At 67.7% G+C, this 49527-nt stretch carries 42 protein-coding genes, 1 tRNA gene and 1 pseudogene; 20 read left to right on the plus strand and 24 right to left on the minus strand.

Annotated features, from left to right (window positions below; genetic code table 11):
• Nucleotides 1–3: 3 nt before the first annotated feature.
• Nucleotides 4–1266 carry an MFS transporter gene (locus BY998_RS16680; protein ID WP_110352734.1) on the minus strand — a complete coding sequence of 421 codons (1263 nt, stop codon included), beginning with the start codon at nt 1264–1266 and terminating at the stop codon, nt 4–6.
• A 7-nt stretch (nt 1267–1273) separates the two neighbouring features.
• Nucleotides 1274–2263 (minus strand): MaoC family dehydratase, encoded by a 990-nt coding sequence (locus BY998_RS16685; protein ID WP_110352735.1) that lies wholly within the window; start codon nt 2261–2263, stop codon nt 1274–1276.
• 273 nt (nt 2264–2536) lie between these two features.
• Here BY998_RS16685 and BY998_RS16690 point away from each other — a divergent pair, with 273 nt between their 5' ends.
• Complete coding sequence (locus tag BY998_RS16690) at nt 2537–3655, plus strand: acyltransferase (protein WP_110352736.1); 1119 nt, start codon at nt 2537–2539, stop codon at nt 3653–3655.
• Between the two features lie 52 nt (nt 3656–3707).
• Here BY998_RS16690 and BY998_RS16695 read toward each other — a convergent pair whose 3' ends face one another.
• From BY998_RS16695 to BY998_RS16735, 9 genes are all read right to left on the minus strand, one after another.
• A complete protein-coding gene (locus BY998_RS16695; RefSeq protein ID WP_110352737.1) occupies nt 3708–4679 on the minus strand; it encodes a type II secretion system F family protein in 972 nt (323 codons plus the stop codon).
• 73 nt (nt 4680–4752) lie between these two features.
• Entirely contained in the window at nt 4753–5724 is a 972-nt protein-coding gene (locus BY998_RS16700; RefSeq protein ID WP_110352738.1) for a type II secretion system F family protein, read from the minus strand.
• Entirely contained in the window at nt 5721–7175 is a 1455-nt protein-coding gene (locus BY998_RS16705) for a CpaF family protein (protein WP_110352739.1), read from the minus strand. The genes BY998_RS16700 and BY998_RS16705 overlap by 4 nt, the downstream gene beginning before the upstream one ends.
• 47 nt (nt 7176–7222) lie before the next feature.
• Complete coding sequence (locus BY998_RS16710) at nt 7223–8467, minus strand: AAA family ATPase (RefSeq protein WP_110352740.1); 1245 nt, start codon at nt 8465–8467, stop codon at nt 7223–7225.
• A 150-nt stretch (nt 8468–8617) separates the two neighbouring features.
• Entirely contained in the window at nt 8618–9364 is a 747-nt protein-coding gene (locus tag BY998_RS16715) for a CpaD family pilus assembly protein (protein WP_110352741.1), read from the minus strand.
• Between the two features lie 38 nt (nt 9365–9402).
• On the minus strand, nt 9403–10890 hold the full coding sequence (locus tag BY998_RS16720; protein WP_110352742.1) for a type II and III secretion system protein family protein: 1488 nt from the start codon (nt 10888–10890) through the stop codon (nt 9403–9405).
• A gap of 11 nt (nt 10891–10901) precedes the next feature.
• Complete coding sequence (gene cpaB / locus BY998_RS16725) at nt 10902–11681, minus strand: Flp pilus assembly protein CpaB (RefSeq protein ID WP_110352743.1); 780 nt, start codon at nt 11679–11681, stop codon at nt 10902–10904.
• A 206-nt stretch (nt 11682–11887) separates the two neighbouring features.
• The gene (locus tag BY998_RS16730; protein ID WP_110352744.1) at nt 11888–12406 is read right to left on the minus strand and encodes a prepilin peptidase; all 519 of its coding nucleotides are present in this window, start codon (nt 12404–12406) and stop codon (nt 11888–11890) included.
• Nucleotides 12407–12602: 196 nt separating this feature from the next.
• The gene (locus BY998_RS16735) at nt 12603–12788 is read right to left on the minus strand and encodes a Flp family type IVb pilin (protein ID WP_110352775.1); all 186 of its coding nucleotides are present in this window, start codon (nt 12786–12788) and stop codon (nt 12603–12605) included.
• Nucleotides 12789–13140: 352 nt separating this feature from the next.
• On the opposite strand from BY998_RS16735, the gene BY998_RS16740 reads away from it, so the two are divergent.
• Nucleotides 13141–13620, plus strand: a complete 480-nt coding sequence (locus BY998_RS16740) for a pilus assembly protein N-terminal domain-containing protein (protein ID WP_110352745.1) — start codon at nt 13141–13143, stop codon at nt 13618–13620.
• A 15-nt stretch (nt 13621–13635) separates the two neighbouring features.
• On the opposite strand, the gene BY998_RS16745 is transcribed toward BY998_RS16740, so the two are convergent.
• Nucleotides 13636–15177 carry a phosphomannomutase/phosphoglucomutase gene (locus BY998_RS16745; RefSeq protein WP_181425543.1) on the minus strand — a complete coding sequence of 514 codons (1542 nt, stop codon included), beginning with the start codon at nt 15175–15177 and terminating at the stop codon, nt 13636–13638.
• Between the two features lie 219 nt (nt 15178–15396).
• Between BY998_RS16745 and BY998_RS16750 the strand changes: the two genes are divergently transcribed.
• From BY998_RS16750 to nfi, 4 genes are all read left to right on the plus strand, one after another.
• Nucleotides 15397–16083, plus strand: a complete 687-nt coding sequence (locus BY998_RS16750; RefSeq protein ID WP_110352746.1) for a 50S ribosomal protein L25/general stress protein Ctc — start codon at nt 15397–15399, stop codon at nt 16081–16083.
• Between the two features lie 105 nt (nt 16084–16188).
• On the plus strand, nt 16189–16830 hold the full coding sequence (gene pth, locus BY998_RS16755) for an aminoacyl-tRNA hydrolase (protein WP_110352747.1): 642 nt from the start codon (nt 16189–16191) through the stop codon (nt 16828–16830).
• 79 nt (nt 16831–16909) lie between these two features.
• On the plus strand, nt 16910–18007 hold the full coding sequence (gene ychF / locus BY998_RS16760) for a redox-regulated ATPase YchF (protein WP_110352748.1): 1098 nt from the start codon (nt 16910–16912) through the stop codon (nt 18005–18007).
• Between the two features lie 22 nt (nt 18008–18029).
• Nucleotides 18030–18692 carry a deoxyribonuclease V gene (nfi, locus tag BY998_RS16765; RefSeq protein WP_110352749.1) on the plus strand — a complete coding sequence of 221 codons (663 nt, stop codon included), beginning with the start codon at nt 18030–18032 and terminating at the stop codon, nt 18690–18692.
• Nucleotides 18693–18833: 141 nt separating this feature from the next.
• Here nfi and BY998_RS16770 read toward each other — a convergent pair whose 3' ends face one another.
• The gene (locus BY998_RS16770) at nt 18834–19553 is read right to left on the minus strand and encodes a hypothetical protein (protein ID WP_110352750.1); all 720 of its coding nucleotides are present in this window, start codon (nt 19551–19553) and stop codon (nt 18834–18836) included.
• A 211-nt stretch (nt 19554–19764) separates the two neighbouring features.
• Between BY998_RS16770 and BY998_RS16775 the strand changes: the two genes are divergently transcribed.
• Nucleotides 19765–20949 carry a YihY/virulence factor BrkB family protein gene (locus tag BY998_RS16775; RefSeq protein ID WP_110352751.1) on the plus strand — a complete coding sequence of 395 codons (1185 nt, stop codon included), beginning with the start codon at nt 19765–19767 and terminating at the stop codon, nt 20947–20949.
• A 25-nt stretch (nt 20950–20974) separates the two neighbouring features.
• On the opposite strand, the gene BY998_RS16780 is transcribed toward BY998_RS16775, so the two are convergent.
• Complete coding sequence (locus BY998_RS16780) at nt 20975–21493, minus strand: cupin domain-containing protein (RefSeq protein ID WP_110352777.1); 519 nt, start codon at nt 21491–21493, stop codon at nt 20975–20977.
• A 152-nt stretch (nt 21494–21645) separates the two neighbouring features.
• A complete protein-coding gene (locus tag BY998_RS16785; protein WP_110352752.1) occupies nt 21646–22026 on the minus strand; it encodes a hypothetical protein in 381 nt (126 codons plus the stop codon).
• A gap of 478 nt (nt 22027–22504) precedes the next feature.
• Between BY998_RS16785 and polA the strand changes: the two genes are divergently transcribed.
• Nucleotides 22505–25645: a DNA polymerase I gene (gene polA, locus BY998_RS16790; protein ID WP_110352753.1), complete on the plus strand. Its 3141-nt coding sequence runs from the start codon at nt 22505–22507 to the stop codon at nt 25643–25645.
• Nucleotides 25646–25816: 171 nt separating this feature from the next.
• On the opposite strand, the gene BY998_RS16795 is transcribed toward polA, so the two are convergent.
• A complete protein-coding gene (locus tag BY998_RS16795; protein ID WP_110352754.1) occupies nt 25817–26173 on the minus strand; it encodes a helix-turn-helix domain-containing protein in 357 nt (118 codons plus the stop codon).
• A 107-nt stretch (nt 26174–26280) separates the two neighbouring features.
• Between BY998_RS16795 and BY998_RS16800 the strand changes: the two genes are divergently transcribed.
• Nucleotides 26281–27027: a glucose 1-dehydrogenase gene (locus BY998_RS16800; protein WP_110352755.1), complete on the plus strand. Its 747-nt coding sequence runs from the start codon at nt 26281–26283 to the stop codon at nt 27025–27027.
• 277 nt (nt 27028–27304) lie between these two features.
• Here BY998_RS16800 and BY998_RS16805 read toward each other — a convergent pair.
• Nucleotides 27305–27380, minus strand: a tRNA-Ala gene (locus tag BY998_RS16805).
• A gap of 200 nt (nt 27381–27580) precedes the next feature.
• The gene (locus tag BY998_RS16810; protein WP_110352756.1) at nt 27581–29632 is read right to left on the minus strand and encodes an oligopeptide transporter, OPT family; all 2052 of its coding nucleotides are present in this window, start codon (nt 29630–29632) and stop codon (nt 27581–27583) included.
• Nucleotides 29633–29815: 183 nt separating this feature from the next.
• On the opposite strand from BY998_RS16810, the gene BY998_RS16815 reads away from it, so the two are divergent.
• The 4 genes from BY998_RS16815 (at nt 29816) to egtD (ending at nt 33397) form a co-directional block, all read left to right on the plus strand.
• Entirely contained in the window at nt 29816–30412 is a 597-nt protein-coding gene (locus BY998_RS16815) for an urea carboxylase-associated family protein (protein WP_110352757.1), read from the plus strand.
• 275 nt (nt 30413–30687) lie between these two features.
• Complete coding sequence (gene gntA / locus BY998_RS16820) at nt 30688–31443, plus strand: guanitoxin biosynthesis heme-dependent pre-guanitoxin N-hydroxylase GntA (protein ID WP_110352778.1); 756 nt, start codon at nt 30688–30690, stop codon at nt 31441–31443.
• A gap of 2 nt (nt 31444–31445) precedes the next feature.
• Nucleotides 31446–32462, plus strand: a complete 1017-nt coding sequence (locus BY998_RS16825) for a methyltransferase (protein WP_110352758.1) — start codon at nt 31446–31448, stop codon at nt 32460–32462.
• The gene (egtD, locus tag BY998_RS16830) at nt 32459–33397 is read left to right on the plus strand and encodes an L-histidine N(alpha)-methyltransferase (protein WP_110352759.1); all 939 of its coding nucleotides are present in this window, start codon (nt 32459–32461) and stop codon (nt 33395–33397) included. Before BY998_RS16825 ends, egtD begins: the two co-directional genes overlap by 4 nt.
• Nucleotides 33398–33496: 99 nt before the next feature.
• Here the strand turns inward: egtD and fdhF are convergent, their stop codons facing one another.
• From fdhF to BY998_RS16845, 3 genes are read right to left on the minus strand one after another with little or no spacing between them, the layout of a single operon-like run.
• Nucleotides 33497–36466 (minus strand): formate dehydrogenase subunit alpha, encoded by a 2970-nt coding sequence (gene fdhF / locus BY998_RS16835; RefSeq protein WP_110352760.1) that lies wholly within the window; start codon nt 36464–36466, stop codon nt 33497–33499.
• A gap of 52 nt (nt 36467–36518) precedes the next feature.
• Nucleotides 36519–38237: an NAD(P)H-dependent oxidoreductase subunit E gene (locus BY998_RS16840; protein ID WP_110352761.1), complete on the minus strand. Its 1719-nt coding sequence runs from the start codon at nt 38235–38237 to the stop codon at nt 36519–36521.
• Between the two features lie 60 nt (nt 38238–38297).
• A complete protein-coding gene (locus BY998_RS16845) occupies nt 38298–38609 on the minus strand; it encodes a hypothetical protein (RefSeq protein ID WP_110352762.1) in 312 nt (103 codons plus the stop codon).
• A 573-nt stretch (nt 38610–39182) separates the two neighbouring features.
• On the opposite strand from BY998_RS16845, the gene BY998_RS16855 reads away from it, so the two are divergent.
• From BY998_RS16855 to BY998_RS16865, 3 genes are all read left to right on the plus strand, one after another.
• Nucleotides 39183–39620 carry a hypothetical protein gene (locus tag BY998_RS16855; RefSeq protein ID WP_110352763.1) on the plus strand — a complete coding sequence of 146 codons (438 nt, stop codon included), beginning with the start codon at nt 39183–39185 and terminating at the stop codon, nt 39618–39620.
• A 42-nt stretch (nt 39621–39662) separates the two neighbouring features.
• Complete coding sequence (locus BY998_RS16860) at nt 39663–40913, plus strand: nucleotide disphospho-sugar-binding domain-containing protein (protein WP_110352764.1); 1251 nt, start codon at nt 39663–39665, stop codon at nt 40911–40913.
• Nucleotides 40914–41341: 428 nt separating this feature from the next.
• Complete coding sequence (locus tag BY998_RS16865) at nt 41342–41623, plus strand: hypothetical protein (protein WP_110352765.1); 282 nt, start codon at nt 41342–41344, stop codon at nt 41621–41623.
• Here the strand turns inward: BY998_RS16865 and BY998_RS16870 are convergent.
• Together BY998_RS16870 and BY998_RS24445 are read right to left on the minus strand one after the other, a co-directional pair.
• Entirely contained in the window at nt 41604–41870 is a 267-nt protein-coding gene (locus BY998_RS16870; RefSeq protein WP_110352766.1) for a hypothetical protein, read from the minus strand. The genes BY998_RS16865 and BY998_RS16870 overlap by 20 nt on opposite strands.
• Before the next feature lie 95 nt (nt 41871–41965).
• Nucleotides 41966–42127: a hypothetical protein gene (locus BY998_RS24445; protein WP_181425544.1), complete on the minus strand. Its 162-nt coding sequence runs from the start codon at nt 42125–42127 to the stop codon at nt 41966–41968.
• 200 nt (nt 42128–42327) lie between these two features.
• Between BY998_RS24445 and BY998_RS16875 the strand changes: the two are divergent.
• The 4 genes and pseudogenes from BY998_RS16875 to BY998_RS16885 all read left to right on the plus strand — a co-directional run.
• Nucleotides 42328–42622: pseudogene (locus BY998_RS16875) on the plus strand (Y-family DNA polymerase); the annotation flags it as partial.
• 382 nt (nt 42623–43004) lie between these two features.
• Nucleotides 43005–44210: a site-specific integrase gene (locus tag BY998_RS16880; RefSeq protein ID WP_110352767.1), complete on the plus strand. Its 1206-nt coding sequence runs from the start codon at nt 43005–43007 to the stop codon at nt 44208–44210.
• A gap of 1013 nt (nt 44211–45223) precedes the next feature.
• A complete protein-coding gene (locus BY998_RS24000) occupies nt 45224–45565 on the plus strand; it encodes a hypothetical protein (protein ID WP_146221792.1) in 342 nt (113 codons plus the stop codon).
• A gap of 332 nt (nt 45566–45897) precedes the next feature.
• Nucleotides 45898–48330, plus strand: coding sequence for a DUF5906 domain-containing protein (locus tag BY998_RS16885; RefSeq protein ID WP_146221793.1), 2433 nt, complete (start codon nt 45898–45900; stop codon nt 48328–48330).
• A 323-nt stretch (nt 48331–48653) separates the two neighbouring features.
• Here the strand turns inward: BY998_RS16885 and BY998_RS16890 are convergent, their stop codons facing one another.
• Entirely contained in the window at nt 48654–49364 is a 711-nt protein-coding gene (locus BY998_RS16890) for a LysR substrate-binding domain-containing protein (RefSeq protein WP_245421623.1), read from the minus strand.
• Nucleotides 49365–49527: the final 163 nt, after the last annotated feature.

Genomic DNA, 49527 nt, shown 5'->3' on the forward strand with positions numbered 1-49527 from the left:
CGATCAGCCGCCCCGACCCGTCTCCGGCATGGCCGCGACCGCGGCGAGGCTGATCCCGGCGGCGAGACCGAGATAGAGCCCGACTGAGCCGATGCCGCCCCAACCGACCAGCCATTGCGCAGCGAGCGGCGCTCCGGAGGCGCCGACGATGCCGGCGAGGTTGTAGGTCACCGAGGCGCCGGTGTAGCGCACCCGGGTCGGGAACAACTCGGGCAGGAGCGCGCCCATCGGCCCGAAGATCCAGCCCATGGCGAAGAGTGCGAGGCAGAGGAAGCCGAGCACGAGGGCGGGCTCGCCGCTGCCGAGCATCGGCCCGAGCGCCGCCCCGAGCCCGGCCGTGACGAGGAGGCCCGAGAGCATGACGGGCTTGCGCCCGAAGCGGTCGGCGGCGAGCCCCGAGAGCGGGATCGACAGCGCCATGAACAGGATCGCGACGCACTCGAACAGCAGGAAGGTCTTTCGCGGGTAGCCGAGCGTGGCGGTGCCGTAGCTCAGCGCGAACACGGTCGAGAGGTAGAAGACGGCGTAGGCCGCCACCATGGCCAGCGTCCCGAGCAGCGTCGCCCTGAGATGCGCGGAGAAGATCGTGGCGAGCGGCACCCGCTCCGGTGGCGCCTGTTCGAGCGCGGCGCGGAAGGCAGGGGTCTCGGTCAGCTTGAGGCGCACGTAGAGCCCGACGCCGACGAGGGCGGCGGAAGCCAGGAAGGGCAGCCTCCAGCCCCAGGCCTCGAAATCCGCCGGGCTCAAGGACACGCTGAGCCCGAGGAACAGCAGGTTGGCGGCAATGAAGCCGATCGGCGCGCCGAGTTGCGGGAAGATGCCGTAGAGGGCGCGGCGCCCCGGCGGGGCGTTCTCGACCGCGAGCAGAGCCGCCCCGCCCCACTCGCCGCCGAAGCCGACGCCCTGGCCGAAGCGCAGCAGGCAGAGCAGGGCCGGCGCCCACCATCCGATCGACGCGTAGCCCGGCAGGCAGCCGATCAGGACGGTGGAGAGCCCCATGATCATCAGCGAGGCGACCAGCGTCGCCTTGCGCCCGACCCGGTCGCCGAAATGCCCGAAGGCCGCGGCACCGACGGGGCGCGCCAGGAAGGCGATGGCGAAGGTGGCGAAGGCCTGGAGCGTCTGTACGCCGGGCTCGCCCTGGGGGAAGAAGATCGGACCGATCACCAGCGCGGCGGCGGTGGCGTAGATGTAGAAGTCGTAGAACTCGATCGCGGTGCCGACGAAGCTCGCGGTGAGGATGCGGCGGGCGGAAGGCGGGTTCATCGGCGCGTCACGGCTCCCACTGCCAGAAGACCGAGCCGGTGAAGGCGAAGACTGGCTCGCCGCGCTGGTTCTGCGCCGTGTTGTGGTGGGTGGCGATGCCCCAGCCCGGCCGCGAGGCGGATGCCCGCCGGTCCACGAGGCGGCTGGCGTAGCGGATCGTGTCGCCGGCATAGACCGGGCGCAGCCATTGCAGGTCCTTGAAGCCCGGCGAGGGTCCGAGTTGCGGCACGGGTCCGGAGCGGGCGGTGAAGGCGATGTCCCGGGCAAAGGTCGCATTGAGCCGCTTCATCCATACGGCGGCGGTCTGCCAGCCCGAGGCGCAGAGCGCACCGAAATGCGTGGCGCGGGCGGCCTCCGCATCGAGATGGAAGACCTGCGGATCGTAGGCGCGGGCGAAGGCGACGATCGCTTCCGCCTCGAAGCGGTGGGCGCCGAGATCGCGGGTCATGCCGATCTCCGCCTGCCCGAGGAAGGACAGACGCTCGGCGTCCTCGGGCTCCGGCACCGATCCCGATTCCGACGCCAGCTCCACGGTGCGCGGGGCCGGCACCGCGCCCGCCCGGGCGAACAGTACGGCGAAATCCTGCGTCATTACCGTCTCGCCGCGCCCGTTCTTCAGCGTCATGGCGAGGCGGGCCATGCCGCGGTCGGGCTTCGAGGCGGAAGGGCGCACCTCCTCGACCCGGATCGTCGCGCTCAGCGAATCCCCCGGCAGGACCGGCCTGACCCAGCGCAGGGCCGTGATCCCCGGCGAGCCCATCGAGGTCGAGCGCGAGATCAGCGCTTCCGCGAGCAGGCGCATGCCGAGCGCCGCCGTCTGCCAGCCTGAGCCGATCAGCGTGCCGACGAAGGTGTTCGTTGCCGCCGCCTCGTCGAGGTGGAAGGGCTGCGGATCGTAGTCCCGCGCGAAGGCCACGAGTTCGTCGCGCGTCACGCGGATCGGTCCGGCCTCGTAGGTCTGGCCGGGGGAGAGATCGTCGAGGGTGAGCAGGGCCATGGAAAGCGAGCGTCGCGAGAGGAGTCGAGCGTGGCTACAGCATCGGACGCGGGCGCGCATCCCGGGCCGGAGCCGGCCAGCCGTGACGGCGGCGGCTTGCCGGGCGTCGTCCCAGGCCTCACACCACCCAGCGGGGCGCGGCCATTAACCCTGCGCCAGGATGCGTAGTGTGGCCCTCGGCGAAGGGGGCGCGCGATCCGTTACAGTGACGGCGAACGGCGATCCCCGGGCGTCCACCGTCACGCGGACGAAGGATCCGGGTCAGGGACGATCATGCTCGACCGGAAGGCACGGGAAATCCAGCTCGACGTCATCCGCGGCGTCGCGATCCTCTTGGCGATGGGCTGGCACCTCAACGGCGGCAGCATGAATCTGGCCGTCAGCGACGTCTGGCTGCACCCGGGCCGGGTGATCGGCTGGGCGGGCGTCGACCTGTTCTTCGTGCTGAGCGGCTTCCTCGTCGGCGGCCTCGTCATCCGCGAGGTGAGCGCGACCCGGGCCTTCGACTACCGGCGCTTCCTGATCCGGCGCGCCTTCCGGCTCTGGCCCGTCCTCTACGTCTATCTCGCGGTGCAGGTAGTGCTGACCGACCGGTCGTGGACGAGCTTCGTTCCCCAGGTTTTCCTTCACGTCCAGAACTACTTCGAGACGCCGCTGCTCCACCTCTGGTCGCTCGCCGTCGAGGAGCAGTTCTACCTGCTGATCGGTCTGTCCCTGCCCTTCCTGGCGCGCCTGCGCCTGACCGCCCACCATGTCCTGGCGGGACTCGTCGCCATCGTCCTGGTGACGTGGCTCTTGCGTCCCCTCGCGGCGCTGGCGGGAATCGATCCGCACGCGCTCCAGGTTCAAACACAGTACCGGCTCGACGGCCTCGCCCTCGGCGTCGCCCTCGCGCTCCTGGCGCAGCGCTTTCCGGAACGCTACGCCCGGCTCGCGCGCCCGCGCCTCCTCAACCTCGCCGCGGCGCTCGCGGCCTTCACCGCCCTGTTCTGGATGACCGACGACCTCGCCCGCGCCGCCTTCGGCTATACGCTGGCCGCGATCGGCTCCGCCTTCGCGATCCTCGCCATCCACGGAAGCCGGAACCGGTTCTTCGCCTCGCCGCCGGCGCGGCTCGTGGCAATCATCGGCCTTTATTCCTATCCCATGTATATCTGGCACAACGGCATCGGCAACCGGATCACACCGCGGCTGGCCGAGATGGCGGGCATCACCAGCCCGGATCTCGTGGTGATCGCGAAATACGCGCTCTCGATCGGGCTCGCGATCGTCATCGGGCTCGCGATCGAACAGCCCTTCATGCGGCTGCGAGACCGGCTGTTCTCGCGCGGCCCGACCCGGGCCGTCGAACCCGTCGCCGGCGTGGCCGCCCCCGGTCTCAACCGCCCCTGACGGCGATCCGACGCGAGGCGCCTCCCGCTCGATGCGGACGCGCCGGCCCGCCTCACTTCATCATGGAGAAGGCCTGGATGCCGGCGGGCGTGAGGATCACCACGAACAGCACCGGCAGGAAGAACAGGATCATCGGCACCGTGAGCTTCGGCGGCAGGGCGGCGGCCTTCTTCTCGGCCTCCGTCATGCGGTGATCCCGGCTCTCTTGCGCGAGCACGCGCAGAGCCTGTCCCAACGGCGTGCCGTAGCGCTCGGCCTGCATCAGCGCCGTGGTGAGCGATTTCACGATGTCGAGGCCGGTGCGCAGAGCGAGGTTCTCGTAGGCCACCCGGCGCTCAGGCAAGTAAGACAGCTCCGCGGTCAGGAGCGCCAACTCCTCGCCCAGCGCCACCGACTGGCTCGCGATCTCGACGCTGACCCGACGGAAGGCGTTCTCGATCGACATGCCGGATTCGACGCAGATCAGGCACAGGTCGAGCGTGTCGGGCCAGCCCCGCCGGATCTCCGCCTGCCGCTTCGAGGTGATGTTCGACAGGTAGACCTCCGGCAACTTGAAGCCGACGAAGGCCGCGACGAGGACGATGCCGAGCCGGACGATGACGGGCTGATCGAGCACCTCCAGCACGAACATGTAGAAGAGCCCGCCCAGGGTCAGGACGATCGGCATCACGAGGCGGAAGAACAGGAACGCCGTCTCCGCCCCGGCGCCGCGATAGCCCGCCATGGTCAGCTTGGTCTTGGCGGTGTTCGTGCCGAGCCAGCGGTTCAGAGCCAGCTGCTCCACGACCCGCTTCATGTAGGCCTTCGGCTCGGAGCGCAGGGAGACGCGGTTGTTGAGCCGCTCACGCTCGCGCTGGCGGATCAGCTCGCGCTCGTCGCTGACGAGCTTCATGCGTTTGCCGAGCTGATCGGTCTCGATCAGCGGCTGGACCAGGGTGAAGACCGTGGCCGCCGCGGCGATGCCGATCAGCACCGTCGCGAGGCTGCGGGGGCTGAGCGCGGCGTTGACGACATCATCCAGCATCGGTGTTCGATTCCGCCCATCCATCGCGGCCCGGCTGCCGAGAGCCGGCCCACCATCCTCGGCAAAGTGTGCTTCAGATGTCGAAGCTGATCATCTTCTTCATCACGAGGATGCCGACCAGCATCCACAGGCCGGAGACCACGAGGGCGATCTTGCCGACCGCGGTCGTCCACAGGAGCGCGGTGTAGTCCGGGCTCGACAGGTAGGTGGTGAAGGCGACGAAGAACGGCAGGGCGCCGATGATGTAGGCCGAGACCTTGGCCTCCATGCTCATCGCCTTGATCTTACCGGACATCTTCTTGCGCTCGCGCAGCACCCGCGACAGGTTTCCGAGCGCCTCCGACAGGTTGCCGCCGGCCTTCTGCTGAATGCCGATGACGACGGCGAAGAAGTTCACCTCGGTCACCGGCACCCGCTCGTACATGCGCAGGATCGCGTCCCCCATCGGAATGCCGAGCGTCTGCGCCTCGATCGCGACCCGGAACTCGCTCTTCAGGGGCTCCTTCGCCTCGCGGGAGATCATGCGCAGGCAGTCGCCCAGCGGGATTCCGGAGCGCAGGCCGCGCACCACCACGTCCATGGCGTTGGGCAATTCCTCGATGAAGGCGGCGATGCGCCGCTTCTGCAGGTGCTTGAGCATCCAAGAAGGCAACCCGAGCCCGCCGGCGAACAGGGCGAGGAGCGCGATGAAGGGGCTCTCCGAGACGACGAAGATCCCGGAGGCGAGGATGACGCCGGACATCGCGGAGACAAGGTAGAATTTGCGGCGCGTCCAATCGAGCCCGGCCCGGGCGAGGCGCAGTTCGAGGGTGACCTTGGTCTTGTCCTTCTTCGCCTCGATCTCCTTCAGGCTCTTGGCGACCTGTTCGCGCCGGTTGGCCGCCGCGCCGCGCTCGGCCAGGCTCACCTTCGGCTGGCCCAGGGCCTTCCGGCGCTGCTCAGCCCGCTTCTCTCCCGAGAGGTAGGGAAGCAGGAAGACGTAGGCGACCGCGCCCGCGGCGATTGCCGCGAGCCCCGCCGCCAGCGGCGCGTTGAGCGCGCTCACGGGGCCTCCTCCGCGGGTGCCGCGGCGGCATCGAGGGCGGCGGCGAGCGCCCGCTCCTCGCCGTAATAGCGCGCCCGCTCCCAGAAGCGCGGACGGCCGATCCCGGTGGAGCGATGGCGGCCGATCAGGCGGCCGTTGGCGTCCTCGCCGAGCACGTCGTAGACGAGCAGATCCTGGGTGATGATGACATCGCCCTCCATGCCCATCACCTCCGTGACGTGGGTGATGCGGCGCGAGCCGTCGCGCAGGCGCATCGCCTGAATGATCACGTCGACCGAGCCGGTGATCATCTCGCGCAGCGTCCGCGAGGGCAGCGAGAAGCCGCCCATGGTGATCATCGACTCGATGCGGGCGAGGCATTCGCGCGGCGAGTTGGCGTGCAGCGTGCCCATCGAGCCGTCATGGCCGGTGTTCATCGCCTGGAGCAGGTCGAAGGCCTCCGGTCCGCGCACCTCGCCGACGATGATCCGCTCGGGCCGCATGCGCAGGCAGTTCTTCACGAGGTCGCGCATGGAGACCTGCCCCTGGCCTTCCAGGTTCGGGGGCCGAGTCTCCAACCGCACCACGTGGGGCTGCTGGAGCTGGAGCTCGGCGGCGTCCTCGCAGGTGATGATGCGCTCGTCGTTCTCGATGAAGGCGGTGAGGCAGTTGAGCAGCGTCGTCTTGCCCGAGCCGGTGCCCCCCGAGATCACGACGTTGCAGCGGACCTTGCCGATGATCTGCAGGATCTTCGCGCCCTCCGGCGAGATCGCCCCGAAGCGCACGAGCTGGTCGAGGGTGAGCTTGTCCTTCTTGAACTTTCGGATGGTCAGCGCCGGCCCGTCGATGGCGAGTGGGGGCGCGATCACGTTGACGCGGGAGCCGTCGGGCAGGCGCGCGTCGCAGATCGGCGAGGCCTCGTCGACACGCCGGCCGACCTGACTGACGATGCGCTGGCAAATGTTCATCAGCTGCTGGTTGTCGCGGAAGCGCACGGAGGTGAGCTGGATCTTGCCACCGACCTCGATGAAGGTCCGGTCGGCCCCGTTCACCATCACGTCGGCGATGTCGTCGCGGGCGAGCAACGGCTCCAGCGGGCCGTAGCCGAGCACGTCGTTGCAGATGTCGTCGAGCAGCTCCTCCTGCTCGGCGATCGACAGCACGATGTTCTTGAGCCCGATGATCTCCGAGACGATGTCCCGGATCTCCTCGCGCGCCGCCTCGCCGTCGAGCCGGGCGAGCTGCGCGAGGTCGATGGCCTCGATCAGCGCGCCGAAGATCATGCTCTTGGTGCGGAAATACTCTTCCGACCGGGGCTGCGCCACCACAGGGGCCGAGCGGCTCGGCGGCGGTTCCGGCCGCGCGCGCTCCACCTCCTGCTGGAGGACCGGCGGAGGGGCTTTGACCGCGGGGCCGTCAACCGGAACGACCGGAGCGGGAGCCGATGCGGCGGTGGAGCGTCGACCGAACATGGCGCCGCAGCCTCAGCGGGATCGAGGGGAAGGATCGGGACGCACGGTCAGGACGCCTTCTTGCGGGTCAACCGAGCGAGCAGAGGCTCGAGCAGGTTGGCCCGGGCGCGCCGGATCTCGGCCCGGCCGGTCACCGCGGCGGCGAGTTCCGAGAAGATCTCGGCGGGCTTGGCGCCGGCCTGGACCTCGGCGATCATCTGGCCGTTATTGGCCGCGGTGCCGAACAGGGCGGGCTCGAAGGGGATCACCGCCTGGAGCGGCACGTCGAGTGCCTTGGCGAACTCGGCCGCGGCGATTTCCGGGCGCTTCGGCACGCCGACGCCGTTGAGGAGCACCCGCGCCTGCGCATCGTTGGGGCGCTGCTGCTGGAGCAAGGCGAGCAGGTTCTTGACGTTGCGCAGGCTCGCGAGGTCCGGCGAGGCGACGATAAGGATCTCGTCGGCGCCGATGAGGACGCGGCGGCTCCAGGCCGACCAGTGGTGCGGCACGTCGAGGACGATGCAGGGCACCGCGAGGCGCAGCAGGTCGATGAGCGCGTCGAAGGCCGGCTCGGTCAGGTCGACCGTGCGGTCGAGGGTGGCCGGCGCTGAGAGCAGGGCGAGGTTGTCGGCGCATTTCGACAGCAGGCGGTCCAGCAGATTGGAGTCCAGGCGCTCGGGCGCGAACACCGCCTCGGCAATGCCCTGGGGCGGATCCTGGTTGAAGTTGAGGCTCGCCGTGCCGAAGGCGATGTCGAGATCCGCGATCACCGTGGCGGTGCCGTGCTCGCGGGCCACCGTCCAGGCGAGGTTGTGGGCGACCGTCGAACTGCCGCTGCCGCCCCGGGCTCCGTAGACGGCGATCGTCCGGCCGACCGGCTTGGCGCCGGGCGCCGTGAACAGGTCCGAGACCGCCGCGATCAGGTCCACGGCCGCGACCGGCGCCATCAAATATTCGCTGACGCCCCGCTGGATGAACTGCCGGTAGAGCAGAACGTCGTTGACATGGCCGATCACGAGCACCTTCGTGCCCTCGTCGCAGACCTCGGCGAGTTGGTCGAGGCATTCGAGCGGGCGCGACTTCAGGGCCACGAACTCGATCAGGATGACGTTGGGCGTGGGCGCGTGCCGGTAGGCCTCGACGGCCGCGGCACCGCCGCCCATCTGTACCTTGACGTGCGCCTTCTGCAGCCGCCGGTCCGAGGCGACGCCCTCGATCATCGCGGCGGTTTCCGGCGCCTCGCAGAAGGCCTGGATCGTGATCCGGGGCACCGGTGCGATGATGCGCTCTGGGGCCTCAGGAGTGTCCGGCATGACGCGTGGCTTCCGGTTCGGGGCCGTGACGGCAGAGAGGGAATCGGTGGTGGGGAGCCGGGCCGGCTCCCGTTGCGATCGGAGAGGGATGGTGCCCCGGCCCGTCGTCCTCGGTCGGACGCGCCGGGAGCCGATCCCCGAACGGACGGATCAGTTGCTCTTCACGGAGTTGCTGACGTTCGTCTGTCCATCCTGCCGCCATTGGGTTGACGGATCCTTGCCCTCGCGGAGCTGGCCGATGTCCTGGGTGCGGCGAACCGAGTCGATGCGCCCCTCCGGCCTTCCGCGCACGAGGTCGATCGGATCGGCGACCTGGGAAGCGAAGTTGGCCTGCGTGGCGCAGCCGAGATTCCAGGTCGGCTCGTTCGACCAGTCGGCGCGCACGTCGCTGACGCCGAGGTCGCGGGGCCAGAGCCCGCACTTGTCGGCGACCTTCGCCTGCATGCGCTGGAAGCTCAGGCGCAGGGGCGAGGCCAGGGTCGGGTTGGCGATCGGGTAGGCGGTCAGCTGGAGGCCGCGGGCCGGCACGCCCATCTCGGCGGCGAGGTGGCGGATCGCTGCGCCAGTGCGCTCGACCGGGCCGGCCAGTCCGGGCGAGACGCCGCGGGGCATCTCCACGAGCAGGACGCCCCGGCCGTAGCGGCGGTACTCGGTCAGGAACGACTCGAGATCGGCGCGCTGCCGGGGATCGATATGGCCGATGCCGGTGGGAAAGATGTCGAGCGTGCGCTCGCCGTCGGCCAGCACGATCGGATGACGGGTGCGCACGTCGATCGGGTAGGTCGAGCCGGTGGTAGCGACGCGGTCCGCGCGGCAGGCTCCGAGGAGCCCCGCGACGAGGAGGACGGCGACCGCCGGGCGAAGGCGCGAGGCGCGGCTGTGGGAAGGGCTGGACATCGGACTTCGATCCTGGTTCGGGCGCCGTCGGTCGGTCGTCAGTCGGCGATGAAGCCGACGCGGCCGCGATAGGAGGGTCCGAGCGTGCTGCCGCCGACCGTTCCGTAGATCTTGTTGAGCCGACCGAGCAGCACCGCCTGCCCGTCGGGCGCGTCGACGAAGCCGTCGTCGGGCCGCTGCACCTGGCGCGCCTCCATGGGCTGCGCGATGTAGGGGGTGACCATGATCATCAGCTCGGTCTCGTCGCGCTGGTAATCGCGCGAGCGGAACAGGGCACCGAGGATGGGAAGGTTCATCAGGCCGGGCAGGCCGTTGACCGTCCCCTTGCTCTTCTGCTGGATCAGGCCGGCGGTCATCATGGTCGCGCCGGAGGCGAGTTCGACCGTCGTCTCCGAATTGCGCCGGGTCGTTGCGGGGACGGGCACGACACGCCCGTTCAGGTTGTAGCTGAAGGCGTTCTGCGGATCGAGTTCCGTGACATCCGTGGCCACTCGGATCGAGATACGGTTCTCGGCGAGCACCACTGGCGTGAATGCGAGACTGACGCCGTAGGGCTTATAGGTGAGCGAAACGGTGCAGGCTGCGCTGGCGGCTGACCCGACCGAACAATTGGAGGGAACCGGGATCTCACCGCCGGCGGTAAACTTGGCGGCTTCGCCAGAGATCGCCGTCAGGGTCGGTTCAGCGAGGATGCGTGACACGCCGGCTTGCTCGAAGGCGCGCAGGGTGGCCTGGAGCGAGAAGCCGCCGGAGCGGACTGAGGCGGTGAGCGCATTGCCGGCGGGCGAGTAGGCGCCTGTCAGGGGAAAGCCGGTGTTGTTCGTCAGAAAGTTGCCGTCCGCGCCGAGCGGGTTGAGCGCAGACCAGTTGCCTGTCGTGCTGATGCCGAACTGCTTCAGCACCGTGCGCGCCACCTCCACGACAGTGACGCGGATCATCACCTGATCCTTGTTGCGAATCGTCAGGTTGTTGATGACTGCGCCGCGCGTCGACGCCCCGGCGGCGATTCCGACGAAGGCGTTGGCGATATCGATCGCCTGTTGCGCCTCCGAGGCCGAGTTGACGCTGCCCGAGAGCACGAGCGAATCGCCGACCGCCTTCACGTCGAATCGGCCGCCGGGCAGGCTCTGCATCAGAGATTGGCGCAGGATGTTGATGTCGCGGGCGATGGTGACGTCGAGCGAGGCAATCTGGCGTCCGTCCGCGTCCATCACGAAGATCGACGTCGCGCCGTTGTCGATGCCGATCAGGAACAGCTTGCGGCTGGAGCGGACCACGGCGTTGGCCACGGCCGGGTTGGCGACGAAGACCTCCTTGGCGTCCCGCGGCAGGTCGACGATGAGGGAGCGGCCCTTGCTCAGCTCGACCCGGCGCGACACCGCGGCCTCGTTCGGACCGATCGTCAGCACGGGCGAGCTGCCGGAAGGACCGATTTGCGCGAAGGCCGGATTGGCGAAGACCGCCGCGAGGCAGGCACCGGAGAGAAGAGCGAGAGCGATCCCGCGGAGACGATTGTCGGGCGTCATCGGTCCTGTCCTCACCGGCGCTGCTGACGGGCGACGCCGAAGCGCACCACCGTCAAGGCCCCGTCCGATCGCACGTCCTCCTCGGTGACGGAGGCCGTGCGGTTCGAATCCTGAATGCTGCGCAGCACGAGGGCGAGTTGCCCCACCTTCTGCGCCAGCGTGACGGTCTCGGCCTGGGAGGGCGTCAGGGCCAGCGTCGCGGTTTCCGCCGTCACGACGTTGGCGCCGCCCTTCTCTTGAACGATCTGCCCGACGGCGAGCACCCGGATATCGGTCAGCAGCGTCTCGGCGAACTGCTCGCTACCCTCGTTGCTGGTCTTGATGACGTCCACGTGGTCGTTGGGCAGGATGAAGCCGCCCGCCGAACTCGACCCGCGGGTATCGGTGGTGATCGCGACCGCGCGCATGCCGGAAGGCAGGATCGCCGACATGAAGCCGCTGCCCGCCTTGACCAGGCGCTCGGGCCGGATCGGCTCGTTGGCGGAAAAGTTCGTGCGGATGATCGAGCCGACGGCGTCGTCGAGGCCCTTCGGCGCGGCGCGGCGGTCGATCAGGCCGGGCGAGATCGCCTGCTCCGGCCAAGGCATCCAGCGCAAATCCTCGGGCTTGAGGGTCTGGCCCATGGGCAGTTCTGCGGCAGCGACCAGGATCTCGCTCATCGGAACCGGCGTGACGGCGGGCTCGACCCGGGCGACTGGCTCCGGCGCCTTCTCCTCGCCGCTCATCAGCAGCGCGGCGCCGCAGCCTGCGAGGATCGCGATGCCGAGAACGGCGAGACGGGCTGGTTTCATGGCGGGCGCGTGGACCGTAGCAACGGCTTACCGCCGTCCGGTTCCAGAGATGGCACCGCAATCGTCAAATTAAGGTTAACGGTCTGTCACCGCGCGGCTTTCCACGGGTTTCACCGGCTCACGCGAGGACGGCGCCCATGACAAAAGGACCGCCTTCGCGGCGGCCCTTTTGTTCCGTTTGCGGCAAGCCGCGGTCGCGGCCGCCATCACATCGGCATCAGGCTTTCCAGCCCGACGACGTTCGGCAGCACGAGCAGCGCGGCGGCAGCGAGCGCGATGCCGTAGGGGATCCCGGTCTTCTGATCGTGCAGGTGCACGGCGAAGGGGAGCCGCAGCGTCACTCTCGGAAGCGGGTAGGCGCGGGCGTAGAGAATGGCGAGCGTCAGGACTCCGCCGAGGATCGAGGCGACGACGACGTATTCGGCCAAGTGTTCGATGCCCAGCCAGAGCGCCGTGCCCGCAGCTAGTTTGGCGTCGCCGCCACCCATCCAACCCCGGGCGAACATGACGAACGCGACGACGAGCGTCAGCGCCCCCGCAGCCACGTGGAAGGAGATTTCGCTCCACGTCATGCCCGAGAAGACGGCGTACGGCACGAAACCCGCAACGACCAAGCCGGTGATCCGATTGGAAATGCGCATCGTCAGAAGGTCGCTGGCGGCTGCGTAGGCCATCAGGAACGGAAAGACGATGCAGAGCAGAAGGTAGGAAGCGGTCGCCAACATTGCGTTGAACTTTCGCGGAGCGGACGCTGTCAGATCGAGAGGCCGACCCGGACCGGTCGGCTGCCATCATGCCGCGATCGAAACATCGTCGATCTCGAGTAGGCTTCCTCTCACCGAAGCCCGGCCCGACTGAAACCAGTCGGGCGCGAAGCTCTCGGACCGAAGTGGTACCGCTTCCGGCACCGCCTCTGACGACTTACTGAATCTGCTTGGCCTTGGTGTCGAGCGACGTTCCCAGAGTTTCGAAGGCGGTCTTCAGCTTGCCCTGGAACGCGGTGAAGATGGCGACGACGGCGATGCCCATCATGGCAGCAACCAGGCCGTATTCGATGGCGGTGGCGCCGGACTCGTCGGCGATGAAGCGCTTGGTGATGTTCTTCACGATGATCTCCACTTGCTTATATCTGCTGGGTGACCGTCGGAAGTCTGTAAAGGCCCCGATCGGCGACGGGTTCAGGTGTAATCCCGACGCGTTGCGTTTGGGTTAAACCGATACCAGAGCCAAGGCCTCGTCTTCGAGTTTGTGCGCATGGGTTAATGGTCGGTTTCTCGGCTCCCTCGACTTGTCGTCGCGACACGCGACCGCAAGGCGCCCCCGGCCGAACGCCGGCCGGTTAGCGCTTCCTTCACCCCTTTCCTGCACCATTCGGGAAACCATAACCGTCTCGCGTCCGAAACCGCTTCGGGCTGCAGGGCGGCCCGCCGAACCCATCGCGCGACCGGACCGACCGCCCATGCCCCGCCTGCGCCCTGCCCTCGTCTCCGCGGCCGTTTCGGCGGCCATGGCCGTGTTCGCCCTCGCCGGGCCGGCCCGGTCCAACGAGACCGTGGCGCAGGGCACCGTCTCGGTGCTGGTCGACAACGCCAAGGTCATCCGCCTTCCGGAGAAGACGCAGACCGTGGTGGTGGGCAATCCGATGATCGCCGACATCACCCTGCAGAAGAACGGCGTCGTGGTGCTGACGGGAAAGAGCTTCGGCAGCACCAACTTGATCGCGCTCGACGGCAAGGGCGCCATGCTGGCCGAATCGACCATCAGCGTGCAGGCGCCGCAGGCGGCCATCATCACCGTGCAGCGCGGCCTCGATCGCGCCTCCTACTCCTGCACGCCGAACTGCCAGCCCTCGGTGCAACTCGGCGACGCGACGAAGTATTTCGAGGAAACGAGCAAGCAGGCCGAGGCGCGCCAGAGCATGGCGACCGCCAACAAGTAGGGCGCGCCGCGGCCCTCAGATCGTCTGGTTGTAGGCGCCCACCTCCGGGTGCTCGCGCAGCACGGTGTCGACCGCCGCGAACATCGCCCGCAGCCGCGCCTCCGAGACCGGGCTCTCCACGACGACGACCAGTTCCGGCTTGTTCGAGGAGGCCCGTACGAGGCCCCAGGTGCCGTCGTCGGTGGTGATGCGGACCCCGTTCACGGTCACGAGACCGGTGATGGCGTGGCCTCCCACCGGCTCGCCCGCCGCCTGAAGCGCCCGGAAGCGCTCGGTCACCGCCTCGACCACACCGTACTTCACCTCGTCGGCGCAGTGCGGCGACATGGTCGGCGAGCCCCAGGTCTTCGGCAGCGCCCGGTAGAGGTCGGCCATCGACCGACCGGGATTGCGGTCCAGCATCTCGAGCACGGCGATCGCCGTGAGCAGCCCGTCGTCGTAACCGCGCCCCACCGGTGCGTTGAAGAAGAAATGCCCCGATTTCTCGAAGCCGGCGAGGGCCGACAACTCGTTCACGCGCCGCTTGATGTAGGAATGGCCGGTCTTCCAGTAATCGGTGCGCACGCCCCGCGCCTGCAGCTCCGGATCGGCCGCGAACAGGCCGGTCGACTTCACGTCGACCACGAAGGTCGCGTTCGGATGCAGCCGTGACAGGTCACGGGCCAGCATGACGCCGATCTTGTCCGCGAAGATCTCCTCGCCCTCGTCGTCGACCACGCCGCAGCGGTCGCCGTCGCCGTCGAAGCCGAGGCCGACATCGGCGCCGGTCTCGCGCACCTTGGCGGCGATGGCGTGCAGCATCGCCATGTCCTCGGGATTGGGATTGTAGCGCGGGAAGCTGTGATCGGGCTCGACATCGAGCGGGATCACCTCGACGCCGAGCCGCTCGAGGAGGGCGGGCGCGAAGGCTCCCGCCGTGCCGTTGCCGCAGGCGGCCACGACCTTGAGCTTTCGGGTGACGGGCTTGGTGCGCGCGACGAGATCGTCGAGATAGGTCTGCGCGAAACCTGCAACGAACTCGTAGGAGCCGCCCTCGCGATAGCGGAACTCGCCCCGGGTCACGATCTCCTTGAGGCGGGTCATCTCGTCGGGACCGAAGGTCATGGGGCGCTCGGCGCCCATCTTCACGCCGGTCCAGCCGTTGTCGTTGTGGGAGGCCGTGACCATCGCCACGCAGGGGCAATCGAGGGCGAACTGGCCGAAATAGGCCATGGGCGAGAGCGCGAGCCCGATATCCCTCACTCGCAAACCCGCCGCCTGCATGCCGGCGATGAGGGCGAGCTTGATGGAGGAGGAATAGGCCCGGAAATCGTGACCTGTGACGATATCGGGGCGTACGCCGCGCTCATGGATCAGAGTGCCGAGACCGAGCCCCAGCGCCTGCACGCCCATCAGGTTGATCTCCTGCGGGAAGAGCCAGCGGGCGTCGTACTCGCGAAAGCCGGTCGGCTTGACCATCGGCCCCTGCTCGAAGGCGAAGGTGTTGGGCTCAAGCTTCGCAACCGGCTTGGGAAACACCTGGGACATCGTGGGGTCCTTCGCGGCGGGGTGGGCCATCCGTCCTATCCGCGCCGGCCACCCAGGGGAAGCCTGGCCGGACGGGCCCTCCCGCGCAGAGACGCAAAACCATTGCCATGCCGGGCCATTGCCTGTATGGGCCGCCTCGCGCCCTCGAGACACCCTTGGAGGCACGGGCGCGCTGGGGAACGGTCGGGCCGTCCGCTTCGGGCGGCCTTTGTCGTTGGCCCAGGCCATCATTTCGAAAAGGATCACGCCATGAGCGCCACCAAGACGCTTGAGGCCGTGGCACGCGACCGGGTCGGCAAGGGGGCCGCCCGGGCCGTTCGTCGCCAGGGCCAGATTCCCGCCGTCATCTACGGCGGCAACCAGGCCCCGCAGGCCATCGCCATCGACCTCATCCGCGCCCGCACCCTGATCTACGCCGGTGGCTTCAAGACCACCGTGTTCGAGATCACCGCCGGCGGCAAGAAGACCCGCGCGATCCCGCGCGACTACCAGCTCGACCCGGTTTCCGGCGTGCCGCTGCACGTCGACTTCCTGCGCGTCGTCGCCGGCCAGACCGTCACGGTCGACGTTCCGGTCCACTTCGTGAACGAGGACGCGGCGCCGGGCATCAAGAAGAACGGCGGCACGCTCAACGTCGCGCTGCACACGGTCGCGCTCGACGTGGCCCCCGACCAGATCCCGGACGCGATCGAGGTCGACCTCACCGGCCGCGAGATCGGCGACGTGATCCACGCCTCCGACCTGCGCCTGCCGGCCGGCACCTATACCGGCGAGCCGACCGACACGGTCGCCAACGTCCTGCCGCCGACGGTGCTCGGCGCCGAGGTCGAGGCCGAGGAGGCCGCGCTTGCCGAGGCGCAGTCCGCCGAGTCCGCCGAGGAGAAGGCGGACGCCGAGGCCGAGGCCACCAACGAGAAGAACGAGACCGAGGCGTAAGCCGCGGCGGGCGCCGTCCGGCACCCGCTCCTTGCGCATCCATCGATGCCCCGGCCGCCCGGCCGGGGCATTTCCATTTGTCGGGGCATGGGATCGGGGGCGCGGATGCGGCTCATCGTCGGCTTGGGAAATCCCGGCTCGCGCTACGCACGCAACCGCCACAACATCGGCTTCATGGCCGTGGACGAGATCGCCCGCGTCCACCGGGCGAGCCCGTTCCGCCGCCGCTTCCAGGGCGAGGCGGCCGAGGTCACGCTGGGGTCGGAACGCGCCATCCTGCTCAAGCCCCAGACCTTCATGAACGAATCCGGCCGCTCGGTCGGCGAGGCGCAGCGCTTCTTCAAGATCCCGCTCGCCGACGTGATCGTGCTGCACGACGAACTCGATCTGGCCCCGGCCAAGCTCCGGGTGAAGCTCGGCGGCGGCAATGCCGGGCATAACGGCCTTCGCTCGATCACGGCGCTCTGCGGCAACGATTACCGCCGCGTCCGCCTCGGCATCGGCCATCCCGGCGACAAGGCGCTGGTGCATTCCTACGTGCTCAACGACTTCGCCAAATCGGAGGAGCCCTGGGTCGAGGATCTCTGCCGGGCCAGCGCCGACCACGCCCCCCTGCTCGCGGCGGGCGAGGATGCGAGCTTCCAGAACAAGGTGCATCTCGCCATGGCCGGACGCGGCTGGGACGCGGTGAAGACGCCCGCCGAGGCCGGCAAGGCCAAGGCCAAGGATGCGCGCGACGCGAATTGACACGAGCCCACCGGACCCCGATGGAGCGGGCTTCCGGGCGCGGCTCCCGACCGATCACAACGGACAGCTAGGACCAGCCATGGGCTTCAAATGCGGCATCGTCGGCCTGCCGAACGTCGGCAAGTCGACCCTCTTCAACGCGCTCACGCAGACGGCCGCGGCCCAGGCCGCGAACTACCCGTTCTGCACGATCGAGCCGAATGTGGGCGAAGTCGCCGTGCCCGATCCCAGGCTCGATGACCTCGCCCGGATCGCCTCCTCCAAGGAGATCATCCCGACGCGGCTGACCTTCGTGGACATCGCCGGCCTCGTGCGCGGCGCGTCGAAAGGCGAGGGTCTCGGCAACCAGTTCCTCGCCAACATCCGCGAGGTGGATGCCATCGCCCACGTGGTGCGCTGCTTCACCGACGGCGACGTGACCCATGTCGAGGGCAAGGTCGATCCGATCGCCGACATCGAGACCATCGAGACCGAGCTGATGCTGGCCGACCTCGACAGCCTGGAGAAGCGCGTGGTGGCGCTGGAGAAGCGCGCCAAGGGTGCGGACAAGGAGGCCAAGGAGTTCCTCGACCTCGTGAACCGCGCCCTGCCGCTGCTGCGCGACGGCAAGCCCGCGCGCCTGGTGGAGCGGAAGGCCGACGAAGAGCGGCTGTTCCAGCAGCTCGGCCTGATGACGGCCAAGCCCGTGCTCTACGTCTGCAACGTCGACGAGGGCGATGCCGACAAGGGCAATGCCTACTCGCAGACGGTGTTCGAGCGGGCGAAGGCCGAGGGCGCAGTCGCCGTGGTCGTCTCGGCCAAGATCGAGAGCGAGATCGCGGTGATGCCGGCGGCCGACCAGGGCGACTTCCTGGAAGCCGTGGGGCTGACCGAGCCGGGCCTGAACCGGGTGATCCGCGCGGGCTACGACCTGCTCGGCCTCGTGACCTACTTCACCGTCGGCCCGAAGGAGGCCCGCGCCTGGACGATCACCAAGGGCACCCGGGCACCGGCCGCCGCGGGGGTGATCCATACCGACTTCGAGAAGGGCTTCATCCGCGCCGAGACGATCGCCTTCAAGGATTACACCACTTTGAACGGCGAGTCCGGCGCCCGCGATGCCGGCAAGCTGCGGCTGGAGGGCAAGGAATACGTGGTGCAGGACGGCGACGTGCTGCATTTCCGCTTCGCCAACTGACGGGCAGCCGGAGTCGCGCCGCTTGGAGCTGCATCCGCGCCACGCCTGGGATCTGACGCCGGAGGCGGCGGTTGCCCTGCAGCGCGCGCTGCGCGGCGAGATCGTGGCCGACCGGCCCATCGATCTCGCCCGGGTGCGGCTGGTGGCCGGTGTCGACGTGAGCGTGAAGAACGAGCGCTCGCGCGCCGCCATCGTGGTGTCGACCTTTCCGGACTTCCGCGTGGTCGAGACGGCCACGGCCGAGCGGCCGACGCCGTTTCCCTACATCCCGGGTCTCCTGAGTTTCCGGGAAGGCCCGGTGCTGGAGGAGGCGTTTGGCCGCCTGCGCGCCGAGCCCGACGTGTTCCTGTTCGACGGCATGGGCACGGCTCATCCGCGCCGCATGGGCATCGCCAGCCATATGGGTTTGTGGCTGGAGCGCCCGACGCTCGGCGTCGGCAAGACCCGGCTGGTGGGCACGAACGCGCCGCTGGCCGAGGAGAAGGGGGCGCAGGTGCCGCTCGTCCACCGCGGCGAGACGATCGGCGCGGTCGTGCGCACGCGGACGGGCAAGCACCCGCTCTTCATCTCGCCGGGCCATCTGGCCGACATTCCGAGCGCGGTTGCGCTCGTGCTCGCCTGCGCCCCGAAATTCCGCCTGCCCGAACCGATCCGGCTCGCGCACCGGGCCGCGGGCGATTTCTGACCGGATCGACCCGGCCGTCATCGCGAGCGTCAGCAAGGGATCCGGGGGCGCGGCCTCTCCGGAGTGCGCGGCGCCCTGGATCGCTTCGGCTTCGCCTCGCGAGTGACGGCTGGGTCTACGAAGCGACGATCCGAGCCGGATTCAGCGCGCCGTCTGCCAGGGGGTGATCACCCGCGTCGGCATCGGCCCCGCCTCGGCTTGCGCCTGGCGGCTCAGCGCCTCGATATCCTCGCGCGGGGCGAGGCGGCGGGCCTTGGCCAGCACCTTGCGGGCCTCGTCGGCCGGCATGGCGCCGTGCGGCACCATCATCGCCAGCAGCTGGCGGCGGGTCTTCGCATCGATCGAGCGGGCCTGCTTCACATCCTCGAAATCGGCCATGCGGTGGCGCGCCCGCTTGGCCCCGCGACCGCTCGCCTCTCTTCCGGTGAACACCTTGGGGCCGCCGGGCATCACCACGATATCGCCCGGGCGCAGGGTTTCGTCCCGCAGGAGCGCCGCCGTCGGATTGGCGGCGATCGCCTTGGAATCGACCGGCTGCTTGCCGCTGATCCCGTCGCCATCCTCCTTGGTCAAGGCGCCGGCCTTCGGCAGGGCGGCGTAGCGGACCTTCGGCCGGCTGCGCTCGACCCCACTGCGATGCCGCTTCCAGCGATAGCGCTCGTTCACCTCGCCGCCATAGACATGGATCGGCGCGACCGTCGCCGGGGCGGGCGCGGCCTGCTGGGGCGCGAAGAGTTGCTGAAACAGGCCGCCGAGGCCGCCCTCCTGCGCGTGGACGCCGGCAGCGGTGGAGAGGATGAGGGCGGACGAGGCCAGGACGAGCGCGAAGCGACGTCCGGAGCGGGGCAGGGTCGAAGGCATCGACGGCTCCTGAAGCGAGGCGGTCGCGTTCGACCGATGCGCTATCAACAAGAGGCCGAACTGGGCGGTTCCGACGGGAGCCCGGCGCAAATGTGGATTTTTCATGAAGAATCCGAAATCTCGCCGCTCACGCTTGTGTGAACCTCAGGTCGGGCCGGTCGGTTGCTGAAGCGTGTCGCGGTTTCCCGCGGCGGCCGGAGCCGAGCCATCGATGTCCCAACCCGACTCTGCCCTCCCCGTCCCGACCCCGCCGCCCGATCTGCGCTATCCCACCCTGTGGGCGTTGACGCTCAGCGCCGCCCTGATCGGCCTCGTCGCCCTGCCCCGGCGGCAGGGAATGCCGATCTCTGCCGGGTCGGGTCGGCCCGCGAAGGGTGACGGGGCGGGCGGCGACGGCGCGCGCCGGGAATCGCCTTCGCACGAGGGCGGCGACGCCCATCGCGTCGCGCAGACGGAGCGGCATCGCGGCCGGGCCGCGGACTCGCCGACCGAAATGCCGGCGGCGGGCTGGAAGGACATCCTCAAGCGCACCTACGCGGATATCGGCGAGAACCGACTCACTCTCGTCTCGGCGGGGGTGACCTTTTTCGTGCTGCTCGCGATCTTCCCGGCCATCGCGGCGCTCGTCTCGGTCTACGGGCTGATCGCCGACGTCTCGACCATCAACCAGCAGATCGAAGCCTTGCGCGGCGTGCTGCCCCCGGGCGGCGTCGACATCGTCGCCGAGCAGGTGAAGCGGCTCACAGAGAAGGGCGACACCACCCTCGGCCTCACGGCGCTGTTCGGCATCGTTCTGTCGGTCTGGAGCGCCAACGGCGGCGTCAAGCACGTCTTCGATGCGCTCAACCTCGTCTACGGCGAGCGCGAACGCCGGGGCTTCTTCAAGCTCAACCTGGTCTCGCTGGCCTTCACGGCGGGCGCCCTGCTCTTCGTGGTGTTGGCTCTGGTCGGCATCGTCGCGGTGCCGGTGGCGATCCAGACCCTCGGCCTCTCGGCGGATGCGTGGTGGCTCGCGCTGCTGCGCTGGCCCATCCTGTTCGTGATCGTGATCGTGATGCTGGCGGTGCTCTACCGCTACGGCCCGAGCCGGGACGCGCCGCGCTGGCGCTGGGTGACGCCGGGGGGCAGCGTCGCCGCCTTCCTGTGGCTGGCCGGTTCGCTGCTGTTCTCTTGGTACGTCTCGAACTTCGGCAGCTACGACAAGACCTACGGCTCGCTCGGCGCGGCCATCGGCTTCATGACCTGGATCTGGCTCTCGACCACGATCGTGCTGCTCGGCGCCCAGCTGAACGCCGAGACCGAGCACCAGACCGCCGAGGACACCACCGTGGGTCAACCGCAGCCGCTGGGCACCCGCGACGCCCGCATGGCCGACACGGTGGGGGCCTCCGCCTGAAGGCAGTGCCCCCCTCCCCTGCCGCTCAGTTCCTGGCCTTGCTCGGATCGTCGGCCGGATCGAGATAATCGACTCCGAACGGGCCGCTGCCGTTGACCTGGAGGATGACGGGCTCGCCCGTCGTCCAGAGGGCGTGCGGCATCTTCTCGGGCAGGAAGACGAAGCCGCCGGCTCGCAACTCGGCACCCTTCGACTTGTCGATCTTGGTGCCGTGCTGGTGGAAGATGGAGCCCGACAGGATCGTCAGCGTCTCCGCCTTCGAATGGGTATGGGGGGCGATCACCGTATCGGCGGGGAAGCGGATCCGCAGCACGAACGGGCCGGGCTTCGCGGGATCGCCGGCGAGGGCGCTGATCTCCGTGCCCTTGGGCAGGTCGGGCGGCCCCTTCTCCCATTTGACGGCGGCGCCGTCCGGCAAGGTCACCGTGCCGGGACCATCGCCATGCGCCGCGCCCGCCGCCCGGGCAGCGGTGCCGGGTGCGGCGAAAGCAAGGGCGACCGTAAGGGTGAGTGCCGCGGCGCCCAGGCGTGAGGCGAGCTTCATGTCCGTCCCTCCCTTGGAGATCCGCATCCTACCGCGCCTGTCCGGGCGGTGAAAATCGACCTTCCGTTCGCCAGCGGATCTGAGCGGCACACAAAAGCGAACGGCGGGGCTCGCGCCCCGCCGTCCAGCCGTCCTCAGCGATGAAGCCGGTCTCAGTAGGCCGTGCGGCCGTAGCCGACCGGGCGCTCCTGATAGGCGGTGTAGCCGGCCGGGCGGCGGACCGAGCCCGTCACCACGTCGTCGACCGCACCCGCGGTGCCGCCGACCACGCCGCCCACGACATTGCCCGCCGCGTTCACGGTACCGCCGACGATGGTGCCGGCCGCATTGACGGTGCCGCCGACCAGATTGCCCACGCCGCCGAGAAGGCCACCCCGCTCCCGCGGCGGGTCGATATGCGCGCCCCAGACGTTGAGCGTGCCGTCGCGGTTGTAGCTGGCGCTGTCGGAATAGACGCTCTGAGCGAGGCTCGGAGTCGCGGCGAGGCCGAGCGCCAGGGCGAGAGCTGCGGTGAGCTTGCTGCGGTTCGTCATGATCGATCCTTTTTCCGATGAGCGAGCGGGGAAGCGGCAGCTCCGAGCCAGTCGTCCGGCCCAGTGCCGCAGCCGCTCTTCTTTCGATGGACCTGATCTGGAGCTGATCCTGCGCAGGACAACACACAGTTTGTCGCAGTGCAGCATCGATATATTTCGAAATGATCGATAGACGCTTGAATTTTGTTTCCGCGACATCGCGCGCGCCGCAAATCAGGCCGCCGCATCAACGGGTTTCCGACGCAGCGACACGCTCGACCCGTGCAGTGCAGCATCGCACATGCGGCCTGATTTCAGCGCCGCGTCGGGTCTTTTTCCCGCGCCATCACCGGCAAGCTGCGCCATGGAACGCGAAGAGAACCGGGGACCTGCGGCATTTCCCGGCGCCGGGGCAATGTCCCGGGTGGGCCAAAATGCTCTATGCATCGGCCCTGGCCCTGCCGAGGGCCTTCCGTGTTCGCCGATGGCTGTTCGACCGATGACCGACGAGACGCAAGCGAAGCCGGCCGCTCCCGTGGGCGCCGAGGACCGGGTGATCCTCGTCGACGGCTCGTCCTTCATTTTTCGCGCATACTTCCAGTCGATCAATCAGGACCAGAAGTACAACACGCGTCCGAGCGACGGCCTGCCCACCGGCGCCGTGCGCCTGTTCTGCACCAAGATCGCCCAGTTCCTTCAGGACGGCGCGGCGGGCGTGAAGCCGACCCATCTCGGCATCGTCTTCGACAAGTCCGAGGGCTCGTTCCGCAAGGAGCTGTTCCCCGACTACAAGGGCCATCGCCCCGACGCGCCGGACGACCTCAAGCGCCAGATGCCGTTGATGCGCGACGCCGTGCGCGCCTTCGGCCTGCACGCGGTGGAGTTGGAACGCTACGAGGCGGACGACCTGATCGCGACCTACGCGCGTCAGGCCGAGGCTCGGGGCGCCGAGGTCATCATCGTGTCCTCCGACAAGGACCTGATGCAGCTCGTCTCGGACAGAATCCGCTTCTACGACTTCGAGTCGGGCGCCAAGGGCAAGCCCGGCTACCGGCCCGAGCGCAACCTCGACCGCGAGGCGATCATCGCCAAATGGGAGGGCCTCACCCCGGAGCAGATCGGCGACGCGCTGGCGCTGATCGGCGACACCTCCGACAACGTGCCCGGCGTGCCCGGCATCGGCCTCAAGACGGCGGCCGCGCTCATCAAGGAATACGGAAGCCTGGAGCAACTTCTGGAGCGGGCGGCCGAGATCAAGCAGCCCAAGCGCCGGGAGATGCTGCTCGCCAACATCGACCAAGCGAAACTCTCGCGCCGCCTGGTGGCGCTCGAAGAGAGCGTGCCCGTCCCCGTGCCGCTCGACGAACTCGGCGTGCCGGAGCCCGATCCGCAGAAGCTCGTCGGCTTCCTCAAGGCGATGGAGTTCAACACCCTGACGCGGCGCATCGCGCAGATGCTCCATGTCGATCCCGAGGCGGTGAAGCCCGATCCGGCGCTGCTGCCGGGCGCGCAGCCCCACGCCTACACCAACGCGGCGGGCGGCAGCGACGCGGTGCCGTTCTTCGGCGACGCGGTGCCGGTCGATCCCGAGACCGCGGCGGCACCCGAGCGCACGGACGGCGCGGCGCCGCCGGAAGCCGGCGAGGCCGACCCCTTCGCCGATCTCGACCTGCCGGACGAGGCTCCGAAGAAGCGCGGCCCAAGCGAGCCGACGCCCTCGTCGCTGGTCGCCGCCCGCGCGGCGGAAGCCGTGAAGCCGTTCGACACGAGCGCCTACGAGACGATCTCCACGGTGGAGCAGCTGGAAGCCTGGATCGCCGAGAGCTACGAGGCTGGCGTCATCGCGGTCGATACCGAGACCGATGCGCTCGATGCGGCCAAGGCGGGCCTCGTCGGCGTCTCGCTCGCCACCGCGCCGGGTCGGGCGGCCTACATTCCGCTGGCCCACGTCAAGCCCGAGGTGAAGGGCGGCGACCTTTTCGGCGGAGGAGGCGCGGAGGCGGATGCCTCGGACATGCAGCCCGACCAAATCGATTTCGACACCGCACTGCGGCTGCTCAAGCCGCTGCTGGCCGATCCCGGCACGCTCAAGGTCGGCCAGAACCTGAAATACGACCTCTCCGTCTTGCGCCGCTACGGCCTCGACGTGACGCCCTTCGACGACACCATGCTGATCTCCTACGTGCTCGACGCCGGCAAAGGCGGGCACGGCATGGACGAACTGGCCCGCCGCCATCTCGGCCACCAGCCGGTCACCTTCGCCGACGTGGCCGGCACCGGCCGCAACAAGGTCACCTTCGACCGTGTGGCGATCGACAAGGCGACGGCCTACGCGGCCGAGGACGCCGACGTCACCCTGCGCCTGTGGCGGATGATGAAGCCGCGCCTCGTCGCCGAGCGGCGGGTGACGGTCTACGAGACGCTGGAGCGCCCCCTGGTGCCGGTGCTGGCCCGGATGGAACGGGAGGGCATCCGCATCGACCGCGAGATGCTGAGCCGGCTCTCGGGCGACTTCTCGCAGATCCTGGCCCGCCTCGAGGAGGAGATCCAGGAGGACGCGGGCGAGAAATTCCAGGTCTCGTCCCCGAAGCAGATCGGCGACGTGCTGTTCGGCAAGATGGGCCTGCCCGGCGCCAAGAAGACGCCGTCGGGCCAGTGGGCCACGCCCGCTACGCTGCTCGAAGAGCTGGCCCAGGCCGGCCACGACCTGCCGAAGAAGATCCTGAACTGGCGCCAGCTCTCCAAGCTGAAATCCACCTACACCGACTCGCTGCAGGTGCATGCGGACCGCGAGACCAACCGCATCCACACCTCCTTCGCGCTGGCCGCCACCACCACGGGCCGGCTCTCCTCCTCGGACCCGAACCTCCAGAACATTCCCGTGCGCACGGAGGAAGGCCGGCGCATCCGCCGGGCCTTCGTCGCCCCGCCCGGGCACAAGCTGATCTCGGCCGATTACAGTCAGATCGAGCTGCGCCTGCTCGCCCACATGGCCGACATCCCGCAGCTGCGCGAGGCCTTCGAGCAGGGGCTCGACATCCACGCGGCCACCGCCTCGGCGATGTTCGGCGTGGCGCTCGACCAGATGACCAGCGATCTGCGGCGCCGGGCCAAGACCATCAATTTCGGCATCATCTACGGCATCTCGGCCTTCGGCCTGGCCGACCGGCTCGGCATCGGCCGGGAAGAGGCTTCCGCCTTCATCAAGCAGTATTTCGAGCGGTTTCCCGGCATCCGCGACTACATCGACACCACCAAGCGCTCCTGCCGCGAGAAGGGCTACGTCACCACCCTGTTCGGGCGCGTCTGCCACTACCCGCAGATCCGCTCCAACAACCCGTCGGAGCGGGCGAGCGTGGAGCGCCAAGCCATCAACGCCCCGATCCAGGGCACCGCCGCCGACATCATCCGCCGGGCCATGGTGCGGATGGAGGATGCGCTCGCAGCAAAAAAGCTCACCGCGCGCATGCTGCTGCAGGTGCACGACGAACTCGTGTTCGAGGTGCCCGACGACGAGGTGGAGGCGACGATCCCCGTGATCTCGCACGTCATGGAAGAAGCCCCCGCCCCGGCTCTGACCCTGAGCGTTCCGCTGGTGGTGGAAGCGCGGGCGGCGGGGAACTGGGAAGAGGCGCACTGAGCGGCGTTCGACGGCTCTGCGGGTACGGATTCGGCGTCGCGCTGCTGGACTTGCCCCGCCTGACGGCGCGCAACGACGGCGCAGGTTTTTCGCCACCCTCGCGCGGCGGAGCCGAAGCAATCCTGCGGTGCGAGTTGCCCGGATCGCTCGCGCCGCCGCCGATCGGCGCGGCTACGCCCCTTCCGTCTTGCCCGCAGTCCCGCATCCCTGCGAGGCGTAGGCGCTCATGATCGCGCCGAGCAGGCCCGGAAAGCGGGCCTCCACCTCGGCGCAGCGCGAGTGGTTGCGCATCTCGACGCCCTGACGCTCGGACCTGATCAACCCGGCCTCGCGCAGCACCTTGAAGTGGCTCGACAGCGACGATTTCGGGATCACCCGGTCCCCGAGCGCGGAGAGGGACGCACAGGCTTGAACGCTGCCCGCGCCCGAGATCCGCGCAAAGATCGCCGCGCGGGACGGATCGGACAGCGCGTGCAGGATCGCTTCCGGGCGGACATCCTCAATCGCGGGGTGAACCAGTGGCCTCATCTTTCAAACATGTGGGGACTTGAAGCACACTCTACTAGTTCCGAAATTCCGAACTATGGGACCAAGGCAGCCATTCCGGTGCCGTCCCGGAGTCCAGGATAGCACAGATGGCAAAGCTTGACGGGAAGGTCGCGGTGGTGACCGGCGCATCGAAGGGCATCGGCGCGGCCATCGCCAAGGCGTTGGCGCGGGACGGCGCGGCGGTTGTGGTGAACTACGCGTCGAGCCGGGCCGGCGCGGACGCCGTCGTCGATACGATCACTTCGGCCGGCGGCCGGGCCGTCGCGGTGCAGGGCGACGTTTCCAAGGCTGCGGAGGCGCGCGGACTGATCGAGGCGGCGGTGGCGCAGTTCGGCCGGCTGGACGTGCTGGTCAACAATTCCGGCATCTACGAATTCGCGTCCATCGAGGAGGTGACCGAGGAACATTACCGGCGCCTCTTCGACGTGAACGTGCTGGGTGTCCTGCTCACGACCCAGGCGGCGACTTCGCATCTCGGGGAAGGCGGCAGCATCATCAACATCTCGTCGGTCGCCGCCAGCGTGCAGCCGGTCGCCTCGGCGGTCTATAGCGGCACGAAAGGCGCCGTGAACGTCATTTCGGGCGTGCTGGCCAACGAGTTGGCCCCGCGCAAGATCCGGGTCAACGTGGTCAGCCCGGGCTACGTGGTGACCGAGGGCACCCACACGGCCGGCATCGCCGGCTCGGAGATGGAGGCCGGAATGGTCGCCCAAACCCCACTCGGCCGCGCCGGCCGGCCGGACGACATCGGCGGGGTCGTCGCCTTCCTCGCCTCCGACGAGGCCCGCTGGGTGACCGGGGAGGACATCAACGTCGGCGGCGGCGTGCGCTGACGCAGGCGCCCGATCGAAACGCGGAGACGTGCCTGGGGCGGGGGCGTTCCCCGCCTCGGTGAGAGGCCGCATTCGGTTCGGGGCGCGAGCGCTCCGGATCGCGGATCGCCGAAATGCAGGCGCACTTCGCTCTCGGCGGGTCCGGCGTTCCGTACTGTGCAGAATGATCGAGAGGCAGCAGAGGTCCGCCGCGCGCTTCGGCAGCAGACACGCGTCGCGCCGCATCGTTCCATGAACGATGCCAAACTGCTTCTGATTCAGAGCTAAGAAAGTATGATGGTGGAGCCTAACGGGATCGAACCGATGACCTCTTCCATGCCATGGAAGCGCTCTCCCAGCTGAGCTAAGGCCCCATCATTTTGGCCGTGACCGTCTCCGGTCTCTGGCGTCGGCGTCGGTGGTGTGTGCCGCGTCGATGGGCGGTTCTATAAGCGGAGGATCGGCGGGACTCAACCCCCTTTTCGCGGGGCGGTTCGACTTTTTGAGCCGCCTCGACATCCGGCTCCGGGCGCGTCATCGCGGCCGCCCGCGCGCGACGATCCGGGGCCGGAGCTCACGCATGGCGGCCCTTCGTATCGGCGTCGGCCGGATCCGGGCGCGAGGCGATGCGGTAGAACGCAGCCAGCACCAGCGCGAAGACGGCGAGGCTGAGCCAGGGCGTCGCCCCGCCGAGAGCGCCTCCGGCGAAGGCCAGCGAGGCGCTGCGGCCGCTCAAGGTGTCGGCCGCGGCGAGCAGCACGCCGACGACGCTCTCGCCGACGAGGAAGCCCGAGGCCAGCAGCACGCCCCGGCGCCGTCCGCTCCCCCGGGCCTCCTCGTCCGCTCCGCGCAGGCGGCGCTCGGCGAGGCGCCCGACGAGGCCGCCGAAGGCGATGGTGACCACCACCTCCAGCGGAAGATACATGCCGATCCCGACGGTGAGCGCCGGGAAGGAGCGTCCGCTGCGCCGCAGGCGCGACTCCAGGGCGACGAGCAGTGCGCCGAGCACCGCGCCCGTCGCCACCATCGACCAGGGCAGTTCGCCGCGCACGATGCCGCCGGCGATCTGGGTCATCAGGGCGGCCTGGGGCGCGGGCAGCGCCGCGGAGGCGTCCATGCCCTCCCGCGGCAGGGCGCCGACGAAGCCGTAGGCGTTGTAGAGCAGGCCGAGGAGCGGGGCGATCACCAGGGCGCCGACGCCGACGCCCACCCCGAGCGCGACCTGCTGGCGCCAGGGCGTGGCATCGACGAGCTGGCCGGTCTTGAGATCCTGAAGGTTGTCGTTGGCGATGGAGGCGGTCGTCACGACGACGGAGGCCAGGAGTAGGGCGGCCGCGACGACGAAGCGCTCACCCTCGGGCCCGGCGGCGCGGCCGAGCAGGAGCGGCAGCAGCAGGGCTGCGAGCAGCGTCGTCAGGATGCCGATGCCGGAGATCGGCGAGGAGGAGGAGCCGAGCAGGCCGGCGAGGTAGCCGCAGGCCGCCGCCATCAGGAAGCCGAAGACGACGGTGAACAGGGTGGCCACCGCCACCAGGGCCAAGCGCAGGCCGCCCAGCTCCGCTCCCGCGCTGAAGTGGAAGAAGAGCCAAGCCAGCGGCAGGGCGAGCAGAAGGGACGAGCCCGCGATCCAGGTGATCGGCAGGTCGCGCTCCTGACGCGGCAGCTCGCGCAGGGCGTGCCCACCGCCCTGCGCGGCGCCGAAGGCGGAGCGGATGCTCCCGAGGATCGAGCGGCCGAGCGAGGCCACCGTCCAGATCGCGCCGACGGCGATGATGCCGGCACCGATCAGGCGGACCTTGTCAGACCAGACCGCCCGGGCCGCGGCCTCGGCCCCCTCCCCGCCCGCACCGTCGCCGAAGGCCGTCAGCAGCGGCACGGCGATGCCCCAGGCCAGACCCACGCCGACGAGGAGGGCGAGGCAGGCGCCGAGCCCCACGAGGTAGCCGACGCCGACGAGCGCGGGTGAGAAACCGGTGGCGAGGCGGAACAGGGCCGGGCCCGCGGCCAGCGTTGTATGGAGCCCGTCGGCCAGCAGCCGGAAGCCGGTGGTGGCCAGCCCGATCGCCCCGCCCGCGCCGACCGCGCTGAGCAGGATGCGCAGGCCGCCGCGGTCGCCCGCCTCGCCCGCATGCAGCACCTCGGCGGCGGCCGTGCCCTCGGGATAGGGAAGGCCCGCCCCCATCACCAGGGCGCGCCGCAGGGGAATCGAGTAGACGAGGCCGATCAGCCCGCCGACGAGGCAGACCGCCGTGGTCTCCCAGAAGGGGAAGCCGTGCCAGTGGCCGATCAGCACGAGGCCCGGCAGGACCAGGATGACGTTGCACAGGGTGCCCGCCGCAGACCCTTGCGTCTGGACGATGTTGTTCTCGAGGATGCCGGAGCCGCCGAACAACCGCAGCAGGCCCATGGCCAGCATCGCCGCCGGGATCGAGGTCGAGAAGGTGACGCCGGTCTTCAGCCCCATATAGAGGTTGGCGGTCATGAACACGACCGTGATGACCGCGCCGAGCAGAAGGCCGCGCAGGGTCAGCTCCGCGCCGTGACGGGACGAGCCAGGCGCATCCCGGCCGGACTTCGGGCCGGCCTCGGCCTGCGGGCGGAAGCGTTCTTCGGGTCGGGCGTCCACGGGCAGAGCTCTCCGGTCTCGCCCCGGGGCGGGACGCTCGCATTTGTCGGGAACCCGAGGGCGGGTTCATCCGATCCCCTGTCGCGCCGCCATCTGCGGCCAAGCCTGTCCCGCGCCTGACGGCCGGGATCGGCGCGACATGGGGCGGGCGCGATCCCGCCATCAATCAGGAGCGAACGACGAATGAGCCAGACGGTGCGCCACGAGATCCCGCCGCGCTCGGGGGCCGCCTTCACCCTCGATCGCGGGCAGCGCCTCACCGTCATCGATCCGCTGGGCGAGCAGGTCGCCGACCTTGTGGCCTTCCGCCGGGACGACCTCGACGAGGTGATCTCCTCGGGCCGCACCATCGACTACGCGTCGCGGATCTTCCTGACGGCGGGCGACCCGATCTACTCGAACCGCTCGACCGTGCTCCTGCGCATCGTCGAGGATACGGTGGGGCGGCACGATTTCCTGCTCACGCCCTGCTCGGCCGACACCTTCCGGATCATCTACGGCGAGGAGCACCCGCACCGGGGCTGCTTCGGCAATCTCGCCGAGGCCCTCGCGCCCTACGGCATCGGACCCGACCGGATTCCGGTCGCCTTCAACGTCTTCATGCACGTCACCGTCGACGGCACGAGCGGCGAGATCGCCGTGAAGCCGCCGCTGAGCCGGGCCGGCGACTGGGTGAGCTTCGTGGCCGAGACCGATCTCATCATCGGCCTGACGGCCTGCTCGGCGCCGCAATCGAACAACTTCTCCTTCAAGCCGATCCAGTACGAGATCGAGTCCTGACGGCATCAGACCCGGCGCCGGGAGAGTCACGGGAAAGTCCGCGCTACGATGTCGCGGCAAATCAAGAAGACACGCAGATGAGCGCGTCACCGTAGCTTTCCGGATATCCCCAGCTTCGGCGGAACAATGGCACCGCGATGCGGTTCCCCGCGCAGTTCATCTTCATCGAGGTCCGGCTCGACAGCCTAAGAGCCGGCTTTCCTCTCACGGGCGCCACGGCGCCGGACACAGGGTCCGGCGCCCGGTCTTCGCTCGTCCGCTCCGCACGAGGTGTCATGCTGCTGCCTACCGACGACACCGGTCATCCGCTCGCTGAACGGTTCCGGCACTTCATCCGACAACAGCCCTTCCCCTGCGTCGGCGCCAAATCCGCCCTTTCCCGCGGTCAGATGAAGGTTCTGGTCGCCGGCGACATCGCCTCCGAGCGGGATGATGCGCGGATCTACCCGGCGCTGCTCGCCTTCATCTGCCGCTACCGCGCCCGCCGCGACCTGTTCCAGAGCTTCGCCGTCGTGTTCGAAGGCCCGCGCCGCCTCAGTGAGGAGGCGTTCGAGGCCGCCCTGTGGAAGCGGATGCAGTCCCTGTCCGATCGCGACAGCGTTCTCGGGCATTCCCAGGATCCCCGTGTCTCGGCCAACCCGGACGATTCCCACTTCTCGATGAGCCTCGGCGGCGAGGGCTTCTTCATCGTCGGGCTGCATCCGGGCGCGAGCCGGAAGGCGCGCCGCTTCGAGAGACCGGTCCTGGTGTTCAACCTGCACGACCAGTTCGAGCGCCTGCGGGCGGAGGGGCGCTACGAGCGCCTGCGCGACTCGATCGTCGAGCGGGACGTGGCCTGGGCCGGCTCGGCCAACCCGATGCTCGCGCAGCACGGCGAGCGCTCCGCCGCGCGTCAGTTCAGCGGCCGGGCGGTGCCCGACGATTGGGTCTGCCCCTATCACCGCCGCGAGGAGGTGCGCGAATGGGATGCGCAGCAGGTCGCCGCTGACCTGCGCTCGGGCGCATTCGTCGCCGGACAGATGGAGGGTTGAGGATGAGCGTGGCCGAGCTTCGGACCCGCCCTGCCCCCAACGACGAGGCTGCGCCCCGGAGCCGCGAGGAGGCGCTTCTCGCCCTCCTGCGCGCGGTGCGCGAGAGCGGCTATCGCTTCACCACGGTGACGCCGGCGACCCATGCCCGGGTCAATGGGCGGCCTCAGAACGCCGCCGCGCGCTCCCTGCGGGACGTCCTGGGCTGGAGCCGGCCGTTCCGCGAAGGCGTGATCCCGGCCGAACTGACCGCGTTGATGGAGCGCGCCGGCGTGCTCGACCGATCGGAGGACGTCGAAGGCGCGCTCCTGAAGGCGCGCATCCGCCTCTCCAGCCTCGACGACGAGTTGTTCCTGCATGCGGCCTACCCGCCGCTCGCCGCCGACGCCGTGTTCTTCGGCCCCGACACCATGCGCTATGCCGGCGCCGTGCTCGAGCATCTGGAGGAGCGGGCGCGCGCCGGAAAGCCGGCGCCGCGGCGGATCGTCGATATCGGCTGCGGCTCGGGCGCCGCCGGCATCCTGGTCGCCAAGCGACTGCCGGAGGCGGAGATCATCCTCGTCGACATCAATCCGGCAGCCCTGCGGGCGGCGCGGACCAATGCCCGACTCGCGGGGGTGGACAACGTCACGGCCCTCCACAGCGACATGTTGCGCGATGTCGAGGGCTCCTTCGACCTGATCACCTCCAATCCGCCCTTCATGGTGGATGCGGGGGGCCGGGCCTACCGCCACGGCGGCGGCCCCCTCGGGGCAGGCCTGTCCCTGCGCGTCGTCGAGGCGGCGGCCGAGCGGCTGGCGCCCGGCGGAAGCCTCGTCCTCTTCACCGGCTCGGCGATCGTGGAGGGCGAGGACGGTTTTCGCGCGGAAGCCGAGACGATCTGCGCCCGAGCCGGGCTCGACGCGTCCTACCGCGAGTTCGATCCGGACGAGTACGGCGAGGAGCTCGACGATCCGGGCTATGCCGAGGCCGAGCGCATCGCGCTGGTGATCCTCACCGCCACGCGTCCCACCGCACGATGAGCGGCGCGGACGAAGACGAGCGCGCCGAGTTTCTGCGGGATGCGCTCGCCGGCCTCTCCGGGCGGCCGAAGACGCTGCCCGGCAAGTACCTCTGGGACGAAACCGGCTCCGACTTGTTCGACCGGATCTGCTCGCATCCCGACTACTATCCGACCCGACGCGAGATGACGCTGCTGCCGCGGGTCGCGAGGGAGGTGGCCGCCCTCGTCGGGTCGCGGGTCAGCGTCGTGGAATTCGGAAGCGGGGCGAGCCGCAAGATCCGCACCCTGCTCGATGCGCTCGACGCGCCGGCCGCCTACGTCGCCCTCGACATCTCGAAAGCCTATCTCGAAGCGGCCGTGGCCCGCCTCGCGCCGGACTATCCCGGCGTGGCGATGACGCCGGTCTGCGCCGATTACTCGAAGCCGGTGCAGCTTCCGCACGGGGCCGCTCCCCGTCCGCTTCTCGGCTTCTTTCCCGGCACCACAATCGGGAACTTCGCTCCGGAGCAAGCCCGCAACTTCCTGGAACGCGCGCGGGAGACACTGGGGCCGAGCCATTTCCTGATCGGTGCCGACCCGACGCGGGACGCGCCGCGCCTGGGCCGGGCCTACGGCGCAGCGGGCGGCCTGATGGGAGATTTCCACCTCAACCTGATCGCGCGGATGAACCGGGAACTCGGCAGCGACTTCGATCGCACCAATTTCCGGCACGAGGCGCGCCTATGCGACGACCCCTTCCGGGTCGAGGCGCATCTCGTGGCGAGCGCGCCGGCCCGCTACCGGCTCGGTGGGCAGACGATCGCCTTCGAGGCCGGCGAGAGCATCCGCACCGATACCTCCCACAAATACGCGCCCGAGGCGTTCCAGACGCTCGCCGCCTCGGCCGGCTGGGAGCCGGTTCGCCTCTGGGTCGATGACGACAGCGGCTTCAGCCTTCACCTGCTGAAGGCGTGAGCCGGGCTCGGTTCCGAACACCTGGAACTGAAAACTTGGCTGTCGGCACTCGGACGGGCGGCGCGCCATGACGCGTCGCCCGTCCGCGGAAACCGCCAGCTACTCCGCCGCCATCGGAGCCGCCTCCACGGGCACGACGCGCGCCGCGCAGAACTTGAACTCCGGGATCTTGCCCAACGGATCGAGGGCGGGGTTCGTCAGGAGGTTGGCGGCGGCCTCGGCGTAGCAGAAGGGCATGAAGATCATGCCCGCGGGCACGTCCCGGTCGGAGCGGACCTTCAGCTCGACGGCGCCGCGCCGCGTCTCCAGCCGCATCGACCCGCCCGGCCGGAGACCGAGGCGGTAGAGCTCCTTGGGTGCCATGAACGCCACCGCCTCGGGCTCCAGTGCGTCGAGCACGCCCGCGCGCCGGGTCATCGAGCCGGTATGCCAGTGTTCGAGCACGCGGCCGGTCGAGAGCACCATCGGGAACTCGTCGTCCGGCACCTCGTCCGGCGGCACGATCGCCGCGGGCACGATCTTGGCGCGTCCGCTCTCGGTCGGGAAGCCGGCATAGAAGATGATTTCGTTGCCGGGCTGGTCCGGGGCATCGACCGGGTAGGTCACCGCCCCCTCGCGCTCCAGGCGCTCCCAGGTGATGTTGTTGAGAGACGGCATCACCTGCGCCATCTCGGCGAAGATGTCGGCCGGGCCGCCGTAGTTCCAGTCGAGGCCGAGGCGCCGGGCCAGTTCCTGGATGATCCACCAATCCTGGCGCGCGTCGCCGGGCGGCGCGACGACGGGCTGGGCGATTTGCACGCGCCGGTCGGTGTTGGTGAAGGTGCCGGCCTTCTCGGCAAAGGCCGAGGCCGGCAGCACCACGTCGGCGTGGAAGGCCGTCTCGGTCAGGAACAAGTCCTGCACCACGAGATGGTCGAGCATCGCCAGCGCGTGGCGGGCGTGGTTGAGGTCGGGGTCGGACATCGCCGGGTTCTCGCCCTCGACGAACATGCCCCGGATCTCGCCCGCGTGGATCGCGCGCATGATCTCGACCACGGTGAGGCCCCGCTGAGGGTCGAGGGACTGGCCCCAGAACTCCTCGAACAGCTCGCGCACCGCGTCCTTTTCGACCGACTGATAGTCCGGGTAGACCATCGGGATCAGGCCGGCATCGGACGCGCCCTGGACGTTGTTCTGGCCGCGCAGGGGATGCAGGCCGGTGCCCGGACGGCCGATCTGGCCGGTGATGAGGGCGAGCGCGATCAGGCAGCGCGAATTGTCGGTGCCGTGGACGTGCTGGCTGACGCCCATGCCCCAGAAGATGAGCGAGGACTTGGCCCGGGCGTAGAGCCGCGCGACCTCGCGCAGGGTCTCGGCGTCGATGCCGCAGACCGAGGCCATCTTCTCGGGCGTGAAATCGACGATCTTCTCGCGCAGAGCCTCGAAGTTCTCGGTGTAGCCGGCGATGTACTGCTCGTCGTAGAGCCCTTCCGTGACGATCACGTTGAGCATCGCGTTGAGCATCGCCACGTCGGAGCCGGGGCGGAAGGCGAGGTGCCGGTAGGCGTGGCGCGAGAGCGTCTGGCGCCGCGGGTCCATGATGATCAGCTTGGCGCCGCGCTGCTTCACCGCGTTCTTGAGGAAAGTCGCGGCGACCGGATGGTTCACGGTCGGGTTGGCGCCGATGACCACGATCACCTCGGCGTCGAGCGCCGCCGCGAAGGGCGCCGTGACGGCGCCGGAGTTCAGGCCCTCCATCAGCGCCGCCACCGACGAGGCGTGGCAGAGCCGCGTGCAGTGATCGACGTTGTTGGTGCCGAAGCCGAGCCGGACCAGCTTCTGGAAGAGGTAGGCCTCCTCGTTCGAGCCCTTGGCCGAGCCGAAGCCCGCCAGCGCCTTGCGCCCGTTCGTGTCGCGGATCGCCTTGAGGCCGCCGGCGGCGCGGTCGAGCGCCTCCTCCCACGTCGCCTCGCGGAAATGGGTCCAGGGATTGGCCGGATCGACCTGATCGTTGGCGTCCTTACCCACGTTCTCCAGGCGGATCAGCGGCACGGTGAGGCGATGGGGGTGGTGGACGTAGTCGAAGCCGAAGCGGCCCTTCACGCAGAGCCGGTTCTGGTTGGCCGGTCCGTTCACGCCCTCGGCGTAGACGATCCGCTCGTCCTTGACCTTGTAGGAGACCTGGCAGCCGACGCCGCAATAGGGGCAGAGCGACTTCACCTCGCGGTCGGGATAGACGGTGCGGGTCTGGTTGGCGTCGAGATAGGCGGCCGGCATCAGCGCGCCGGTCGGGCAGGCTTGGACGCACTCGCCGCAGGCGACGCAGGTGGAGGCGCCCATCGGATCGTCGAAGTCGAACACGACCTTGGCGCCGGCGGCGCGGTAGGCCATGCCGATCACGTCGTTGACCTGCACCTCGCGGCAGGCGCGAACGCAGAGATTGCACTGGATGCAGGCGTCGAGGTTGACGCTCATGGCCGGGTGGCTGACGTCGCTGGTCCAGCGCTCGGCCGCCGGGAAGCGGCTCTCGGTCACGTCGAGGACGTCGGCCTGCACCCAGAAATGCGAGGACGGGTCGTGCGAGGTCGCGCGCTCGGGCTGGTCGGCGACCAGCAGTTCGAGCACCATGGCGCGGGCCTTGGTGGCGCGCTCGGTGGCCGACTTCACCTTCATGCCGATGGCGGGCGTGCGCTTGCACGAGGCGGCGAGCACGCGCTCACCCTCGATCTCGACCATGCAGGCGCGGCAATTGCCGTCCGGGCGGTAGCCGGGCTCGGGCTTGTGGCAGAGATGCGGGATATGCGTGCCGAGGCGCTTGGCGACCGCCCAGATCGTCTCGCCGGGCTGCGCCTCGACCTGCTGGCCGTCGAACTCGAAGGTGATGGTCGCGGGCGCAGTCGGGCCGTCCGTGATGCCGTAGGTGCCGGAAGGGTCGGGCGCGGCCTGACCGCCGGACTTGGCGCCCTGCGAATAAGCGCCGCCGGAGGTCGATGGCGCGCCCCGTGCCGGCCCGCCGGCATCCTGGCGTCCGTCGGCGCGAATCTCGGGCTGTTCGATTTTGTTGCCGTGCGGTTCGGGGCCGTTGCTCATGCGTCCGCTCCAGGCTCAGGCATCAGGTGAGGAGACATCGTCGGGCTGGGCGTCATTCCGCCGCCACGGCCCGCGGCTCCGGGAAGAGATCGGGGAAGTACTTGATCACGGTGCTGACGGGGTTCGAGGCCGCTTGGCCGAGCCCGCAGATCGAGGCGTCGCGCATGCATTGCGCCAGCTCGCCGAGGAGATCGGTGTCCCAGACGCCGTTCTCCATCAGCATGCGGGCTTTCTGCGTGCCCGAGCGGCAGGGCGTGCACTGCCCGCAGGACTCGTCCTCGAAGAACTTCATCAGGTTCAACGCCGCACCGCGCACGTCGTCCCGGTCGGAGAGGACCACGACCGCCGCCGAGCCGATGAAGCAGCCGTATTTTTCCAGCGTGCCGAAATCGAGCGGAATGTCGTTCATCGAGGCCGGCAGGATGCCCCCCGACGCCCCGCCCGGCAGGTAGGCCGCGAAGCTGTGGCCTTCAGAGATGCCGCCGCAATACTCGTCGATGAGTTCCTGGATGGTGAGGCCGGCAGGCGCGAGCTTGACGCCCGGCTCCTTGACCCGGCCTGAGACCGAGTAGGAGCGCAGGCCCACCCGGCCATTGCGGCCGTGGCTCTTCCACCATTCGGCGCCGCGCTCGATCAGGTCGCGCACCCAGAACAGCGTTTCGACGTTGTTGATCAGCGTCGGGCGGTTGAACAGGCCGACCTGGAACGGGAAGGGCGGCTTGTGCCGCGGCAGGCCGCGCTTGCCCTCCAGCGACTCGATCAGCGAGGATTCCTCGCCGCAGATATAGGCGCCCGCGCCCCGGCGCAGGTGGATGCGGGTGCCGCCCTCGGGGAGCCTCGCGATCTCGCGGGCCAGGATCTCGCGGGAGATCGGGTACTCGTCGCGCAGGTAGATGTAGACATCGGCCGCCTCGACGACGTGGGCGCCGATCAGCATGCCTTCCAGAAAGCGATGCGGGTCGGTGTTGAGGTAGAGCTGGTCCTTGAAGGTGCCGGGCTCGCCCTCGTCGCCGTTGACCGCCATCAGACGGGGGCCCGGCTCACCGCGCACGGAGCGCCACTTGCGGCCCGTGGGGAAGCCTGCGCCACCGAGACCGCGCAGGCCGCCGTCGTCGAGCACCTTCAGCACGTCGTCCACGGCGAGCGCGCCGCTGCGCAGACGGTCCAGCAACGCGTAGCCGCCGCCCGCCCGGTAGGCGTCGTAATCGACATAGTCGGGGATGTGGGCGTGAGTGTCCTCGCTCTCGACCGCAGCGCGGACGGCAGCCGCATCGGCCCGGTGCAGGAAGTTGTGCCCGACCTCGACCGCAGGCGCGTGATCGCACAGGCCGACACAGGGCGCGCGCACGACGCGGACCGCGTCGGAAGCCAGTTCGCGCTGCAGCGTCTCCAGCAGCTCGTCGGCGCCGAACATCGCGCAGGTGATGCTGTCGCAGACCCGGACCGTCAGGCGCGGGATGTCCGCATCGCCCTCCTTCACCACGTCGAAATGCGCGTAGAAGGTTGCGGTCTCGAACACCTCGGCAAAGGCGAGCCCCATCTCGTCGGCGAGCGCGGCCAGGTGGTCGGCGCCGATCTGGCCGTAGGTGTCCTGGATCAGGTGCAGATGCTCGATCAGCAGGTCGCGCTGGCGCGAGCGAGCGCCGAGCAGTTCCTCGATCTCGACCTTCGCCTGCGGATCGACCTGGCGCCCCTTGGGCACGGCGCGGCTGACGTTGCGCCCCCGACCCGGGTGGGCGAAGCGCCGGACCGTCCCCGTTTCCTCACTCATGACGCAACCTGTCTTCCAAAAGGGGGCAGATGGGCGAAGGGATTGGCGCAGCGCGAACAGCTACTGGCCGCCGAAGGCACGCAGGGGCTGCCCGGCCTCGGAGCGATGGCGCATCGTCACCGCCCCCGACGCATCGTCCAGCGACGCGACCCGAGGGCCGACGACGGCCCGCAGCTCCGCCTCGAAGGCATCGAGCGCCGCGTTCAGCCGCTCCAGGCATTCAGGCGGCGAGGACCGGTCGGCCTCGGACTCCAACGCCCGCGAAAGGACGCCGCGGACCCGATCGATCAGGTCCTCCGTCAGCGGTGGCTTGGCCTCCGCGGCGTAGGCATCGGCGACGGCGGCCGCCCAACGAGTCACGTCCATGTCCATGCCCACGCGATCGCTCTTTGAATGAAACCGTACGCGCCGCACACTCTCTAATTGTTGTCGTGCAGCGCCTCGGATCAGGCGATATATTGCAGCTTTTAGCCCTCTTTATGATGATATCAATCTGCACACAGGACATACCCCGCCAGCGCGGCGCGACGCCCTGCGCAGATACGGTCAACAATCCGCGCGTCGTGCGGCTCCTCGCTAATGCTGGCTTGCCCGGCATCGAGCGGGACTCGGTCGGGTGGTGCACGGCCGCGGTCGGCGCCGCGCCGACCGCCGTGCTTGGGACGACTGGCCGCTCTACCTGACCACAAACGGGCATGGTTCGCCTGCGTCGCGGCCAGCAGCCTCGCACTCGCGCTTCTGTCGGCCGGGCCGGTCCTCGTCGCCGAGGCTGTCCCCACCCGGCATCACGATGGTGCCGCTGCCCTACGGCGATTGGACTGTCGGGCTAGCACGGCTTACCACCGAGATCCTGACGCCCGTCATCATCGCCGCGCTCGACCTCGCGGCCCGCAAGCCGCCTCGTACGCCAGCATGCGGTTCATGACGCCGCGGATACACCGCCTGATGCAACGCGCGGCCGAGTGTGCCCTGAATGTCGTCGCGGGCGCGGTCGCTGGCTGGGCGCTACCGGTGGATGTGAGCAACACCGTCTTGAAGGTCGCCCTCCATCGCGCGATCGGCTTCTCCCCGCGCTGGCTCATCGACGCGGCCGGCGGCGAGCGGGGTATCACCGATCGGCTGTTCCGCGCCTTTCGCCTCGACGCGAGCGTGACGGAGGCCAGCATCCTGACGCGGCTTTGCGGGATCTCGGCTTTGCTTCGCCAGGCCACCCCAGCTCCGACCATCAGGACCGCCGCGCGGACGCAGACACCGAGCGCGATCCGGCTGCGCCGCGGCATACTAAATCGGCTTGGCAGCGGGGTGCGCTTTCGTCGCGTTAGCCACCTTTCCAAATCATTAAAACTGTATCTCAATCCGAGCTGTTCTCTGCTTATTATCTGAGAGGTAAACCCATTACTTCAGCAATTATTTCAATATTTCGTGATGAACATCTGTTTGGTGGCGCTGGGTACTTACGGGGATGTTTTGCCCTTTGTGGCAATAGGGCACCAGCTGTCGCAGCGGGGGCACGATGTGTCGCTGTATGCACCCGAACCATTCCGGCAATCGGCCGTACGCGCCGGCCTCGACTTCGATGCGATGTGCACGGAGGCCGAGTATGACGAAGCATTGAGCGCTCCCGACCTCTGGCATCCCCGGCGCGGCCTCGTCCCTTTATTCGAGATGATGGTCTCGCTGGCAGGAAGAACCATGCGGTGGCTGGAGAAGAGAGCTCGCGGACGTCCTGACCTCATCATCGCCTCACCGAATGCGTTCGGCGTACGATTGGCCCAGGACAACGGCGGACTGCCAGTCATCACCGTCCACGTCACTCCGTTCTTGATTGAAAGCCGCTACGCAGCCCCCAGGCTCCCGGGATTGCCGTTGCAGGCCCTCATGCCATCGCGCCTGCGGCATTGGTTCGGGCGCGGCGCCGACCGCGTCCTCATCGATCCCGTCAGCCTTCCGCCGCTCAACGCCCTGCGCACCGCCCTGGGTCTGCCGCCGGTCAAGCGCCTCCGATACTGGTGGAACAGCCCCTTGCGGGCGCTCCTGATGAGCCCACCCTGGTACGTGCCGCCTCAAATGGATTGGCCGACACAGGTGATGCAGGTGGGCTTCCCCATGGCCGATCGCCTTGGCGATGCTGGCGACCTTGCACCTTCGCTCGAAGCGTTTCTCGACGCCGGGTCACCGCCGCTGATCTTCACCTACGGATCGGGGATGCGCCAAGGCGCACGCTTCTTCGAGGTTGCCGTGGAGATCTGCCGGCGAATGGGCCGAAGGGGTATCTTGCTCGCTCGCGAAGCCGACCAGGTGCCGGCCTCGCTTCCTGCAGACGTGCTGCACGTCCGCTACGCACCGCTCAGCCTGCTCCTGCCGCGCAGCGCGGCCCTGATCCACCATGGCGGCATCGGAACCGTCGCGCAGGCATTGGCCGCGGGGGTGCCTCAGATGGTGGTGCCTGTCGCCTTCAATCACTTCGACGACGCGCAGCGCCTATCTCGCCTGAGGCTCGGCGCCGTGCTTCGACCCCAAGCCTTCCGCCCAAGGCGCGCCTGCCGTGAAATCGAGAAGATGCTCGCCTCTCCAGCTATGATCGAAGCGCGCACGGCCGCTCATACTCGCATGGAAGCGGACGATGGTGTTGCGTCAGCCTGCGACGAAATCGAGCGCGTCGGCGCATTGCTGTGACGGTTCGCAGAGGCTGCAGAAACAGAGCTTTATTCCCGGAACTTCGGCACACCGCTCCACGCACAGTGCCCGCACCACCTCCTCCGGCGCCTCGCGCGCAAAGGTCGTCAGCGGCCCGATGGTGATCTCGGACCGCCCCTACGGGCGCTCGGCGGGCGCTGTCACACCGGGCTGATGCACGTACTCGACCCGATGTCGCGCCGGGGTCAACACGGCGATCTACTGCTGTCGGATCATCGTGCTTCGCAGCCACGGACGGTGCTCGGCGAGCCTGCGCGGCTCGTCGCGAAGGCATCTTCCATTTTGCTTAGTTGACGACAAAATCCTGCCGTGCTCCCATCCGCTGCGTATCGAATTAATCCCGTACTGCAAAGCAGGCGGCTGGTGCTGATGCGGCCAGACTTCGATGTGCGCAGGGAGGATTATCGATGTCGGTTTTCCAGATCCGTCAGGGCGGAACGGGCGCAATACTCTGGACGGGCGAGGCTACGAACGAGACCCAGGCCATGGATGCCATGGCCCACGATGCCGGCTATCACGACCACTCCGATCTGCCGGACAACATGCGCCGAGGGCTGCGGGTCGAAGCGCTGTCGTTCAGCACCGATCAAGGACGGGCATCTGCTGGCCGGACGCTCGGCGGCCGATCCGGCCAGTTCGTGATGGGAACCGCGATCAACGATCGCAACCTTAGCCGAGCAACGGGCTAGCACCAGAAGGCATGATGCATGACGGCTCGGCCTGCTGGGTGGCCGCCACCGGCATCTGTCGCCTGAACCCGCGGGAGGCGGTCCGCTCGGCCGCCGCCAGCTTCTGCCGGCATTCGATCGCGTCCACGAGGGCATCTGAAACGGCCTGCCGAAGGGCGACCAGAGCGTTGCCTCGTGAACTCTCAAGATACTGCTCGACGAGTGTTTCCACCTCGTCCGCCCGCGCTGCAGCCACCGCGCACGCCATGCCCAAACTCTCGCTCAGGGAAAGCGCGGCATCTGACGCAGCAGTGTGGCTCTGATGAGGCCTCGCCCGGCTCAGCCGCGCGAGGCTTTTTCATTTCAAGCTCCGACCGCCGCGAGCATCCACTTCCGCACCTTGTCCATGCGGTCGTCATCGCTGGCGCCGGCGGCCGATGCCTCTTGCCGGACGATCTCGTAAATCTCCCGCACGATCGCGCCATCCAGGTCGAAGCCTCGGGCGAACCGGAACAGGCCGCGCATATCGGCGCGCCATGAGCCGGTCGTTCTGATCCTCGACGCGCTAGAGGCCGGGATGCTCGTCAGAGGCGATCACTCGCCCTGCTACGTCGTCATCGACCACGACTCTGCAGGCGCCGTTTCCGCCCTCCTGCTCAAGGCTGTAAGTCTGCGCCGCGCCCCCTTAGGCCGCCTGCAGCAACTCGGCGAAATCGTCCGGCACCTCGCCGTACTGGCAGAGGATCGTTGCGCTCGCTCGGGACATCCGCGCCCTCGTGCAGGCCTGGACCGGCATCCTGACCTGCGTCGGCATCAGCCAGGCCAAGACGCTCGCCAAGTTCGTCAACCACATCGCCAAAACCGTGCCCGAACTCGACGGAGCGTGCGATCTGAGCGAGCCCGCCGCATCGACCCGCGTCCGGTGCGTGAGGCGCTGACGGTGGTGGACGAGCGCATGATCCACGAGCTGCGCGGCGTCTCATGCCGGGTGCTGAACTCGTGCCGGCGCGGCGCAAGGGCGGCCGGGTGAATACCTCGACCGCGGCGTTCACCTCGTCGTCGGTGACGGCCTTGGCCTTGAAAAGTTCGCCGACGGTGGGATTGCGATCGGGCACGCCGCACCGCGAAAAACAGGGTTCTGGGGGAATATTAGGGGGAAACGGCTGAGCGTTTTGACCCGGATGCGACCTAAGTCGTCCTAATCATTGGTGGGCGGTGACGGGCTCGAACCGCCGACCCTCTCCGTGTAAAGCGCAGGGTATAGTTTTGGGAAACCCCTTGATCGCCCATTAATTGCCGGTGGAACAATTATTTAGCGGCACGACCCTCTCCCACCGGTTGTCATTGGCAGCCAAAAAGTATCAAGAGCGTGCTTCCCATCCGCTTCCCAGCCGAGGCAAGCATGCGGCTTTCCCGTGCCACCGTCGCCAACCTCGAAATCCTCCCGGGGAAATCCGAGCGCATCGTTTTCGATGACGCACTTCCCGGTTTTGGCTTGCGCTTGAGGTCCGGCGGAAAGCGCACTTGGATCGTGCAATACCGGGTCGGGACGAAGCACCGTCGCATCACTGTCGGGAGTGCGTCTGCTGTAGACCCTGAGGATGCTCGGAAGCGCGCACGGGAAATTCTCGCCAAGGTTCAGCTTGGCAACGACCCACAGGCCGAAAAGACTGAGGCGCGCACCAGGGCCGCCATAACCATGGCCGTCGTTGCCGGGCAGTATCTAGTTCAAGCCAAAAAGCGGCTTCGGCCAAGCTCATATGCTGAGGCAGAGCGGTACCTTGTCCGGTACGGAAACCCGATCGCAGGTTTCCCCATGCACGGCCTCGCGCGCCGCGACGTAGCGGTGTGGTTGAACGACATCGCAGCGGAACACGGGCCGCACGCCGCCAATCGAGGCCGGACGTGCCTATCCGCCATGTTCACCTGGGCCATGCGGCAGGGGTACGTGGATGCAAACCCCGTCGTCGCCACCGGAAAAGCTATTGAGGAAACCAGCCGCACGCGTGTCCTCTCGCAACTCGAAATCTGTGAGGTTTGGAATGCGACACGTGATGACGATTATGGGCGCATTGTCCGCTTGCTCTTATTGACGGGGCAACGTCGCAACGAGGTCGGCGATATGCGCTGGTCAGAGATTGATCGGGCAGCGAAAACTTGGCGTCTGCCAGCCAACAGAACCAAAAATGGGTTGCCGCATGACGTGCCGCTATCGTCTGCGGCGCTCGCAGTCATCGAAGCCGTACCTGTCCGGGAAGGGCGAGATTTCTTGTTCGGCGAGAAAGCCGGCGCGTTTCAGGGTTGGTCCAAATCGAAAACCAGTCTGGATAACCGCATTACGGAAGCACGTGTTTGGTTTTGGGGGGAGCAGGCCGCATCACTCGAACCGTGGAGAATTCACGATATCCGCCGAACGGTGGTGACGCATATGAATGAACACCTCGGGGTTTTACCACACGTTGTCGAGGCGGTGGTGAACCACATAACTGGCCCTTCAAAGATGGGCGTTGCCGGTACGTATAACCGTGCGGTTTACGCCGCAGAAAAGCGCCAAGCGTTGGACCGGTGGGCAGAGTATGTTTTCGAGCGAATGAAAACCCGAGGCTGAGAAAACCGAAAACTCGTAAACCAGAAACCCTGGCAGTTGTATCAAGCTTTATGTCGTTTTATATATCGCTATTAGGCAGATTGACTTCTCTTGTATGCTTGTGTTTGCATGGCGGAACGCCGAATGCCCGGTGCGACGGCGCCTATCGCAATGATTGGAAGGGCCTGCCATGGCAGAACACTATTTGTCCGGTCTACCCGCCGACCTCGCATCTCAGCTAGCACTTAATCGAATAATCGGAACAAGTGAGGCAGCATCGTTCTGCAATTTTTCGGTTGGACACTGGAGAAGACTCTACAAGGAAAACAAAGCACCGCCACCCGTCCGACTTGGTTCCCGCAAACTTGGCTGGCGACTTGGTACATTGATTGAATACAATGCACAGCGCGTGGGTGAGCCATGAGCGAGCATCATCAGCCCCGACCGACGCCTACCTTCCCCGAGCCAGTCGGGAGCGCATCTCCCATAGCCTCCCCGGCGCACCTGGGCCGCCGCAGGCGCGCCCATGATCCTGTGGACGCCGCAATGGGCGTGGGGCACCCCGACATGCCCGCGGAGCACGTTTCCGCGGCCTCGCACGGATCGCCGCCAAAGGCGTGCGGACGGCGAACAGAAAGGTCATCGGTGGCGTATCGGTCGTAGTTACGAAGGCCATCCCTGAGGGCGTGGTCGCCATGATGCTGTCGGACCGGATTGAGGCTGTGCGGACCGCGACGGGGGCCGTCGTCGCCACCGTGGCGCTGGATGGGACTCCAGCCGGCAGTGCGGCTTCCGCTGTCACCGGCGAAGGCGATGCCACCAAGGCCCTTTCACCCCCGTGAGGCCGTAAGCGACGGCAGAAACAACGGCCGCCGATCCCCGAGGTTTTGCGGTGCTAATCGCCCTCGGTCGATAAAACCCAAACCGGCCTCTAGCCAAGGCGGTATCACCGCCCACCCATCAGGGTTTTTCCGCGTGACGATCCATTCCGCGCGATGGCTCCCCCTGAGCCCATCGAACGGAAGATCTTGAGCATGTCGAAACTCGAAGAAATTGATCGGTGGCGCAAGATCAGGGCTTTTTCGCATGGCCCCTCACCACGCGAACCAAGCGATGCTGACTTACTCGGTAAAGCTCTAAACCCGCATGCAGATGTGGTCGGGCACCTCGTTGTGCGAAGGGACGATGGTTCAATTGTAGCTTTCAAGCCGGGCGCTTCTCGTTTCTGTGTTCGAGAAATAAACGACAGAGTGCAGAAGTTACTCAAGCATTACGAGCCAACAACGCAAAAAGACGAAGAAGCGCTGCGTAGTGCTTTGCGCCGGTTTGGCGTTGACCGGGTGCTCCCCGAAAGAAAGCGGGAGCGGACCCCGTAGGATCGCGCTCCCGTTCCCAAGGCTGGATCGCAGACAAGCACCCAACAAGCGGAGTTAGAATAGTGGGTTCTCCCGTTAAGTCAACGCCGAGTTTCGGCGAAGCAACGTCTCGTTTTCGTGACGCTGGTATTCCTGCCCTAGCTTTACTCCCTATCGCGCCTATCGACGCCAAGATTTCTGGCAAAGGGGCGCTTGAAGCTGACGTGCTTGGCAAGGCCCCGGGGCGGTTTAATCCCCGGACTGGCGCTTGGAGTGGCCTTGCAGGGGGATACGTGCGTAACGGCGTACCGGAGCCTGAACGGCAAGGTATGCAGTCCTGGCCGACCCCGAACGTGGGTATCCTCGGCCGGTGGGCGCCCGGTATCGACAGCGACGCCGAGAACGAGGAGGCGCACCGCCTTGTCGAGGACGTGGTTATCCAGGTTTTCGGCAGGGCAGCCGGCATCGCCGAGCGCATTCGAGGGGATAGCCCCCGCCGGCTCTATGCCTTCCGGTGCCGTGACCCAAAAAGCCCGGATGCATGGGTTCGAACTCGGCACCTAGCCTACCGCCTCGCGGGTGAGGACGACCTGGACCCCATCCACAAAATCGATGTGATCGGAATTGGCAATCAATACGTCATCGCTGGCACCCACCCGAGCGGCGCCCCCTATAAGTGGGCGAGCGGCTATGACCTCGCCGACATGGTGGCGGCCGATGAACTTGAACGGGTGGACGACGCGGCTATTGCCAGATTCCTGGAGGCTTTCGAGGAGGAACTTACGGCCCGCGGCGGCGTCATCATCAATCGGCGCGGCGGTGCGGCTCCGGGCGAGGAACGCGACCACTCGGCTGAGGACCCAATTTTTCCCGTCCGGGATATCTTTGATGGGCTGGACCGCATCCCGAACAGCGAGGCCAATTTCCCGAGCCGCGACGACTTCGTTTCGATCCTCGCCAAAATCCGGGCTGCGCTTGGAAGCGAGGCTGAGGGAAACCGCGAGCACGTAGAGGCGTGGGCTACCGAAAACCCCGAATGGTGCCCACCCGAGTATTTCGACAAAGCCTGGGAGAGTTTGAGCCGCGGCGTGCGGGTGGGGCGGTATGCCCTCGATGAGGTGTTTCGCCGGCACGGCGTGTTCACCAGCGCGCGGGCTGACTTTCCCGACGACGCCCACGAAGTCTCGAAACTGATACGCGCTGATATCGAGGCACGAAAAACCGCCGAGGCTGCGGCGATAGACCTTTTTGCGTCTACCTACGTGGTAAGCGACGTAAACTATTGCCGGAATGAAGGCACGTTGCAGCTACGGCGCAGAGAGAAACCTGACAGCGCTTTCAAAGGTGTAGACTGGTGGAGGTATTGGGACAGCGACCCTAATACCGCAGTGCTTGATGCGATCCACGCAACAGGGAAATACCCCGCTACCGAAAAAGGGTTTTATGCCTTTCTTCGTGATGTGCGGAAACGGCATCCTACCTGTTTTTTCAGCGGCGAAACTCTCGATCCTCGTTATGACCGAGGGGTGGTGGTGGTTGAGGAGAGGCCGCAAGGCAAGCCGAGCCACCGCCTCAACATGCGGTTCCAGTCACCCGTCATCCTGGCCGCCCGGCAAAGCCCACGGTGCCAGAAACAGGCAGCGAGCGACCTCGAAACCCTATTGGAGTTCATCGGTCGGGTTTTCGGCCCCGATACTAACTACGAACTCGATACGCTCGCCTACATGGTGCAAAGCGGCAAGCGGCCGGGCCACCTCCTTTTCCTGGTGGGTGAGCCCGGCGTCGGGAAGTCCACCTATAACCACATGCTGACGGCCATGTTCGACGGTATCGGGCAGGGTATGGGCGGCCAAATCGATGGGACTAAGCTCGTGAATGAGGGCGCGCGCCGGTTCGCGCTCGCCCGGGTCGAGGGATGCCGCATCCTCAGCATCAAAGAGCTACCAAAAGGCTCTACAGCGCACACGATGGCGCAGATTACGTCCACCCTTAAGCAGATGGTGGACCCTGGCGCAGACGGTGACTATTTCCAGATTGAGCGCAAAGGGAAGGATATCGAAACCGTCCGCAACTTCATGCGGGTGGTTATCACCTCGAATTATGAAACCTCGCTCCGAGTAGAGGAGAACGACCGACGTATCTTTTACGTCCGGTGCGGTATAACAATCGCGAACAAGCCTGATCTCGCATACTATGACCGCTTGAATGAGGTTGTTTCAAAACCTGAGCGGCTAGCGACGCTGTGGCGCTACCTGAAAACCCGGGATGTGCGCGACTACAAGCCGGCCAAGGCGCCGCCGGTTTCAGACGGAAAACTGGAAGCACAGGTTACCGCCATGGCGAACCCATGGGAGCGGTACGCCGCGGCGGCAATTTGGCTGCTTCGGGTTTCCGGTCGTGAGATGTTCGACGTGCGCGAGTTGAGCGACCTCATGGGGGCGCTGGGCGACAACGAATACCGAAACACCGGCGGTGCCGTGAACGACCGATCGGATTTTGATTTCCGAGCCGCCAAAGGGCCGGCACAGGCAGCGTTGCGGTATCTCTCCGGGCAGGCCGACAAGGTGGGCGGCGGCAAGGACGGTCGAGGCTACAAGATCGAAGGCGGCACCAAGCGGCTGCCCGTCATCTATGCGCTCAAAGGCACCAAGGTCGCTCACAGGCTGGCGTCAGCCGGACGTGACGACGTGCTGGATGCGCTGGATCGGGACAGGGACCGCAACCGCCTGCGCGAGGACCACCCTATGCAGCGGTTTGCCGGCCCGGTCCGGTTGCCTGAGTCTTGATGGGGCGGCCGGTGCTGAGCATGTGAGTGGTTGGGGCTGTTCATTGGCCCCAACCACCTAGGAAACGGCGCCCGTCGGTGCATGAGGCTGGGGAGCCCTCGCCCCACCTCTCGCCGGTCAAAATCCGATGCATTAAACGCCCACGCGAGGACCGCTGAGGGTGGAATGCAGCCATTCGCTGATCGAAAGACGTGTGTCCGGAAAGCGGGCCGAAGCTGGCGCTTCGGTCGCTCAAGTAGCCGCTCATAACTGAAGGGGTGTCCCCGAAAAGCGACACTACCTGGCCGGGGCGCGATACAGGCTTCTCAGGGTTACTCAGCAGCTTATGTGTCGGAAGATTTCGGCGGGACCAATGCCCCCAAGCTCATTGCGCTGAGGTGGTCCCAGAGCGTGTCAGCCGCACGGTTGCGGCACTCAAGCGAGCGAAACAGCCGGATCTCGATTGGCACATCAAATTCCGGCGGACCCGCTCTGACAAGCTGGCCTCGGGATTCGTCGTCACCAGCCAGACTGTGCGGCAGCCAAGCGACGCCGTGCCCGTTCCGCGCCATCGTCATCAGCGTTGCCGCAAGGTGTGAGGTGAGCGTCGTCTCAGTATGGGTGATTTCTCGCTCCTGGTCGGCTGCAAGGATACGACCGAGACCCGAGGCCTGACTGTAGGCGAGATACGGAACCGGTGCGGCTGCTGACCCTGGCAGTGACCAGATCGGCTGTCCGTCAGCACTGGGCGCGCAAAGCGGAACGAGTACATCTTCACCGACCGAGACGCTCGGGAAGCGGTCAGCCTCGAAACGGGCCGGCGCAGACGGATGGAAGTGGCAGAGCAGGAAATGCACTTCACCGGACATCATGATGGCCTCACAGGCGTCCATGCTGTCGGAGATCAGATTGAGGGTGCCGAGGGCTTGGTGTTGCATCAAGCCACGGATCCAGTTCGGGAAAAATGTAAACGACAGCGCGTGCGTTGCTGCAACGGAGAGCGCCACCGTATTGCGATCACCGATCGCACGGACTTCGCGACGGGTACGCTCCAAGCCACGCGCCAGCTCATCCGCGGCGGGCTGAAAATGGGCGCCGGCCGGCGTTAGGGTTGCACCTTGGGTGAGAATCGGCGTGGAAGAAGGACCCGGTTGACGGGTTGATCGGCGTCCAATCGGGACCCACCCCCGGCTTCTCCTCCATGCTCCCGGCCAGTCA

The organism is Methylobacterium sp. B4 (genome assembly GCF_003201865.1).
Classification (GTDB): Bacteria; Pseudomonadota; Alphaproteobacteria; order Rhizobiales; family Beijerinckiaceae; genus Methylobacterium.

Excerpts from the sequence above, each read along its gene's own strand:
- BY998_RS16840 (WP_110352761.1), bottom strand. The coding sequence starts at position 38,237 with ATGAGTGAGGAAACGGGGACGGTCCGGCGCTTCGCCCACCCGGGTCGG.
- BY998_RS16680 (WP_110352734.1), bottom strand. The coding sequence starts at position 1,266 with ATGAACCCGCCTTCCGCCCGCCGCATCCTCACCGCGAGCTTCGTCGGC.
- egtD (WP_110352759.1), top strand. The coding sequence starts at position 32,459 with ATGAGCGGCGCGGACGAAGACGAGCGCGCCGAGTTTCTGCGGGATGCG.
- BY998_RS16780 (WP_110352777.1), bottom strand. The coding sequence starts at position 21,493 with ATGAAGCTCGCCTCACGCCTGGGCGCCGCGGCACTCACCCTTACGGTC.
- BY998_RS24000 (WP_146221792.1), top strand. The coding sequence starts at position 45,224 with ATGTCGAAACTCGAAGAAATTGATCGGTGGCGCAAGATCAGGGCTTTT.
- cpaB (WP_110352743.1), bottom strand. The coding sequence starts at position 11,681 with ATGAAACCAGCCCGTCTCGCCGTTCTCGGCATCGCGATCCTCGCAGGC.
- pth (WP_110352747.1), top strand. The coding sequence starts at position 16,189 with ATGCGGCTCATCGTCGGCTTGGGAAATCCCGGCTCGCGCTACGCACGC.
- BY998_RS16880 (WP_110352767.1), top strand. The coding sequence starts at position 43,005 with ATGCGGCTTTCCCGTGCCACCGTCGCCAACCTCGAAATCCTCCCGGGG.
- BY998_RS16860 (WP_110352764.1), top strand. The coding sequence starts at position 39,663 with ATGAACATCTGTTTGGTGGCGCTGGGTACTTACGGGGATGTTTTGCCC.
- BY998_RS16690 (WP_110352736.1), top strand. The coding sequence starts at position 2,537 with ATGCTCGACCGGAAGGCACGGGAAATCCAGCTCGACGTCATCCGCGGC.
- BY998_RS16720 (WP_110352742.1), bottom strand. The coding sequence starts at position 10,890 with ATGACGCCCGACAATCGTCTCCGCGGGATCGCTCTCGCTCTTCTCTCC.
- BY998_RS16800 (WP_110352755.1), top strand. The coding sequence starts at position 26,281 with ATGGCAAAGCTTGACGGGAAGGTCGCGGTGGTGACCGGCGCATCGAAG.
- fdhF (WP_110352760.1), bottom strand. The coding sequence starts at position 36,466 with ATGAGCAACGGCCCCGAACCGCACGGCAACAAAATCGAACAGCCCGAG.
- BY998_RS16715 (WP_110352741.1), bottom strand. The coding sequence starts at position 9,364 with ATGTCCAGCCCTTCCCACAGCCGCGCCTCGCGCCTTCGCCCGGCGGTC.
- BY998_RS16870 (WP_110352766.1), bottom strand. The coding sequence starts at position 41,870 with ATGGCGTGCGCGGTGGCTGCAGCGCGGGCGGACGAGGTGGAAACACTC.
- BY998_RS16750 (WP_110352746.1), top strand. The coding sequence starts at position 15,397 with ATGAGCGCCACCAAGACGCTTGAGGCCGTGGCACGCGACCGGGTCGGC.
- gntA (WP_110352778.1), top strand. The coding sequence starts at position 30,688 with ATGCTGCTGCCTACCGACGACACCGGTCATCCGCTCGCTGAACGGTTC.
- BY998_RS16825 (WP_110352758.1), top strand. The coding sequence starts at position 31,446 with ATGAGCGTGGCCGAGCTTCGGACCCGCCCTGCCCCCAACGACGAGGCT.
- BY998_RS16745 (WP_181425543.1), bottom strand. The coding sequence starts at position 15,177 with ATGGCCCACCCCGCCGCGAAGGACCCCACGATGTCCCAGGTGTTTCCC.
- BY998_RS16855 (WP_110352763.1), top strand. The coding sequence starts at position 39,183 with ATGCAACGCGCGGCCGAGTGTGCCCTGAATGTCGTCGCGGGCGCGGTC.
- BY998_RS16705 (WP_110352739.1), bottom strand. The coding sequence starts at position 7,175 with ATGTTCGGTCGACGCTCCACCGCCGCATCGGCTCCCGCTCCGGTCGTT.
- BY998_RS16845 (WP_110352762.1), bottom strand. The coding sequence starts at position 38,609 with ATGGACATGGACGTGACTCGTTGGGCGGCCGCCGTCGCCGATGCCTAC.
- ychF (WP_110352748.1), top strand. The coding sequence starts at position 16,910 with ATGGGCTTCAAATGCGGCATCGTCGGCCTGCCGAACGTCGGCAAGTCG.
- BY998_RS16710 (WP_110352740.1), bottom strand. The coding sequence starts at position 8,467 with ATGCCGGACACTCCTGAGGCCCCAGAGCGCATCATCGCACCGGTGCCC.
- BY998_RS16865 (WP_110352765.1), top strand. The coding sequence starts at position 41,342 with ATGTCGGTTTTCCAGATCCGTCAGGGCGGAACGGGCGCAATACTCTGG.
- BY998_RS16770 (WP_110352750.1), bottom strand. The coding sequence starts at position 19,553 with ATGCCTTCGACCCTGCCCCGCTCCGGACGTCGCTTCGCGCTCGTCCTG.
- BY998_RS16730 (WP_110352744.1), bottom strand. The coding sequence starts at position 12,406 with ATGTTGGCGACCGCTTCCTACCTTCTGCTCTGCATCGTCTTTCCGTTC.
- BY998_RS16685 (WP_110352735.1), bottom strand. The coding sequence starts at position 2,263 with ATGGCCCTGCTCACCCTCGACGATCTCTCCCCCGGCCAGACCTACGAG.
- BY998_RS16695 (WP_110352737.1), bottom strand. The coding sequence starts at position 4,679 with ATGCTGGATGATGTCGTCAACGCCGCGCTCAGCCCCCGCAGCCTCGCG.
- BY998_RS16815 (WP_110352757.1), top strand. The coding sequence starts at position 29,816 with ATGAGCCAGACGGTGCGCCACGAGATCCCGCCGCGCTCGGGGGCCGCC.
- BY998_RS16740 (WP_110352745.1), top strand. The coding sequence starts at position 13,141 with ATGCCCCGCCTGCGCCCTGCCCTCGTCTCCGCGGCCGTTTCGGCGGCC.
- polA (WP_110352753.1), top strand. The coding sequence starts at position 22,505 with ATGACCGACGAGACGCAAGCGAAGCCGGCCGCTCCCGTGGGCGCCGAG.
- BY998_RS16795 (WP_110352754.1), bottom strand. The coding sequence starts at position 26,173 with ATGAGGCCACTGGTTCACCCCGCGATTGAGGATGTCCGCCCGGAAGCG.
- BY998_RS24445 (WP_181425544.1), bottom strand. The coding sequence starts at position 42,127 with ATGCGCGGCCTGTTCCGGTTCGCCCGAGGCTTCGACCTGGATGGCGCG.
- BY998_RS16785 (WP_110352752.1), bottom strand. The coding sequence starts at position 22,026 with ATGACGAACCGCAGCAAGCTCACCGCAGCTCTCGCCCTGGCGCTCGGC.
- BY998_RS16775 (WP_110352751.1), top strand. The coding sequence starts at position 19,765 with ATGTCCCAACCCGACTCTGCCCTCCCCGTCCCGACCCCGCCGCCCGAT.